The following is a 56,248-nucleotide window of genomic DNA, read 5'->3' as shown; positions in this document are numbered from 1 at the left end:
GGCGCGCCGATGGTGGTCGGTCTTGCTGGCGATCTCCCTGAATGGTCGGGGTGCCTCGCTGCTGACTATGCTGCCCCCGCTCTCTTGGCGCTCGCCGGGCCCTGCACGCGCCAGGCGGTCGGCGCGGAGTGGGACCAGACGGTCGCGGCACTGGGCCTGCCCGAGCCGTGGCGGATCTTCCGAGCGGCAATCTCGCTGCCGCTGACCGCCGGAGAGCGCTCTCTCGGCGCGTTCGCGGTCTGGCGGACGGAGGAACGATCCTTCGATGCCGTTGACCAGCAGATCCTCGGCGAACTGACAGCGCTGGCCGCGCTCGCTCTCATGACCAGCCGCCGGTCGGAAGGGGACGACCGGCTGAACGGAGAAGCTGCAGCGCTGCGCGAACAGATGAGCGATGCGGTGCTGCTGCTCGACACCGACCAGCGGGTAGTCGACGCCAACGCCGCGTATGAGCAGCTGTACGGCGTCCGGCGCAGCGAGATCGTGGGGCGGCTTGTCGAGGAGCTGCCGGTGCGCTACTTCGACGAGACAGGCGCCCCCATCGCCGGCGTCGTGCCTTCCGGGCCGGCCTATCAGTTTGAGTGCGGCGAACGGCGCGGCTGGGTGTCCGTCAGCAGCACGCCCCTTCGCGACGGCGAAGGGCGGGTCGTCGGAATCCTTTCGGTGCAGCGCGAGGTGACGGCGCTGTACGAGGCGGCACGCCTGCGGCTGCGGAATGAAGCGCTCCGCGCCCTAGAGCACCTCGCCGCGGGCGTCGCTCATGATCTCAACAATGCCCTCGCGCTCATCCTCGGCAGCAGCGAGATCGCCTACAACGAGGTGCGCGGTGAAACCCCTCGCCTCGCCGACCTCGAAGAGACGATCCTTGCCATCCGTCAAGCGGCCCTCGATGCCGCGAACATGACGCGCCGTCTCGCCGATTTTGCGCGTGAGCGGCCGACGGCCGAGCTGAGCGCGGTTGATCTTGCCGAACTGCTGCGCGAGGTCGCTTCGGTGACGCGGCCGCGCTGGCTGAATGACGCCCGGCGGCGCGGGATCACGATTGCGCTGGAAGTACATACCGAAACGCTTCCCCCGGTTGCGGCAGACCCCAGCGAACTGCGCGATGCGCTGATCAATCTCATCTTCAACGCGGTCGATGCGCTGCCGACCGGGGGGCGCATCGTTCTCTCTGCAGCGCGCGACGGCAATGTCGCGGTCATTCGCGTCGTCGACACCGGCGTGGGAATGACCGAGGCCGTGCGGCAGCGCATCTTCGAACCGTATTTCACGACCAAAGGCGAGCGTGGCAGCGGGCTCGGGATGACGATGGTGTATGCGGTGGTGAAGCGCCATCGGGGCGAGATTGCGGTCGAGAGCGAACTGGGGCGGGGAACAACTGTCACCATCCGGCTGCCTTTTAGCGCGTCGGCGCCGGACGACCCGCGCTCTCCGGTGGAGGACGACCGGCGGGGACGGATTCTCGTCCTCGACGATGAGCCGGGCATCGCCGCGATGATGGCGCGGATGCTCGGGCGAGACGGCCATACCGTCCGCTTCTTCACCGTGCCTGACGAGGCGATCGCCGCAATCGAGCGCGAGCGGTTCGACGTCGTGGTGACGGACCTAGGCATGCCCGGCTTCGACGGCTGGGATGTTGCGGCGGCGGCGAAGCGGCGCGACCCCTCAACGCGGGTTGTGCTGGTGACCGGCTGGGGAAGCGACCTCGACCGTGATGCTCCCTCCCGCGTGGCGATCGACGCCGTCTTGCCGAAGCCCTTCCCGTTTCAGCGGCTGCGCGAGATTGTCCGTTCCCTGCTCGGAGGCGGGCCGTGATCCTCCGCCCGGTCCCCGACCTCCTGCTGCCGGTCTTGCTGGCGATCGGCGAAGTGACGTGGCTGTCGCTCTGGTTTCGCCTCGTCGCGCATGGGCCGAATGAGGAGCCGCTAGTGCCGCTCGGGCTGCTGGTCCTGACGGCGGTGACCGCTGCGCTCCTGATGCGCTGGGCGTCGCGCGCGGTCTGGTCGCTGCGCCGCCTGCGCTGGACGACAATCAGCGCGGGGGTGGCGATGGCGCTCGCGGTGGTGACGCTCGCTTTCGGCCCCGACTGGCTGGCGACGCTCGGCCCGTTTATCCGCGACCCGCTGTTTGCTTGGCCGCCAGCCGTTCTCGCGCTGGTTATGGCGGGCATCACGTGGTGGCGCGGTCAGGGGATCGGAGACCGCCCGATCGACACGCTCGAGGCCGAGGAGCGGTTTCGAACGGGAGCGATCGCGCTCGTTCTCCTCGCCATTGCTGCCCCGATCGCAACGAATGTGACCGATGTCTCGACGGTGATCGCTGACCTGCCGGGCGCCTCCCTGCTGTTCTTCACCACCGGCCTGACAACGCTTGCCATCGCCCGGCTGCGGGCGCTGCAAGCGCGCGGGCCTCGAACGCGGCGCACCGCACCGCGCTGGGCGTTGACAACCGCGGCCACGATCGGGCTGGTGATCGTCACGGGATTGACGGTGATCGCGGTCATTCCTGAGCCGCTCGGCGGCCTTGGCCGCGTTCTCGCTCCGCTCATTCCCTTCCTGCGCATTCTCGACCCGATTTTCCTCGCGATTTTGCTGCCGATTGCGCTGCTGCTGGAGCGGATCTTCGTCCTGTTTGGGCGGTTCCTGAGCCGGTTCAGTTTTGCCGAGATCTTTCAGAACCTTGAGCAGACGCCGCCTGAAGAGATGGAGGAGCGGCTGCGCAATATCCTGGAAATCGATCTCATCATGCTCGGTGAGTGGCTGATTTTCCTCGCGCTGCTTGCTCTGGTGGCGGCGATCGTTTGGCGGTCTTATCGGAAGCGCGTTCGCCGGAAGGAGGACGAGCGGACAGAGGAGCGCGACAGTGTCTGGTCGTGGCGCGAGTTTTTCGCCGGGCTCTGGGCGTGGCTGGTGCGTCTCAGGCGCCGGCTGCGGCCACCGGCGGGGGCGAGCGTCTCGCGCAGTGAGCCGCCGGTCGCGGAAGAGGCGCGCTCGATCCGGGCGATCTATCGGGCCTACCTGCGCGCTGGCGCGGCTATCGGCCTGCCGCGGCGGCCGGAGCAGACCCCGCTCGAATATCTGAACGCCATTGCTCCCAAGCTCGGGGAGGGGGAGCCGTTCGCGGCAGCTATCACCGCAGGCTATCACCGCGCCCGCTATGCGGAACAGCCGCCGGCCGAGGCCGACGTTCGCGAGGTCCAAGCCGCATGGGAGGCGCTGCGGTCCCGGCTTCTGCCGCCGGCGGGTTCCTGAGATGAGAGCGGATTCGCCCGGCGTCCGCTACCATTGCTGGGCGAACTGAGGTCTTTCCGAAGAGCGGCCAACGCGCCCAAGGAGAGGTGCTCCGGTGCTTGAGCGCAATCGCTGGCTCCAAGCGCTCATCATCATGCTGGTCTTCATCGCCGCGATCTATCTCGGCGGAATGCTGTGGCAGCTATTTCTCCGCTTCAGCGACATCATTCTCACCTTCTTTATGGCGTGGCTCGTTGCCTACACCCTGAACCCCGTGGCGGACTTTCTGGTCCGGCAGCGTCTTCCTCGTCTGCTGGCGATTATGCTGGTCTATCTCTTCTTGCTTGTGGCGGTGATCACGGTCGGCCTCGTGATTGTGCCCCCGCTGGCGACCCAGACAGTCCAGCTCGGCCGGTCGATCCCCGGCTGGGTGAACGAGTGGCCGCGCTACGCCGAACTTGTTCAAGGCTTCCTCAACGAGCGCGGGATCGATCTTCGGCTGGGCGCGCTGTTGACGGAGAGCGCTCTCCTGCAGCGCGCAGAACAGCTGGGCACCGCGCTCGCTCAAAACGCTCTCGGCATTGCGCAAGGGGTGGCCGCGTTCATTTTCAACACCGTGATTGTCATTATCTTGTCGCTCTACTTCATGATCGACGGGGAGCGGTTCTCGCGCCTGTTCATCGACATCTTGCCGGCAAGCTGGGAAGACGAGGCGCGCTATCTCCTCGCAGCGATCGACAAGACCTTCGGCGGTTTCATGCGCGGCCTGCTCATCCAGACGGCGGTCTATGCGGTCGGCACAGGGATTGTGATGACGATCGCCGGATTGCCGTTCGTTCTTGTGGTCTCGCTTTTCGCCGGGGCGATGATGGTCATCCCCTTTATCGGCTCGGTGGTGGCGATGATCCCGCCGGTCATCCTCGCTGCGCTCACCGGTGACTGGCTGCGCGTTCTGCTCGTCTTTGCTGGTTTGCTGGTGCTCCAGCAGGTGGTGCTGAACGTAATCTCACCGAAGGTGATGTCGGATACGGTTGGGATGCATCCCCTGCTCATCTTCTTCGCCGTGCTGCTCGGCACGAAAGAAGCGGGGATCTGGGGCGCGATCTTCGGCGTGCCGATCGTCGGAGTGGTCTATTCGATGGTGGTGCAGCTCTATCGCCAGCGGCGAAAGCAGCTGGCGAATGCAACCAAGGAACAGAAAGAACTTCCGCTCACTGCGGTGGTATCGGGAGAGGTTCGGTCATGAGGCTCCGCAAGGCGGTGGTGCTGGCGGCTGGCTGGGGGACGCGCTTTCTGCCGGCGACGAAGGCGCAGCCAAAAGAGATGCTTCCGTTGGTCGACAAGCCAATCATTCAATACGTCGTCGAGGAGCTGGTCGCTTCGGGCATCGAGCAGATCGTCATTGTCACGGCACTCGGCAAGCGGGCGATCGAAGACCATTTCGACCGCTCCTTTGAACTGGAGGCGGCGCTTGAGAAGAAAGGCGACCTCCGGCTGCTCAATCTGGTGCGCGGGATTAGCGACCTCGCTCGGATCTACTACGTGCGACAGAAGGAGCAGCTTGGCGTCGGGCATGCTGTCCTGACAACGGAGGACATTGTCGGCAATGAGCCGTTTGCGCTGTGCTTTCCGGACGACGTGATTGACGCGGCGACCCCGGCGATGGCGCAGATGATGGAGGTTTACAACCGCTATCGGTGCTCGGTGATCGCGGTTGAAGAGGTGCCGCCTAGTGAGGTGCATAAGTACGGCGTCATCGAAGGGCATCCTGTCGGCGAGCGCGTCTCCCAGGTGCGGAATTTGATCGAGAAGCCCGACCCCGCCGAAGCGCCGTCAAACTTGGCCATTGTCGGCCGGTACATCCTCACGCCGGAAATCTTCGACGCTATTCGCTCGACCCGGCCCGGCAAGCTGGGCGAGATCCAGATTACCGACGCCTTGAGGATCCTGCTCGAGCGCCAGGCGATCTACGCCTTCCAGTTTGAAGGGGCGCGCTACGATACGGGAACACCGCTCGGCTTCTTGAAGGCCTCGGTTGAGATGGCGCTCCGCCGGCCAGACATTGGGCCAGAGTTCCGCGCCTATCTCGAAAGCATCGATCTCGCGAACGGCCGGCGCAAAGCCGCCCCGAAGCAGGCTGACGAGGAAGCGCTTGCCGAAACGGCGCCATAACTCGTCAGGACAGCTATTCTGACCGCCGGTAGGTGCCGAGCACGCGCAGCAGCGTTGCGGTTTCGGCAAGCTGGGCAAGCGCGCGCTGGCCCGGTCCCTCGTCAGCGCTCCCCGCGAAATCCATATAGAAGACGTATTCCCAGGGACGCCCCTTGAGAGGACGCGACTCGATCTTCGAAAGGTCGATGTCGCGCAGCGCAAAAGCGGCCATCGCGCGGAACAGCGCGCCCGGGTTATTCGGCACCGAGAAGACGATCGAGGTTTTGAGCGGCCCTGCCGTCTCGCCTGGCGGCTGGGGATCGCGAGCGAGCAGCAAAAAGCGCGTGTAATTCTCTGGGTTGTCTTCGATCCCTTCCTCGAGCACGTCCAGCCCGTAAAACTCAGCGGCCCGCCGGCTGGCGATCGCTGCAGCGTCGGTGCGCCCTTCCTCTGCCAAGGCTTTGACCGCTCCTGCCGTGTCGTAGAACGGCACGGTCTCGACCCCGAGCTGCGCTAGGTAGCCTTCGCACTGAGCGAGCGCTTGCCAGTGGCTGTAGACGCGCCGGACATCTTCCTTGCGCACTCCCGGCATCGCGATCAGGCAATGGCGCACCCGGAAGTTCAGCTCCCCAACGATATGGAGGGTGTGCCGAAGCAGCAGGTCATAGTTTTGATGGACGCTGCCGCCAAGCGAGTTTTCGATCGGGATGACGCCGCGCTGGCAGTCGCCGCTCTCGACGGCAGCGAAGACGGCCTCGAAGCTCGGGCAGGCGACCGGCTCGATCTGGGGACCGAGCAGTTCGAACGCTGCCGCCTCGCTGTACGCTCCGCGCTCTCCTTGGAATGCGACGCGCATTGCTCCCTCCGGTCCGCGCTGATCGAAGTGTACCGGTTCGGCCGGCGGATGGAGGCGCTATACTGGCACGCTGCCGTCGGCAGAACGGCCCGGAGGAGCTGCGTGTTTCGACGGATTGGGGTCCGGGGGGAAGCCGCCGAGGTCTATCGCGACTCGATCTATCAGTTCATCCAGCAGCGCCGCCCTATGGTGGCATGTTTCTTGACGACAACCCAGCGGAGCGGCCAGCCAGTCACCCGCCAAGTCGGCGCTTTTCTCGACGGATGGCGCGTCGGCACCATCACCGAGCCGGAGAGCGTGAAGGTGGCGCACATCCGGCGCAACCCGCTTGTCAGCTATCTCTGGGTGGAGTTGACCCCTGCTGAGCGCGGGCCGGCGCGTAATGTCCTCCTCCTCGGCGAATGCACGATCGACGACGACCCGGAGCGCGTGTACGACTTTCTCGTCCGGCGCGCTGCTGCGCGGGGCTGGCCGGCGCCAGAGCGGCGCACCGACCGCTGGCTGCTCTGGACGACGCCTCGCCTCGTGCGTGCCGAGGGGTGGGTCGGCGGCGAGACGCCGGCGATCCTGACCACCTTCCCGCTTGACGGAGAGGGAGGGAAAGCGGCGGCGGTCTAGCGCAGGTAGGTCAGGGGGTTGACGCGTACCCCGCGCAGGAGCAATTCAAAGTGGATGTGAGGGCCGGTCGTAATGCCGGTGAGGCCGACGGTGCCGATCGCCTGGCCTTTTGCTACCCAGTCGCCTTTGCTGACATACAGCCGGTTCAGGTGGGCGTAGCGGGAGACCAGCCCATTGCCGTGATCGATATCCACGACTGTGCCGTAGCCGCCGTTCCAACCGCTGGCAGCAACAATCACTGTGCCGCTTTCAATGGCGAAAACCCCCTGGCCGAGCGGTGCGGCAATATCTAAGGCAGGGTGGTAAGCAGAGTAGGATTGCGTGATCCGGCCCTCGGTCGGCCACCCGAGGCGAAAGCCGCGGGGCGCCGCAGCCGCCGCTTCTCCTCCGGTCGTTCCCGTGCTTGCGGCCGCGCTCGCGACGGCGACGACTGGCGCCGGCGGCCGCGGGCGAATGCCGAAGGGGAACATGATCAGTTGGCCGACGATCAGCTCGTCGGGGTTGTCGATCCGGTTGAGCGGATAGTCGAGCACCGCTTGGACACTGACGCCGTAGCGCGCTGCCAGTTGGGGCAGCGTGTCGCCCGGCTCGACGGTATGCAGCACGCCTGTGATCGGCGGAATGCGCAGGACGTCCCCCGGCCGGATCAGGTCTGGGTTGGCGATCTGATTAGCCCAGATCACGGTCTCGGTTGAGACGCCGAGACGGTTGGCGATGTGCGAGACCGTATCGCCCGGCTGGACGACGTAGTCGACGATCGTCGTTCGCTCTGAGAGCCCAGGACCGAGAAAAGGATGAGCCGTGAGATAGCTTGCCCGACTGCTCGGGAAGAATGGCTCGAACACCCAGCTGCGCAGTCCGCCATCGCTGCCGGCGCGCCGCTCAACAAGGCCGGCAGCGGCGACGGCGAGCACGATCAGGCCGACGAGAAGGTGGGTGAGATGGCGCGGAAGGAGAGAAACGACAAGCTGGGTGCCAGCCGCCGGGTGCTCCACCCGGACGACATCCTGCCACTCACTGAGCGCCCGCGCCACCACGAGGGCGCGCCGTCCTGACTGAGAAAGGCGCAGCGCGCGCGATGCTTGCACGGGGGCATTATGCAGGCAGGCAGCCTTAGAGAGCAAGTGACCAAGCGGACGCTAGGAGCGAGTGGCCTCCCAGACGAGGTGACGCAGCTCCGGCAGGATCAGGCGGTCGAGGGCCAGCGTGACCGCGTTCGGAGAGCCGGGAAGCGAGAAGAGGAGCGTCTTGCCGAGCACGCCTGCCGTGGCGCGGGAGAGCATCGCTGCCGGTCCGATCTCCTGATACGACAGCATTCGGAACAGCTCGCCGAAGCCTGGCAACCGCTTTTCGAGCAGGCGATCGACCGCTTCGAACGTCGAGTCGCGCTTGGCAATGCCGGTGCCGCCATTAATGATGATGACCTGACAGCCGGCCTCGGCAAAGCGGCGGATTAGCGCCGCAATCGCCGTCGCCTCATCGCGCTCGACAGCATACTGCGCGACGTGGTGACCAGCAGCGGCCAGCTTCTCGCGGATGATCGTGCCGGAGATATCGGTCTCTGGGGTGCGGGTGTCGCTGGCGGTGATCACGCCGCAGCGTAAGGACGCCGGCACTTCCTCCGCGGCCCGCGCGTGATGCTCCGGGTAGCCCAGCTCAGTCATGGTCGTCCATCCCAAGATGGTGGTGTCCCAACTGAACAAAATCGACGCTGCCGCGGTCGGTCGTCCGCGGTGGGTCGGGCAGCGAGGCGGCGTCGGCGACAGGCGTGACCGCGATCCGCCAGATCTCCTGCACCGGCCGGAAGCCCGCGTTGGCATAGAACGCCTTGGCGCGTTCGTTCGATGTGGTGACATAGAGCTGAATGCGGTCCAAATTGCGTGCCGCCGCCCAGCGGTACGCCTCTTCCAGAAAGCGCTGGGCGAGGCCGCTGCCCCGCTGCTCCGGCACGACATAAATTGCAACCAGTTCTGCCCAGCGGCGGTAGCGGAAGAGCGGCGAGTCGAGATGCTGCTCCATCAGCAGCAGTCCGACTGCCCGCGGACCATCCCACGCGAGCAGCCAGAGCACTGACGGGGTCCCCACCGTGCGCACGAAATGGTCGTAGAGCAATTCCCGCCAGTTCTCGGCGAGGGAGAACAGTTCATCGAGTTCGGCATTGTGGGCGTGGAGGGCGCCGAAGAGGTCGGCGACCTCGTCGAAATCGCCGCGCTGCGCTTCGGCGATCCGAATCCGGCCATGAGGCGGGTAGAGGGGGCTGAGGTGGTTCATTGTGCTCGGATGATGGTGCAGTCGTCAGCACGATACGGCGTTCATCCCCTTGCTGTCCAGTGGGTAAGGTCTGTGCCGGTCGGTTCTTGGCAGGCGGCGGCGGCGCGCTCTGACGAAGGTCACGTTCGATCCCGCAATCGGTCGGACGTCTCGGCCTCCGTCGCCGGCAGTGCGGCGGGGAGCGGGCGCGGCTTGTCCGGCAGCAGGGGAACGAGGGCGATGAGCGCGAGGGCGCCGATGCCGGCGAGGTGAAAGACGAGGATCAGGCCCTCGGCTTGAGTAGCGGCGAGCGAGACCACCAGCAGCGACAGCGTTGTGCCCAGCACGTTGCCGAGCACGTTGAAGGCGCCCCGCATTCCCGCGATCGCCGTCACTTTATCGGGCAGGAGGTCCATCCCGACGCTGTTGGAGGCAGGCAGCACGAAGCCCAGCCCGACCCCGGCGATGGCAAGCAGCATCGCCACCGCCACGGGTTCAGGAATGGGGCTGCCCACCAGCACGGCGCTCCTTGGCGCTTGGGCGACGAGGATTGTGCTCATGGCAACCAACGCGAAGCCGATAGCGATCGGGAGCCGAAAGCCGAGGCGGGGCAGCAGAAACGAGACGACTGCCGAGATGATGATCGTCAGGAGCGCCCGTGGGGTGACGAGGAGGCCAATCTGACTGGGGAAATAGCCATAGGCGCGCGTGAGAAAGAGCGGGACCAGCCCAAAAATGGCGAAGATGAACGCCGCAATGCCGAAGCTGATCAGGTTGGCTGCGAGGAAGGGACGCTTCCCCAGAATGGCAACGTCGAGGATCGGATTGGCGGCGTGCCGTTCCCAGAGGATCAGAAGGGCAAAGAGGGCGATCCCGCTCGCCACTAATCCCGCCGACGGCAGTTCCCGCCATGCGGTTGCCGTGGTGGTGGCGAGGGTGAGGCCGGTCATGATGCAGAGGGTGCCTAGTCCCAGCAGGAGCGCGCCCGGAACATCGACCGCGCCGGTGCGGCGCGGCGGCCGCGCACCGCGCAGCAGCCACGCGCCGAGCGCGATCGCCGCCAGACAGATCGGGATGTTCATCAGGAAGATCGCGCGCCACCCAGCGAGCGAGACGAGCAGCCCGCCAACATTGGGGCCGACGATCCCCCCGAGAGGGTAGAAGCTGGTCAGCAGCCCGATCATGCGGGCACGGTTTTCAACGAAGCGATCGCTCACTATGCCGGCGGCCAGCGGCATAAAGGCGCCGCCACCCACTCCCTCGAGCGCGCGGAAGAGGATCAGCTGCTCGACGGAGGTCGAGAGCGCGCAGCCGAGCGAGCCGACCAGAAAGATCGAGACGGCGCCGACAAACGCGGCCTGCTGGCCGACCCGCTCAACGACCCGCCCGACGAGGGGCAGCGTGATGCCGAGGGTGAGCGAAAAGGCGGTAAGCACCCACCCCACCCAGGCGACGCTCGTTTGGAATTCATCGGCGATAGCGGGAAAGGCAACGATGACCGCCGTCCCATCGACGGCTGCCATAATCGAGGTCGAGGCGGCGATGACAAAGAGCAGGACATCGGCGCGGCGCGTCAGTATTGCCAGGTCTGCAGGCCCTTCGTGTGAAAGCTGAACTCGACAATCCGGCCGCCCGCTGCTTCGAGGGCTTCTGCCACCCGGTGCCGCTGCTCGTAGGGACAGTAGAACAGGAGATAGCCGCCGCCGCCGGCGCCGAGCACCTTGCCCCCGTAGGCGCCCGCCCCGCGACCGACCTCGTACAACTCCTCGATCACCGGCGTCGAGATGCCGCTCGCCAGCCGGCGCTTGTTCAGCCATGTCTCATGGAGCAGAACGCCCATTTCATCCAGCTTGCCCCGCAGGAGCGCGTTCTTCATCTCGGTCGTCAATTCCTTCAGCCGATGAAGAGAAGCGAGCACCTCGGCATCTTCGCGCTCATAGTTGTCGATCTGGCGAGCGAGGATGTTGCCGGAGAGATGGGTCTGGCCGGTGTAGCACAGCAGGAGCCGGCATTCCAACTCGTTCATAATCTCGTCGGAGATGCGCAGCGGGTTGACCACCGTCTTGTCGCCGTAGAACTCGATCAGATTGAAGCCGCCAAACGCCGAGGCGTACTGATCCTGCAAGCCGCCCTTGATCCGGAGGTCGCGCCGTTCGATCTCGACAGCGTGCTCGGCGACTTCATAGATCGAGAGGGGCATCCGAAGGAACTCCTTCAGGACCCCAATGAGGGCGACAATCATCGCCGAGCTGCTGCCAAGGCCGGTCCCCGGCGGGGCGTCTGAGCGCAGGAAGAGATCAAGTCCCCGCTTTCCGCCCATGTAGCGGATCACCGCCTTGACGAGATCGAGTTCGCCGTCGAAGAACAGGTCGTCATCGACGTGGTAGCGCGCAACGATGTCGTAGTCGAGCGACTGGATCGTCAAAACATTATCGTCGCGCGGGGTAAGCGAGGCGTGGGCGTAGCTGTTGATCGTCGCGACGAGGACAAGCCCGCCGTAGCGCTCAGGATAGGGAGGAACGTCGGTGCCTCCACCGCAAAAACTGATCCGGAGCGGGGCTTTAGCCCGATAGTGCATCAGCGACGTCCGCGCAGATCTCGCAGCCGATTGCTCCCTTGGCTGAGCGGTGGGAGTATACCGAGGCAGCCCGGCGTCATTCAACTCTTCTCGCGATGGATGCGCTCTCTGCGGCGCGAGCGTCGGCTTGAAGGGAGCGCGCGCTCGGCGTACGATCGCGCCATGATCAGCCGCGGGGTGATTGAGCCGCCGCCCTGTCCGGACTGCGGGCAGCCGATGGTCGAGGTCCAGCCGAAGCCCGTGAAGTGGCACTGCCCGCGGGATGCTTGGTACTGCCGGCTCGAGCAAGGGTTTATCGCGAAGCAGGTGCTCAGCCGGCGCGAGCGCTACACGTTTGAGGGTGGCGAAGTCGGAACCCAGTTTCGCCACAAACCGATCCGGACGAACCCGAGCTTGCGCTATCTCTTCTACAAACATCCCGCGCCGGAGCCAGCGTCATTCCGACCCCTGCCCGCTTCGTCCCCCGACGGCGCAGGAGGAGAGAAGGGCGGCGAATGCCCGAACTCTACCAAGAAGTGATCGTGACGGCGCCGGTGGACGAGGTCTACCCGGTTGTCGCGGAGGTCGAGAAGTATCCCGAGTTCCTGCCGGATGTAAAGACCGTCCGGCGCGAGGGCGATCTCGTTGAGATGACAGTCCAGGCGGGGCCGCTCGAACTGACCTGGGTGCACCACGCGACGTTTGTCGACAACCGGGAGATTCGGCTCACCCTCGTCCGCGGCCCCTTTCGCCGCCTCGATGGCTGCTGGACGTTCACGCCGGTTGAGGGAGGCACGCGCGTCAGCTACCGAACGGTCTGGGATCTCGACCTGCCGCTCCCGGGCGCCTCGCTTCTGGTCGCGCGCGCGCTCAAGGCGAACATCGACGGGACGATCCGTGCCTTCGCAAGACGGATCCGCGACCTGCGCCGGGCGCGGCGTCAACCCGCCGCACCCGACGGGCGGACTGACGGTTAGCCGGTTGCGACCGCTTCGCGGGCCGGCTCAGCCGCGTTCTCAATCTGCTTCAGCCGCACTTCGACCATCTCGCCGTGACACTCGGTCACGTCGATCTCGATGCCGAGATAGGCGGCATAGCCTTTCCACGTTGGGACGCACCACAGGTGGTGGACATCCTCGATCGTCATGTCGTACTGCCCGATGCGCCGCCCTTGCTCAAGGACCAGCTTGAAGGGGCAGGGAAAGCGCCGCACACCCGGCTCCACCTCGGTGTACTTGACGAGCTGGTAGTGGCAAGCGGTGCGGTCGAACATTCCCACAAGGCCAAGCTCAGGGTCGCCTGCCTTCTCCATCACCATCTTGACGCGCTTGAGCACCGGCTCTAGGGTCTTGACCTGATGCTCCTGCATCTCCTTGATCAGACCGTGGTTCTTGCAGAACTGGATATGCGTGAGCGTGGACTTGACGAGCGCATCGTTAAATTCATGAGGATACGGCGAGCGGTCCGAGAGCGTTCGGACGAGCGCTCGGACCGCCATGCCCAGCTCCTCCTCCCGGCCCTCGAGCCCAGTCGGAGGCGGGACGAATGGGTGACGCTTCTGCTCAGCTTCCACGATGATCCCCCACTGCATCGACAGTTGCTTTCTCGACGCTCCCCGAGCATTGGGAACGCTTATCGGTCACTATAGTGCATACCGCACACTGCGTCGAGTCATCAGCCTTCCCCGCGGCGATTTCCCCGGCGGCGTCCGTTTGGCAGCGAGCAGCCAGACGCGGTAGGATGGACGCCGTCGGAGGAAGAGCTGGATCGCTTCGATGAGCGGTGGCTTGAACGCCGGCGCCGGGCGCGCCGGGCGCGGCGTGCCGCGGAGCGGCGGATTGCGGCGCTTGTCTCCGCGCTGGCGCTGCTCTCCTGTCTCTGCAGCGTCGGGCTGGGCGCCGTTGCGGTCGCTCCTCTCCGCAGCGCCGCTGCCCTTGCTGGCAGGCCGCCGCTCGCATCGCCGGCGGCCAATGCCGCGGCGCCCAGCCCGACACCGAACCTTATCCTCGGACCCTCGGCCGCTCCAACGGCGCCTCTCGCGTCGCCGACGGTCCCAGCGACGCGGACGATCACGCCGCTCCCGCCCAGCCCGACACCGCCGCCGGCGACGCGGACGAGCGCGCCGCCCTCCCCGAGCCCGACGCGATCGCCGTCAGCGAGCCCGACAGCGCCCTCGCTCAGCCCGACGCCGGCGCTGCCTCTGGCTCCGCCCTCGCCTACAGCCCCGCCGGTTCTGCCCTCGCCCACTGCGGCGCCGCCTGCGCCCGCTCCGCTGCCCACCCAAGCGCCCGTCGGCACCGTGGTTTCGGTCGACCCGGCGTGGCGCGCGGCGGTGCCCCGCGTTGTCCTCGCTCGCGGCCGCGACGGCCGCCCCCTCGACCCCTCGACGTGGGGGTCGGGCGTGGTGGTCGGGCAGCGGCTCGCGGTGACGGCGTTTCATGTCGTGGCGCTCGGCACCGAGTTCCGCCTTGAGTTTCCGGGCGGGCCGGCGATCGAGGCGCGGCTGGCTGCTGCCTATCCGCAGTCGGATATCGCCTTTCTCGCCGCTGCGGTCGACCTGCCGGCTGCGCCGCGGTCGCTCGTTCTCACGCCCCCTCCGCCGGGCGCGCTCTGCTACGTTGTCGGCTACCGACTGGGATATCCGGACCCGCCCGCTGCGCGCACGGCGACGCTCGCGCGGATCGGGGGGCCGCTCTTCCTGTATCAGCCGTATGGAGTGCGTGCGTATCCAACGTTGATGGTCGACTCGTCAGCGGGGGGCGGCGATTCTGGCGGGGCGCTCTTCGATAGCCAGGGCGGGCTCCTCGGCGTCGTCGTCGGCGGCAGCGACGACCTCGCCACGGGCAAGCGCCTGACCCATGTCGTCCCCGCTGCGCTCATCCACGCGGCAATGGCCCCCTAGGGCGGCTTCCACGAGCGGCTGCAGCGTCTCGATGCAGCGAGCAAGCCAGCGCGCGCATTGTTCCAGACGGCGGTCGTCGAGGGGAGTGAGCGGCAGAACGGTGTGCACCCGGCCCCAAGTCGAGGTCCACGCTTCGAGATCGCACGCCGGCCCGAGCATCTCGCGCACCTCGAGGGCATGCTCGGCGATCCTCTCCAGAATGCGGGCATTCGTCGCCGCGTCGGCCTCCAGATGGAGACCGAGTTCGATCAAATCGGCAGTTGTCCGCAGCCAAATCTCGTAGTGGAGCCGGGGAGTGCCGTAGCTCAGTTGGACCAGCCCCCACCGTTTGCGCGTGCGGAAGTCGCGCAGCGCGGGGGGAAGAGCGCGGCGGACGGCGTCCGGCACGCGCTCTAAGAAGCGGTCGCGCGTGTAGGTCGAAGGCGCAGCGGCGAGCGACGGCCGGCGCGGCATTGCGGAGCCGATCGCGGACTGGAAGGAGGAGCCCGCGGGAAGCGCTGAGAAAATGCTCACGGCAGGAGAGTGTACGTGATAGCAGAGGGGCGCTACCGGCTATACTCGAACGGCGGGCCCGTAGCTCAACGGCAGAGCATCCGGCTCATAACCGGCGGGTTTCAGGTTCGAATCCTGACGGGCCCACCTCACTCGCCTGTTAGCAGCGCGACGGCACGCTCGAGAACCGTCGGGGCGCATCCTTCCGCCGCGATCAGCCGCCGGACGCGGTCAAGCCGCTCAGAGCTGAGGACGAGGCGCGATCGGTCCGCTCGCAGCACCGCTTCCCCAAGGGGGGTCAAAGTGAGCTGTGCGGCAGGGCCCCACGGAAACGCGCTCTCTGCTGGACCAGGCGCGGCGGGAGGAGCGGCTGGCTCGACGCGATAGAGTGGGGCGATGGGGCGCGGTGCGCACGATTGGCCGTCCGCGGGAGCGGCCACCGCGCGATAGCCGGCAATCGTCACCGGAACGCCCATCCTGGTCTCCCCGATCGTCCTAGGACGATCGTCCTCCTCATCCTACCGTACTTGCCTGCCTGGTGTCTAGGGGTTGCTCAGCAGTCGTGGCCGACCGCGGCGCTTGTCGGCCGGCAGGAGTCAGTCGCACCCCTTGACCGACTGCTTACCTCGTTTTTACAGCCGAAGAACAAATTTCACGGGCCGCTTATAGAGTGTTGGTATGCTTCATAACGCAGGCCGATCAGCGCTGTTCGGCAGTCCGACCGCAGCGCGCGCAGTGGGGCGAAGAAGGTTCAACGTCGAGCCAACGCCGTGAGCCGAGGCGCCGTTTTTGGGCGCGTCGTTCGCGGCGTGTTTGGTTCTTGGCGGTCCGGCAGTGCGGCTCCCTGGCGCGTCAGCCGTCGAAGCGGACGCGGCGGCGGAGCCACGCCTCGAGCGTATCGGCAGCCTCCTCGAGGGCGGCAGGGAGATTGACGATCTGGTCGGCGAATTCGAGGAGGTCAGCGGTGAGGCGGAAGCCGTTGATTGCGATGAAGAGATCGCCGGCGACAAGGGCAAGGCGCCGATTGCCGTTCGGAAACGGCTGGAGGCAGACGATCCCTGCGACAAGGAGGGCGGCTTGGCGAATGAGGTCGGCGTTATCGTACTGGGCGGCGAGCGCCGGCCGCGCGACAAGGGCGTCGAGCCGGTCGGCATCGACGTCGCTGCTGCCGCCGAGCCGCCGCTGCAGCGCCACGAGTTCGTCTGCCGACAGATAGCGGTATCCCATGGTCAGCGGTCGCCCAGCCGCTTGAGCGCAGGGCGATAGCGCTCCCACCGCTCTTCGATGACGGCGCGCAAGTCTGCGCCGAGGGTCGCCTCGCCGCGGCGGGCAGCAGCAGAGAGCGGGAGGCCCGCGAGGGACGGTGCTGGTCTTGGCTGCTCCGCGATCGCCAGCAGAAGCGCGCTCAGCTCCAGCGGATGGGTCACCATCGCATCGTGACCGCTCTCCAGTTCGAAGTAGGGCCACCCGCGCCGCGCCGCGATCGCTTGGAGTCGGCTAGTCTGGACGGCGCGCGCGCCGCCGCGCGTGCAGGCGATCATCGAGCAGGGCACCGCCGCTGCGGCGGGATTGCCGAGCCGCACCGGGTCGGTCCACGCTTTCAGCGGCATCGGCGTCAGCCGCGGCGCGACCCAAGCCGCATCCGCTGCGTCGGTGATGCCGAGCGCTTCGAGCGGAGGCGGCGGCACCAGCCAGTCGCATCCTCGCGCGGCCATTCGCTGGCGAATGCTCATTCGCGTCGCCTCGTCGAAGAGGTCCCACGCCGATTGCCCCTCCTCGGGAATGCCGGCGTCGAGGTAGACGATATGCGCGAGCCGCTCGGGGACCCGATGGAGCAGCGCGGTGGCGAGAACGCAGCCGTAGCTGTGGCCGACGAGAATCACTTCGGAGAGATCTTCAAAGACGAGCAGCTGCGTCAGATCGAGCAGATGCGTTTCCAGCCCGGTGTCGCGCGTTGCGGCGTGGGCGCGGTCGCCTAGGCCGGTGAGGGTCGGCGTAAACACCTCGTGGCCAAGCGCGCGCAGCAGCGGCCGGACGCGCGCCCAGCACCAGCCGCCATGAAACGAGCCGTGCACGAGGACGAAGGTCGCCACTGTCTGGTTATAGCACAGCCGGCGCCGGCCGCTTGCGCTGCCGCACGCAAAAGGCGGGCAGGCCAACCAGTAGGCGAACGCGAACGATTTTCGCTACAGTTCCGCCGGGCCGCCGCACTGACGCGCCAGGAGGTTTCGTGCATTTCGAACTTGCTCACCTGATGAAGGACGCCGTGACGGCGTTCGGGCTGTTCGCGCATTTCATCATCTTTGCCATCGTCTTCGCCGAGAGCGGGCTGCTGTTCGGCTTCTTCTTGCCTGGCGACAGCTTGCTCTTCACCGCGGGGTTTCTCGCGAGCCAGGGCTACCTCAATCTGCCGCTCCTGCTTGTCGGCTGCTTTATCGCCGCTGTCGCCGGCGACCAAGTCGGCTACTGGTTCGGCCATCGCGTCGGCCGGCGCTTGTTCGACCGGGAAGAATCGTTCTTCTTCCACCGGAAGAACATCGAGCGGACCGAAGCGTTCTATCGGAAACACGGCGGGAAGACGATCGTCTTAGCGCGCTTTTTGCCGGCGATCCGCACGTTCGCCCCGATCGTCGCGGGCATCGGCTCAATGCGCTATCGCGATTTTGTCTTCTACAACATCTTCGGCGCGGTGCTGTGGGCGATCGGGGTGACGCTTGCCGGCTACTTCCTCGGCAGCGTTATTCCTGATGTCGATAAGTATCTCATCCCGATCATCTTGCTCATCATCTTCGTCTCGGCGCTGCCCACGCTCGTTCATCTCTGGCAGGACTACCGGCAGACGGCCGTTAACCTCCTCCGCCGCCGGATTTTCCGCCGAGCGGGTGCTGAAAACTGAGCAGCGTTCCCGACCGTCCTGCGGGAAGGTCGCAGTTGTCCTGCGCTGCAGGGAGGGCAACGCTGCGCCGCTGCCGGCCGAACTGAGGCAGCATTCCCGCGCCACTCGCGGTCGAGTTCGGTCAGCAGTTTCGACTAGGATCTGCGCGTGCGCCGTTCCATTCGTCGCCGCTCCTACCGCCCGCAGGCGCGGTTTCTGCGGGTGCGGCCCTGGTGGTGGACCCGCACTGTTCTCCTTGCGCTGATCGAGCTGCCGCTCCGGCTTGTCGCCGCGCTCTGGGCCGGCCGCGCGGTGGGGGAGTGGCTGGCAGAGGAGGGCGTCGTCTACGTTGACCTGCTCGAATCGCGCTTTCTCCTGCTGGCGGTGGTGGGCACCGCGGCCTTGGCGGCGATCGCCGCGCCGCTGCTGACAACCCGCCCGGTGCTGTGGGCGATCGAACTGCTGGGCCGCCTCGGCCCGTACCGCCTCGCCGGTGCGGCACTCGGCGCGATCCTCGGTCTCCTCACAGGCCTGCTCCTCGTGCACCCGCTGCCGCGCCTCGATGAGGGCGTGGGGGCCTGGGTCCCCTTCGCGATCACCGCTGGCTGCGGCCTCGCGGGGGCGCTCGCCTTCGCCGGGCGGCCGGGCGTAGTCCGGCGGCTGCTTGTTCGTCGCCTGTCGGCCGAGCGGATCGCGGCTCCTCGGGTCGAGCGCCTGCCGGCCGTCTCGCCCCTCGGGAATGGCCATGCGCCGGCGGAACTGAGCGCGCCGGCCCGCGAGCTGACGCGATGAGCGTTGTCGCGGTCATCGTCGGCGCTGGGAGCGGCCGCCGCTTTGGGGGCGATAAGGTGTTTGCCGAGCTTGCCGGCCGGCCGGTACTCGCCCACGCCGTCGCGGCGTTTGAGGAGTCGCCCGAGGTAGACGGGATTGTCCTCGTCCTGCGGGAGGAGAAGGTGGGGCGAGCGTGGGCGCTTGCCGCGGAGTACGGCTGGACGAAGCTGCGCGCCGTGACGGTCGGCGGAGCGCGCCGGCAAGACTCGGTGCTTGCCGGCGTGCGCGCTGCCCAAGCGGAGTGGGTGCTGATCCACGATGCCGCGCGGCCGCTGGTGACGCCCGAAGTCGTTGCCCGAGGTCTCGAGGCCGCTCGCGCCACCGGCGCCGCGATCGCTGCCCTGCCGGTGCGCGACACGCTCAAGCGCGTCGAGAACGACCAGATCATCGCCACTGTCGACCGCGCCCGCCTCTGGGCGGCTCAGACGCCCCAAATCTTCCGCTCTGCCCTCCTCGAGCGGGCGCTCGAGACAGAAAGCGACGTGACCGACGATGCGGCAGCGGTCGAGGCGCTTGGCGTGCCGGTGCGTGTCTTTCTCGGATCGGAGCGCAACTTCAAGGTGACGACAGCGGCTGACTTGGCGCTCGCGGAGGCGATCCTGCGGTGCGGGTAGGTCTCGGCGTCGACGCGCACCGCCTCGTTCCGGGGCGCCGGCTCGTCCTCGGCGGGGTCGAGATCGATTACGACCACGGCCTCGAAGGGCATTCCGACGGCGATGCCGCCCTGCACGCGGCGATCGATGCCCTGCTCGGGGCGGCAGGGCTTGGGGATATCGGGGAGCATTTTCCCTCCTCCGACCCCCGCTACCGCGGCATCTCGAGCCGGCTGCTGCTGCGCGAGGCAGCAGCGATGCTCGCAGCTGCCGGCTGGCGTGTCGTCAACCTCGACTTGGTCATCATCGCTGAGCAGCCGCGGCTCGCCCCCTACCGCCAAGCGATGCGCGCAGCGATCGCGGCTGACCTCGGCCTGCCGGTTGCGGCAGTGAGCGTCAAAGCGACGACGACCGACGGCCTCGGCTTCACCGGCCGGCGCGACGGGATTGCGGCGCAGGCGGTCGCCCTCGTCGAACGAAGGGTGTAAACGCGCGGGACGGTATGACGGAGCCGCTGCGCCAGCGCGCGGCGGCGGGACGCTCTTGTCGCTTCCGGCGCAGCCGGTCCGGCCGTCGCTCATCAAGGATGTGCCGCGTCGGGAATGGTCGCCGGGCGAGCTGAACCAGCCCGATCGGGTTCGCCAGCCGGCCGACCGGAGCGCCGCGCTCGCCGATGGAGGGGCTGCGAGCACGACGCTGCTGTTCTTCTTCGGTTCCTTGCCGCTGCTCTCCTGCCCGAGCCAGAACGATGCTCCGGAACGGTCTCGCTCCTTCCGGACGCAGTCGCAGCAATTGTCGGCCGAGCTCGGAGACGCAGGACCACCCGATCGGTTCGCTGTTCTTCCGGCGCCGCGGCGTCGAGGAGGTCGTCCTCTTCGACCGGTACGGCAGCAGCGCGGTCCGCTGCTGGCGTGATGGCGGCCGCGCTCGAATGCGGCTGCCGCGGCGTGGTCTAGCGCGAGAGAAAGTCGGTCACGATGCGGCAGAGCACATCCGGACGCTCCTGCATGATGAGCGGGCCGCTCTCAATCGCAACGCGCTCAGCAGCGCGGAAGAGCGGGGCGATCTCGGCTTGCCGCTCTGCGAACGGTCCTCGCGTCCCATACACTAGCAGCGTCGGCGCGGCGACCAGCGGGATGCGCGCCTTGACATCCAGTTCGGCGACCGCTAGATGGGCGAAGTGGGCGTGGACGGGCCCGGCGGCGGCGCTGTCGATGGTTGCGCGCTGCATCTGCTCAAGCGTTCCCCAGCCGCGGTAGGCGCCGGCAGCGTAGTTAGTCCAGATTGCTGTCAGATGGCTGCCGTCCGGCTGCAGGGGGGTGATCCGGGCGCTGCGGAGCCATGCCTCGCGGTCGTCGATCACCGGGCAGGCGCCGAGGATCAGCTTGGTCACCCGGCTCGGCGCGCGCGCCGCGAGTTCGAGGGCGAGCGCCGCACCCGTCAGAAAGCCGAACAGGGCGAAGCGGTCGACCCCAAGGGAGTCAAGCGCCTCAAGAAACGCCTGCGTGTAGCCGGCGAGCCCGGGCGGCGCGGCGGGCGGCGGCGAGCTGCCGAAACCCGGCGTGTCGAGCGCGAGAACGCGAAACCGCGCCGCGAGACACGGCGCAATCTCGCGCCAGACATCCGACGATCGGGTCGAGTGGTGAAGAAGGACAAGCGGCTCGCCTGTGCCTGCCTCGCGGAAGTGAAGTTGGCCGTGGGAGGTGGTGGTGTAGCCGCGGCGCATCGGTCCTCCTGCTGGCGGATCGTACTCGAGGCGGCGAACCGCCCGATCCTCGAGGCGAGGTCGAGGGACGCGGTGGTCCGCCGCTCAAAACGGGAGCGGGTCAAACACCGCGATCGCCGAGGCAAGGTCAGGCACCGGGATCAGGCGCATCCCGTCGACCTTAATCCGGTCGCGCTTGACGGCGGCGGGAATGAGGGCTTGGTTGAAGCCGAGCTTCGCCGCTTCGAGCAGCCGCCGCTCGAGCTGGCCGGTGGAACGCAGTTCGCCGCCGAGGCCGACTTCGCCGAGGTAGACCGTTTCATGGTCGAGCGGGAGGTCGCGATACGACGAGGCGATGGCAAGCGCGACGGCGAGGTCGGCCGCCGGTTCGCCGATCTTCAGTCCGCCGACGACGTTGACGAAGACATCCTGCGCGCTCAGGTTCAGCCCGACGCGCTTAGTGAGCACGGCGGTCAGCAGGTGCAGCCGGTTCGGGTCGATGCCGTTGGCGGTGCGGCGGGTGAGGCTGGAGGGGCTTGGGCTGGTAAGGGCTTGGATCTCGACAAGGATGGGGCGGGTGCCTTCCATCGTCACGGTCACCGCCGAACCGGTCGCGGCGGCGGAGCGCTCGGCGAGGAAGGCAGCAGAAGGGTTGTGCACCTCGACCAGGCCGTCGCCCCGCATCTCGAAGACCCCCACCTCGTAGGTGGAGCCGAACCGGTTTTTGGTGCTGCGGAGCAGCCGATAGCTTTGGAACCGCTCGCCCTCGAGGTAGAGCACGCAGTCGACGATGTGCTCAAGCACGCGCGGCCCCGCGATCGCGCCCTCTTTGGTGACGTGGCCGACAAGGAAGATGGGGACATGCCGCGCCTTCGCCCAGCGCTGCAGGCGGACAGCGCACTCGCGCACTTGGCTGACCGACCCTGCCGCCGATTCGAGGTCGTCGAGGTACATTGTCTGGATCGAATCGACAACGACCGCGCGGGGCTGCAGGCGCTCCATCGCCGCCATCGCGTTGTCGAGCGACGTTTCCGCGAGGAGATAGAGACCGGCGTCGTTGATGCCGAGGCGGTCGGCCCGCAGCTTGATCTGCTGCACCGACTCCTCGCCGGAGATATAGAGCACAGTCCCGATCGTTCGGACGAGCGCGCCGGAGATCTGAGCGAGCAGGGTGCTCTTGCCGACGCCCGGCTCCCCGCCGATCAGAATGAGCGACCCCGGCACGATGCCGCCGCCGAGCACCCGGTTGAATTCCTCGTAGGCGACGGTGATCCGCTCGACGCGGTCGGCGGTGATCGTCGGCAGCGATTGCGGCTCCGCTTTCGGCAGCGAGGCGGTGACAGCTCCCGGGGCGCTCCGCTCGACCTGCATCTCAACAAGGCTGTTCCACGTGCCGCATTCGGGGCAGCGCCCGAGCCATTTTGACTGCTCGCCGCCGCATTGCTGGCAGCAGAAGACAGTACGCGTGCGTGTCTTCGCCATCGATCGCCTCGCCGATAAGATAGAACAAATGTACCAGATCGCGCTGCCGATCGCCTACTGGGCGAGAGCCAGTTGGACGCCGTCGCTCTCGAAGGTGTAGCGTGCTGCGGAGGCTGCTCAGCCCTCAGCCGCGAGCTGTTCGCGGACGAGCGCAGCGATGCGCCGCAGCGTCTCGGGCGGCTGCGCGCCCGTGACGAGGTACTTGCCCGCGAAGACAAACGCGGGAACGCCGGAGATGCCGGCCGCGTGCGCTTCGGCGCTGTCGGCCTGCACGTCCTCGACAAAGCGGCCGGCAGCGAGGTCCGCCTGCAGCGCTGCAGCATCCAGCCCGCAGTCGGCCGCGAGCGCCGTCAGGACGGAAAGGTCGCCGATGTCGCGGCCCTCCTGCCAATAGGCAGCAAAGAGCGCGCGGCGGTAGCAGTCGCCCGCGCCGCGCGCTTCTGCCCATTTGGCGGCTTGGTGAGCGAGACGGCTGGATGCGGGGCGTTCCGGCTGGCGCATCTCGAGGCCAAAGACCGCGCGGGCGTACTGGCGCATCCGCTCGCTCTGGGCGGCGATGCGCTGGCGGTACTGCGCGACGACCTCCGGCGGCAGCGGCGGCGCTTCGGGCGGGCGCAGCTCGAACGCTTTCCACGTGACGACGATCGGCTCGGCGCGGGCCAAGGTGTCCAGACCGGACACCGCCATGAAGCACCACGGTCAGACGAAGTCGCTCCAGACGGTGACCGGCAGCGGCGCTCGGTGCATGCTGCCTCCTCGGGCGGCGGGATCACGCGGAGCGTAGCGCATTCCGCGGTAGTCCGCCTCTCTCCGCCGATGCGCTCAGGCAGGGATGAAGAGCGTCACGCCGCAGTAGGGACAGCGGACAATCCCCTTGCCGGCGACCTCGCGGACACCGCCGCAGTTCGGGCATTTCGTGCTGCCGACCTGGGCAGCATCTTTCGAGTAGAAGGTCTGCGTTGTCCAGTCGATATAACCGGCGAACAGGCCTTGGTTGACGAGGTCGTAGATCGCGTTCTGCACTTCGTCGCGCGTCATCTTCAGTTCGATCATCGCCGACCCGAGGGACACCTGCCCCTGCGCCGAGATCAGGCCAAGCAGCCGCTCCTTCTTCCGGATTTCGGCCAGTTCTTTCTCTTCGGCGCGGCCGCGGAAAAAGAGGAACGCGCCGATGCCGCTCAGCAGCAGAAGCGGCATGCCGCCGAACAGCCCGATCCCGAGCACCGCGCCCGCGAGCGTCAGCTGGTTGGTCAAAAGGCCGGAGCCGATGAACAGTGAGACGACCGCGCAGATCCCAACACCGACTGCGATCACAATGAGGCCGAGCACGCGTCCCATTCGCCCTCTTCCGATATGCCCCAGCCGGGGCAAAGATGCATGGCGCCACAGAGCGTAGCACTCTGCTGCGCGGGCGGGGCGGCGACGCTAGCGGAAGCCGCTCGACCCGCCGCCCCCGCCGCCTCCGCCGCCGCCCCCGCCGCCAGACCAGCCGCCGCCGCTTCCCGACGATCGCGGCACGCTCGTGAAGACCGACGAAGTAGAGTTCAGCATCGAGAAAAAGCCGGCGCTCATCGCGTTCAGTCCGCCCAGCGACCGCGCCGCGGCTTCATCGAGCGATGGCAGGCCTCCACGGTCGCCGCTGCTGCTCCCCGTGCCTCTCCAGTCGCCGCTCGTACGGCTAGAGCGGCCCCATCCGCCCGTCTCGTACACCCGCTCTGGGAGGTACCAGACCGGCGCCGGCGTGTCGACCCGGGCGAATCGATCCACCCAGCTCCGCTCCACCCCGAAAGCAATCGCGTAGGGGAGATAGCGCTCGAACTGGTCCTTCGCTTCAGCAACATTCGTGTAGCGGTCGATGTGCTCCAGATAGCGCCGGAACGCGCGCCACTTGGCGGCAGCCTGGGCGCCCTTCTCGGTGCGTCGCGGCATCGCCGGGCTGAACAGGATCAGCAGCAGGCCCGTCAGCATGACGGGGACGCTCGGGAACCCGATAACGCGCGCCACGAGCGCCGACGAGGAGGACGTCGCCAGCACGAACGCGGCGAGTCCTGCTAGCAGCACCGCGCCGCCGAGCGCCGCGTAGATCGCTCGGGTAGTGGAAGGGCTGCGCGGAAAGAGGCCCGCCTCCACGACGGCACGCATTAATGCCCGCTGGAGCGAGGGGATCTGCAGGTAGAACTTATTCCGCAGTTCGCTGAGATCCGTCTGCGTCTTTGAGCCGAAGACGGCTTCCAGCAACAGCCGCTCATGCGGCTGCAGTTCAGCTGGATCGCCCTCACGCCGGACGAAGCGGAATCGATCCGCGCCGCGCTCATCGCGCTCGATGATCTGAAGATAGCCGCGCCGGGCGAGGTCGACGAGCGTCGCGATGATGTCCTGCAGATCGGCGCGCTCATCGAGGAGCACCCCGGCGACGCCGGGACGAAGATCATCCGGGGGGCTGGCGAGAAATTCAGCGACAAGCCCCGGACGCGCATCGCGGCCGCGCAGGTACCACAGCGTTACGACGCCGGCGGGGCCGGCGATCCCGATCACAACGGCAAAGAACAGCCCAAACAGGGTGTAGAACGGCTCGCGATCGCGCTCGACCTGCCACGGCGCCCGGCTTGCGTTGACCAGTCCAGACGGAAACTGCGCGCGCAGCTCCCACTCCACGCCCGGCCCGAACGGCCCGCCAGTGAATTCGACAGTCCGCCCATCTCTCACCTGGGCTCCGCCCGTCTCGCGGGCGTTCGTATAGGTCGTCGCGCGGATTTGGTCGGGGCGGACCTCGCTCGGAAGCGTCAGCCGGACGCGCGACGCTTGGATCGTGTACTGCCGGTCGCTCTCAATGAACTTCCAGTAGAACTGGTCGCCTTCTGGGTAGAGATAGAGCGAGCCGCGCACGGTGTAGCGCACAGTCCAAGTGCGCGTCGCATTCGTCGTCGGCGAGAAGTACCACTCGATGCGCGTCTCCCCGCCCTCTGCGGTGACGCGGTAGGTGTTCGGTGTCCCGGACCCGAGGGTCTGTCGGTAGGCGGTCTCGCCTTCACTGATTGCGACGTCGGTGATGCCGGTGGTTTGCCGCATGGAGATGTTGCGGAAAGCCTGCTGAAACGGCCCGCCGCTGAACTGGACGACCCAGGTCTCGACGAACTGCACATCGCCGTTCGGAAGGATCGTCACCTCGGCGTCGCGGCGGGGCATGGTCACGGAGCGCGCCTGCGCTTCCGCGACACCGTGGAGAAAGGCAACTCCGGCGAGGAGCGCGAGTAGGAGAGCGGGCAGGGTCTTCATGCTGTGGCCCCTCCGAGCCGCGCGAGTGGCACGGGAGAAGATCGTGGCTCACCATCTTTCGACGGTCGCGGCCGCAGCGCCGTTCCATGCGCCCGCTGCCGAAGCAGAAGGCGCCTGCTCGCGCTCTCCGCGCTCGGGCGCGAGCCCTGAACTGCTCGGCACGGGCGGGATGGCCGTCGTCGGCTGGAACAGAATTCCACTGACCGGATGCCTCTCTACCGGAACAGGATGCCCAGGCCCGGGCGTCAATTCCCATTGTACGGGGAGAGCGCAGAGAGCGGCGCCGCGCTCGTGGAAAATACGTCGAAAAGCGGAGAGAATCGGGCACCGATCGCTAGCGCAGCTGCCCCAAGCGGGCTATACTCACTCTGCGCCGGTGCACGAAAAGAGGGGCCTGCCTGGGCAGTGAAGCGGCGACGCCAACCGGAAAGGAGGTGAGCGGGATGACGGTGAAGATTTGGCGCGACCACGCCTCCCACCCGTACGCGGTCGTTGCAAACGGCCGGCTGATCAAGGTTGGGAAGGAAGCGCGTCGTCAGTCCGTTGAGCGCTTGATGCGGCGGCTGCACTTCGCGTCGGGCGTCAGCGCTGGGCGGAAAGCCAGCGTCAGCGCGTCAACGAGCGACGACCCTGCGAGTAGACGGATGGCAGTTCTTCCTCCGGCAACCCGCTCACCTCTGCTGAGCGGGTTGTTTGTTTAGGAGCGGAGCAATGGCGCCGCGCGATGTCCTCGCCTACGTCGGGGTTGCCGGTCAGCTGATAGCGGGGCACGGCTTTGCCGCTGGCGATCGTCACTACGAGGTCGTCGTCGAGGTCGCGGGCCCCTCGCCAGAAGGCGAGGGCACGGCGCTCCTCGGGACGATCACGCTTATCTTCACGCATTGCGTCGAGGTCAGCTACGCTGCTCGGCCGGAAGCGCTCCGCGAGGACGAGGCAGGCGTGATTGGGGCTATCGCGGAAGGCAGCGTTGCTCTTGTCGAGCCGTCAGAAGCGGCGCGGCGGTGGACAGCAGCTCTCGGCCGGCCGATGCACGAGGCGATCCTCGCGACCGCTGCCTATACGCTCCGGCTCGTCTTTGCTGATATCGAAGTGGCTTCCGCCCCTGCGCAGAGCGACTGGGTCGGCGGCGCCCAGCCGTAGCGCGGGCCTACCCCGGCGGGCGAGCGCCCGCTCGGCGCGCGCTGAGCGCAGCGAGCAGCCCCACGCTCAGAACGACGCTTGTCATCACCGACGCTTCCGCACCGAAGGCGCCGCCGGCGAGCCACTCGGGGCCCGCCACCTTAACCGGGAACGGAGCGACCGCAGGGGGAGCGCCGCTGACAGCGATCCCGAAGATGTTGCCTTGGGTCCAGTTCCATGCCGCGTGCCAGCCCATGACGGGCCAGATATCTCCTGATCGCAGTGCCCACACCCCGAGAAAGAGGGAGACAAGGATCAGGTTCAGGACGGCGATGGGCGTGAGGCCGGGGTTGATCCCATGGAGCACGGTGAAAACGAGGGTCTGGATCAGCATTCCTCCGCTCAGCCCGAAGCGAACGCTCGCGACGGGCAGCAACCAGCCGCGCACGAGCGCTTCTTCTGCCGACCCCTGCACGCTGTAGGCAGCTGCGGCGGCGAGGAGAGAAGCGACCATTGCGCTCTCCAGCTGGATGGTGTCGATGGCGGCAGCGCCGACGGCTGCCATCAGCCCGACAACAGCCGCGAACATTCCGGCCCCGACAGCGGCGCCGCCAAGATAGCGCCGTATCGGCTGGTCGGTTTCCAGCCCGATGGAGCGGAACGGGCGCCGCTCAGCGAGCGGCACCCAGATCGCGAGCCCGACCCAGATCCCGGCAAAGACGCCGATGGTGACGAGCGCCGCCTGCACGTCCGGCGGGGCGGGAATGCGGCCGAGAGCAAAGCCGAGGGGGGCGGTGAGGAAGCTTCCTCCCAAGGCGACGGCAAGCCCCGTGATGAGCAAAAGCGCTGCCAGCAGTCGGTGACGAGGGAGCGCGCCGCCGCGCGCGCCCGCAAGGAGACGGCTCTCGGCCAACGCGGTCATGCTGCCGGCGCCGTCAATACCACATCGCCCGGACAACCCGACGATGAGTATAGTCTTGGCGAATCGGGTCCCAGGTGCCCTCGCAGGTGATCAGCGTTAGAAGCGGAATATCCTTCGCGCCCATGATTTCGGCGACCGGGGCGTCATCAGCGCGGTACAGGTGGGTGGTATCGACGGTGTAGAGAAACTGCTGCCCATCAGCGGCGAAAATCTGGATAATGTCGCCGGGAAGCAGCTCTTTCAGCCGGTAGAAGGCGCCGGGCCGGCCTTGCCAATCGACGTGGCCGGTGAGGACGGCGTTTCCGCGCATCCCGGGCTTTGCGCCGTCCTTGTACCAGACGACGCCGAGCGCATCACTCGGCGCGGCGAGTTCACGGTTCGGGGTCAGCGAACTCGGCTGGATCGGCAGGTCCAACCCGATCGCCTGAATCCGAAGATGAACAGGGTTGGCGGCAGCGGTCGCCACCTTCACCGGCGGCAGCCCGACAGGATTGCGCGTCGCCGGCACCGGTGCCATCGTCGGAATAACGAAGTGAGGGCGCAGCGGATTGGGCGACGGGGCCGGGCGGAGTATCTGGTCGAGCCCGGGGATCGGAGTGGGCTCATCCCACTCCGGTGCCGGGCGCGCGCAGGCCGCGCTCACCGCGAAGAGCGCCGCTACGGCAAGCAAGATCGGGAACGGCTGGCCGCCGGACGGGATCACCTCGCTCCAGCGTCGCAATGATGAGCCGATGGTACCATTGGCGCCGCGCTCAGTCAACCTGCTTGCTTCCGCGTCCTCGCCAGCGGCTGTGTTAGACTTCGGGGAAGGACGTCGCATCCACCCCCTCGCCCGACGGGAAAATGATCGCAGTCGTCAATTATGGAGCCGGCAACCTGCGCAGCGTTGCCAAGGCGCTCGAGAAAGTCGGGGCGCCGATCGTTGTCACCAGCGACCCCAGCGAGGTTGAGCGGGCCGACGCAGTCATTCTGCCGGGCGTCGGCGCTGCGGCCGACACGATGAGCGGCCTGCGCGAGGCGGGGCTGGTGGCCCCCCTGCGGGCGGCGGTAAAGGCGGGCAAACCGTTCTTCGGCGTGTGTATTGGGCTGCAGGTGCTGCTGACGGTCAGCGATGAAAATGGCGGCGCAGCCTGTCTCGACATTGTTCCCGGCCGCGTCCGGCGTCTCCCTGCCGGCCTCAAGGTGCCGCACATGGGCTGGAACGAGGTGGTCCTGAAGGCGCGCCATCCTCTCTTCGACGGCATCCCGAACGGCAGCTATTTTTACTTCGTCCACAGCTACTATGCCGATCCCGACGACCCGGCCGTCGTTCTCGGCGAGACCGAGTACGGCATCCGCTTCCCCGCTGTTCTCGCAGCGGAAAATCTCGTGGCGACCCAGTTCCATCCCGAAAAGAGCGGGCCGCTCGGCCTTCGCCTCTACGAGAACTTCTGCCGGCTGGCAGGGCAGCGATGACGTTCGAGGTTATCCCGGCAGTCGATCTCCGCGGCGGGCGGGTTGTCCGCCTCGTGCAAGGCGACTACGCGCGCGAACTTGTCTTCGCTGACGACCCTGTCGCGGTGGCGGAGCAGTGGGTCGCTGCTGGCGCTCGCCGGCTCCATCTTGTCGACCTCGACGGCGCTGCTGCCGGGTATCCCGCGAACGTGACGGCGGTCCGCGCGATCCGGCAGGCGGTCGATATCCCGCTCCAGCTTGGCGGCGGCCTCCGGACGCTCTCTCTCCTTGATCAGGTCTTTGCGGCGGGGATCGACCGGGCGATCGTCGGCACCGCTGCCATCGAGGACCCGGCGTTTCTGCAGGAGGCTGCAGCGCGTTTCGGCCCGCGGCTCGCCCTCAGTATCGATGCGCGTGACGGCGTGGTGGCAGTGCGCGGCTGGCGCGAGACGAGCGGCCGGACGGTCGAGGATCTTGCGCGGGCAGCGCGCGATGCCGGCATCGGCTGGCTGATCGTTACTGATATCGTCCACGACGGCACAGGCGGCGGGACGAACCTCGCAACCCTCACGGCGGCGGCGCGGGCATCCGGCCTTCCGGTCATCGCTGCGGGCGGCATCGCCACCCTCGAGCACCTGCGGGCGGTCCGCGATGCCGGAGCGGCCGGCGCGATTGTCGGCCGCGCCCTCTACGATGGAACGCTCGACCTGCGAGCGGCGTTGGCGCTCCAATGCTGACAGTCCGCGTCATCCCCTGCCTCGATGTCGACGCCGGCCGCGTCACCAAAGGCGTCAAGTTCGCCGGCAACCGCGACGCCGGCGATCCGGTGGAACTGGCGCGCTTCTACAACGACGAGGGGGCGGATGAGCTCGTCTTCTACGATATCACTGCCTCCGCCGAGGATCGCGGCATCATGGTGAGCGTCGTTGAGCGCACTGCCGACCAAGTGTTTATTCCGCTCACTGTCGGCGGCGGCCTGCGGACGACCGACGACATGCGCCGGATGCTGCTCGCGGGAGCAGATAAGGTCTCGCTCAATTCGAGCGCGGTCGCTGACCCGACCCTGCTCTCGCGCGGGGCCGATCGCTTCGGCTCACAATGCATTGTCCTCTCGATCGATGCTTGGTGGAACGGCGACTTCTACGAGGTGACGACGCACGGGAACCGCCGGCGCACCGGCATGGATGCGGTCGAATGGGCGCGGCGCGGGGTTGCGCTTGGCGCCGGCGAGATTGTGCTGAACAGCGTCGATGCGGATGGCGCAAAGAACGGCTACGAACTGCGCATCACCCGCTGGATCTCAGAGGTGGTCAGCGTGCCGGTGGTGGCGAGCGGCGGCGCCGGGACCCTCGAGCACTTCCGGCAAGCGGTGGTCGAGGGGAAAGCGGATGCGGTGCTGGCGGCGAGTGTCTTCCACTTCGGCCAGCTGCGGATCGGTGAGGTGAAGCGGTATCTCGCCGCCCATGGCATTCCGGTTCGGCTGCCATGATTGCGCTCGAGCTGGCGCTCGACCTTGCGGCCGACCTTGCGGTGACCCTCACGGTGCCCGCGCGCGACGGCGTGGCGATGGTTGCCGCGAGAACAGTTGAGATCGCGCTCGACCTCGCTGACCAGCTGCGCGCCGGGCATGTTGGGCGCGCGCGCGAGTCGCTGATCGGCCTCGAAAACCGGGTCGCCCTCCTGCGCCGGCTCGCGGTGATCAGCGAGGGAGACGCCGCGCGGCTGTTCGCGCGCTGCGCCGAGATCGGGCGGCTGGTCGGCGGCCGCCAAGCGTTCTCGCCGCTCCCCGTCGACCACCAGACCGACTGCAGCCCTGCCCTGATTGACGAGGATGACGAATGACTGCGCTTCGGTTCGACGGTGATGGCCTTATTCCGGCGGTGGTGCAGCACGCCGGCACGGGCGCCGTGCTGATGGTCGGCTGGATGAACGCCGAAGCGCTGCGCCGTACTCGGGAGAGCGGCGTCGTGTGGTTCTGGAGCCGGAGCCGGGGAGCGCTCTGGCAGAAGGGAGAGACAAGCGGCAACGTCCTGCGCGTTGTCGAGATCCGCCGCGACTGCGACGATGACGTCCTGCTCGTCCTTGCCGACCCGGCCGGCCCGACGTGCCATACCAACGAGCCGAGCTGTTTCTATCGTGCGCTCGACAGCGAGACGACGCTTCCGCCGGCCGCGCCCGGCGCACTCTTTGCCGACCTGTTTGCGGTGATCGAGGAACGTCGCCGCGAGCGGCCAGCCGGCAGTTACACCGCCGCGCTCTTCGATCGCGGCATCGACACGATCGCCAAAAAAGTCGGCGAAGAAGCCTCTGAGGTGATCATCGCTGCCAAGAATGGCGACCCCGGCCCGCTCGCGGGTGAAGTTGCCGACTTGTGGTATCACACGCTTGTCCTGCTCGCTGCCTGCGGCCTCACCCCCGACGCTGTGCTCGCCGTTCTCCGCGAGCGCCGCAGCGCGCCCCGCCGTTCGGCTGAGTGAACTGCACCCGGCTCACGCGGTTGTGGCCGAGCGGGAGGCAAGCCCGAGCGCGAGCAGCGCCGCGCCGATCGGCCAATGGCCGGCGACGGCAGCGCCGAAGGGCAGTCCGGCGAGGGCGGCGATCGCCGCAAGCAGCCCCGCGGCCGGCGCCGCAGCGATCAGCAGCGTCGCCGCGCGCCTTTCCGCGCCGCTCCCGCTCCGGCGAGCGAGCCCGACCAACAGGCCGCCCAAGTAGAGGGCGAGCATGCCAGCAGCGTCGGCGGTTCCGACAACGGTTTGCAGCCCGGGGCTGGCAGCTTCGGTCGGCAGCATCCAGAACGGAACCGTCGCCGCTGCCAGCACGATCGTCAGCCCCGCCACTGCAATCAGTGCCCCGCCGACCGCGAGCAGGCGCTGCTCACGGCGGGCGTAGAGAACGAGCGCGGCGAGCAGCAGGAGAACGATCATCGCGAGCGCGATGCGGCTGGCTGGGGCCGGCAGGCCGAGCATGCCGAGGAACGGCCAGATCATCCAGAGGAGGGCGCCGACGATAAGTCCGAGGCTGGCCGCGTTGCTGCTCACGCTCTCCTCCTCTGCAGCGCCGTTTCCGCGCTCTCGCGGGGAGAAAGTGTACTCGCCCCCGCTCGGCTGCAGGCGGCATCCGGCCGTCTGCGCCGCTCTCTGCACCAGTTAAGGGCGTGCTTCCGTCTCCGCGCTCGGTCGGTCGGGCGGCCAGCAGGGGACGAACTCGATGGCGGCGTCAGGGCGGCCGGCTGCCGCGAAGCCGGCGCGCAGCGCCTCGCGCCACCGGGTGAGCGTTGCTGCCGCGACCGGGGCGAGGAGGGCAACGAGCGCGGTGGTGCCGTCCCACGCGGTCAGCCGCGCTTCGACGAGCCCGTCCTCGCCAAGCGGCAGCACAACTGTCTCGTTCCAGCGGACGCCGGCGGCGGCGCGGACGCGTCGGAACGGCTCGCTGGCGCGGAACGCTTCAAGCGCGCTTAGCAGCGCACTGGTGCTCTCCTGAAGATTGGCCTCAGCTGCCGCCCGCGCCGCGATCGCCAGCAGGTCGCTCTCCTTCTGGCGCAGCGAGGCGACGAGCGCAGCATGGAAGGCGTCGGCGAACGCGCTCTCCTCGCCGATGCGCACGACCGGATGAGATGCGGCGGCGCGCGCGATCACCATCGCCCGCCGCTCGCGCCAAGCAGCGCGCTCGGCGCGGACCCCCGCGATCGCAGCGGCATCGAGGGGAGGCGGCGGAGGGGAGGCGGCTGGACCGATCGGCGAAACCGTCAGCACCTCTTGGTCCGGAAACCGCTGCCCATCGGCGGGCCAGATGAACGGCGTCAGCCCGCCCGCCAGCGGCAGCGGCGCGCCATCAAGGAGCGGGACCGGCACAATCAACCGGTCGCGCGCTCGCGTGGCCGCGACGTAGAGCAGGCGCTGCCGCTCCGCCTCTTCCTGCCGCTGCTCCTGCTTGCGGGCGGCCTCGTAGCCCGGGGTCTGGTAGTGGCCGTCGGTGTCGTTGCCGACACGCAGGTGGAGACGGCGCGCTCCGCTGACGGGGTCGACCTCGGCGAAGGCTGGCGGCTTAGTCGTGCCGGGCGGCTCAGCCAGGCCGGAGAGGATAACGATGGGGAACTCCAGCCCTTTCGCGGCGTGGATTGTCAGCAAGCGGACCACCTCGTCGCCGAGGTCGGCAACCGGGGCATCCGCCTCGTCGGCGCGGACCGAGCGCTGCTGCTCGATCCAGTGAAGAAAGGGGCGCAAGCTGGCGCTGCCGCTCTCGGCGAAGGCGCGCGCTTGGTCGAGCACCTTCAGGAGATTAGCCGCCGCCTGCTCCCCGCGCGGCAGCGTCTGCGCAAACTCAACGAGGCGCGTCTCGCGGAGGACGGCACGGAGCAGCGGGACGAGCGAGAGCGAGGCGCGGGCATCGTGGAGCGAGCGGAGGACCCGGCAGGCATCCGCCACCTCGGGCACGTCGGCTGGAAGCGGAGCGCGGTAGTCCAGCCGCCAGCCGGCGGCGACGGCGCGCGCGATCGCGTCGTCGGAGCAGCCGAAGGCGGCCGAGCGTAGCGCTGCCAGCAGCCAGACGCCGTCGGTCGGGTCGTCGATTGCCCGCAAGACTGCCACGAGGTCATGCACTTCTTGGCGGTCGAAGAAGGCGCGCCCGCCCTCGTGGCGGAACGGAATGCCCGCCGCGCCGAGTGCCCGCTCGAACGCCGGCAGGGCCCGCCGCGTCGGCAGGAGGACGACAATGTCGCCTGCGCGCGCCGGCCGCCATGCGCCGAGCTCAGCGTCATGGACGGGCCAGCCGTCGGCAAGAACGGCGCGGATGGCAGCAGCAACCGCGCCCGCTTCGTTAGCCCGCTGCTCGTCTCTCCTGCTGCTTCCCTCGAAGGGAAGGACCGCCACCGCGGGCAGCGCGCCGCCTGCCCGAGAGGCCGCGAGCGCCGTGTAGCCGACTTGGCCGTCGCCGCTGAGGGGGACCGCGAAGACCCGGTTCACCCATGCGATCACGCCGGAGACGGAGCGGAAGTTGTGGACGATCCAACGCCGTCCCTCCGCCAGCACCTCATCGCGGACGCGCAGGTAGGTCGCGACGTCGGCGCGCCGGAAGCGGTAGATCGACTGCTTCGGGTCGCCGACGACGAAAAGGGCGCCGGGCGCGGGACGGCGCTCGCCGGTCGGCAGGTCGTCGCGGCTCGTCAGCAGGAGCAGGATCTCCACTTGGAGCGCGTCGGTGTCCTGAAACTCGTCGACGAGCACTGCTGCGAACCGCTCCTGAAAGTAGCGCCGCACTTCGGGATGATCCCGCAGCAGGTCGCGCGCCCAGACGAGGAGGTCATCGAACTCGGCGACACCCCGCGCTCGCCGCTCCTCGGCATACTGCCGGACGAACGTTTCAGCGAGCGGGATGAGCGAGGCGAGCGCCGCGCTGCGCAGTGCCTCGCGGACCTCGTCCAGCCGCTTGCCGAGGCGCTCGCAGATCTCCTTCTGCTGGCGGCAGGCATCAGCTGGCTGCCAGTTCCTTTGGCTGCCCGCCGCTTTGATCGTCGGCGTCCGCAGCAGGATGCGCTCGACCCGCTCCTCATCTTCAGCGGCGCGTCGGCAATCCTCGAGGAGACGGCGCGCCGCTGCGATCTGCGCCAGTCCCCGGTCATCGGGCGAGCGGCACGCCGGGGCGAGCGTCTCCAGCTGCATTACGGCGTCAGCAAGTTCTTTGAGGAACGGTGCGACTGGCACGTCGATCGTCGGCTGTTCGAAGGGGAGGAGGGCGCGGAAGCGGTGCACTTCCTCGACGACTGTGCGCAGGTGGCTGCTGTCCAAGCCCCGGTTAAAGGCGCGCCGGAGGACCGGGTCGCCGGCGTCGAACCGCTCGCGCGCCCACGCTGCATAGGCAGTGTCGAAGGAGAGACGCTGCTCCAAGTCATTCAAGGTCCGGAAGTTCGGGTCAAGCCGTGCCTCCACCGGACGCTCAGCGAGCAGGTGGCGGCAGAAGGCATGGATGGTCTCGATGCGTGCCCGGGCGAGCCCCGCGATGGCGGCGGTCAAGCGGGTTGCCTCCTCGGGGGAGGCGTTCCGTGCTGCCGCTTCCAGCCCTTCCCGCACGCGGCTGGCGAGCTCGGCGGCCGCTTTCTCGGTGAAGGTGATGACGGCAAGGTTGTCGACCGTCGCGCGGCCGCGCCGGATCAGCTCCACGATCCGGCTGACGAGCGCGGTCGTCTTTCCGGTGCCCGCGCCCGCCTCAACGCAGAGCGTCAGGTCGAGGCGCGAGCGGATCTCCTCGCGGACCGAGGCGTCAACCAGCTCGTTCATGACGTTCGCCAGGAGAGGAGACGCTGAACGCGCGGGTCGCCCGCTTTGCGCTCCATCCGCTCCTCGATCTCCGGTCCGCAGATCGGGCGCGCCGCGCACTGGCGGCAGGGGTCACCGGGCACCGGATGGAAGTCCCCCTCGCGGATGGCGGCGACGAGGGCCGCAAGCAGCGTATCGAACTCCGCCCAGTCGAACTGGCTGTCCACGCGGACGCGCTTGAAGCCGCCGACCCGTGTCACCGATTCGTACACCGCCTCGCCGCGCGTCGGCGGCGCCCCGAGCAGGGCTGCTGCTGCATCGAGGTAGAAGGGGAGCTGAAGCGCCCGGCCGCCCCGCAGATCGTTGTCCTTCCCCGTCAGCTTTCCGGTCTTGTAGTCGACCACCCGGAAGCGGCCGTCCGGCGCTCGGTCGACCCGGTCGATGACGCCGCTGAACGCGACCTCGACGCCGCTGACCACGCGGATGAACGGCTGGCCGTCGAAGCGCGCTTCAACCTTCACGGGCTGAAACCCGTCCTGCGCCTCACCGAATGTCTGCCACCAGTCCTGCAGGTCTTCGCGGATCTGGCGGCGCTCCAGTTCCCAGAGCAGGCGGCGGCCGGCGCGGCCCGTCGCCTCGAACTCGGCACACACCTGCTCGACTGTCTCGAGCAAGGCGTCGAGCGAGAGGTCGCCTTGGCGGTAGAACTGTTCGAGCACTGCGTGGATCAGCGCGCCGCGGTCGCGGGCGGTGATCCGGTCGATCAGCTCGGGCTCCTCCTCGCGCGAGGCGCGGAGGACAGAGCGGACGAAGAATTGATAGGGGCAGGTGGCGTAGGTCTCGAGCTTGGTCGGCGAGAGGGCGAGCGGCGGCACAGCCGAGATGATGCCGTCGTAGGGCGTGAGCGCCTGCTCGCTCGTGCGCGCCCGCCACGCCGCGCAGACGCGCTCGAATGTCGGCCAGTCGAGCGCTGCCGCGAGCCGCGGGTCGCGCTCGAGCAGCGAGCGGTCATACTCCTGTTCGTCGAGCGCGAGCTCCAGCGGGACGACGCCGAAGCGGCTGGCCGGGACGCGCCGGAAGAACGCCGGCAGCCGGTCGATCGTGGCGGCCGCGACCGGCCGCGCGAGGAGCGCCTCGGCCGCGGCGCGGATGAAGACCGACGGGAGCGCCGGCCGCGCCGTGCCTGTTTCCGTGCGCGGGAACGACAGCTGGAGACGGCGGTCGGCGCCACGGATGAGGGCGGCAAACTGTGCCGGCTCGCGGCTGGCGCTGGCTGCCCGGAGCGGGATCGCCCAGCCATGGGCGGCATTGAGGGCGGCCCGCTCGTGGTCAAGCAGGAGCGGGTCGTGCGCCGGCGCGCCGGGAAACTGCCGCTCCGCCAGTCCGACGATCGCGACCGCCTCGAAGCGGAGGCCGCGCGTCGAGAAGAGGTCCAGCACCGCGACACCCTCGCGGCCGAAGCCGTCGCGCCGGCGGCCGAAGAGCGTCTCGTCGGCATCGAGCGTCGCGATCACCCCGCGCACGGTCGCTTGAAAGCGCGCGAGGGGAACGTCGCCCGTGATCGCGTCGAGGTCGCGAAGCGCCTCGAGCTGCCGTGCCACCGGCTCGCTCCCGGCGACGGAGCGCGCCAGCAGGTCAGCGAGGTGGTCGAGATACTCGGCCCAACTTGCCCGCGCCGGGAGGCGCTCCAGCCGCTCGCCGAGGTCGTCAATCCAGGCGCGCAGGGCGTCGATCCGGAGGAGGTCGGGGTGGTCCGGCGCAACCGCGGCGATCTCGCCCCGCAGCCGCGCCAGCCGCGCTCGCCATTCGGCGCGGCCGCTGACAATTCCAGCCCGCTTCGAGAGCGAGTCCCAGGCGGCGGGCTCGACGCCGGCTGCAGCGTCCTCGGGCAGCGCCGCCTCGGCGAGAAAGGCCATCACTGCTGCCCGCTCGAGGCTGCCGCCCAGTAAGTCGAGGAGGGCGAGCACGCGCCGGCCGGTCGGGTGCTGCGCCAGCGGCCGGCCGTCGTGGAGATAGACCGGGATGCCGGCGTCGCCGAACACCTCTTCGACGAGAGCGCGGTACGGCTGCGCTGAGCGGTACACCACCGCCATGTGATGGAAGGGGATGCCCTCCTCGGCCCAGCGAAGACACGCCCGCGCCGCCTCGCGCACTTCCCGAACGGCGTCCGGCGCGGAGACGATCTGCACTGTCCCGTCATCGCGCGCCGCTTCGGCCGGGAGGGCGAAGAGGTGCGCCTTGAGGTGGTCGAGAGCGCTCTGCGCGGCCTCTCGCGCCGGCTCAGCTGCCGGGTCGCGGACTGCCTCGGGAACGCTGCCGGCAGGAGCACGCTCCCTAACCCAGCGGACGACCTCCCCGAAAGCAGCCTCGTCGGCGTCGGGAAGGAAGATGACAATCTCGACGCCGCCCTCGGCGAGCCGGTCGAGAAGCGCGCGCTCGGCGGCATCAAATGTCCACACGCCATAAACGAGCAGCCGGTCCGCGCCGAGGAGGGTCGGATCGGCGCGGAAGAACGGCTCGTCAGGCAAGCGCCACCCGGTCGCTTTGTCCCGGACGGCAGCGAGCATGCCGGCAAGATGAGCGAGCTTCTCTGGGTCGATGCCGGCCACAGGACGGGCAAGCGCCTCGGGGGTGACGCCCGCGCGGCGGAGTTCGGTCGCGAGGCGGTCCAGCGCCTCGATAAAGCCGGGAGTGCCGGCGACGGGAGCGAAGTAGCCGGTGCGCGCGGGGTCGTGCAGCGGGCCGGCGAGTGCGGCATCCTCGATGATGGCGCGCCATGCAAGGCGGGGGAGCGGTTCGCGGTCATCGGGGGGATGCAGCCGCCACGCTAGTTCTTCCGGCGTGGCGAAGACGCCGCCGAAAAAGCCGCCGCAGCGGCCGAGAAGCCGGCGGAGATAGGGCCGCAGCAGGCGGTGGCCGATCAGGACGGCCGCTTGTCCGCGGCGCGCTTCTGCGACGAACGCGGCTTCGAGCGCGGCGGGCGAGCCGACAAGCAGGCGCGGGCTCGGCATTGCGCGGAGAGCTCCCTCTCTTTCACTTTCCGAATTCCGAACGCTGGTCGACGGTGAGACGAGGATAGACCACGGGCCGCTCTGCTCCCAGCAATTCTGCGCTGCCGGAAGAGAAGAAGAGTTTGCTACCCTTGCCGGCAGCGAAGACCATGGAGGATGCTCGTGCAGTACCGCAAGCTCGGCCGAACCGGCTTGAAAGTTGCCCCGATCTGTCTTGGCGGCAATGTCTTTGGGTGGACCGCTGATGAGCCGACGTCGTTCCAGATCTTGGACGCCTACGTTGAAGCGGGCGGCAATTTTATCGATACGGCGGACACGTACTCGCGCTGGGCGCCGGGCAATAAGGGCGGCGAGTCCGAAACCATCCTCGGACGGTGGATGCAGGCGCGTGGCAATCGCCATCAGGTGATCATCGCGACCAAAGCGGGCGGCCAGATGGGGCCGGGGCCGAACGAGGGCGGCACCTCGCGCGCGCACCTGATGGCGGCAGTCGAGGCGAGCCTGCGCCGCCTCCAAACCGACTACATCGACCTGTACCAGATCCATTTCGACTCCCCGGAGACGCCGCTCGAAGAGACGCTTCGCGCCCTCGACGACCTCGTCACGCAAGGCAAGGTGCGCTATATCGGGGCATCGAACTACGTCGCGTGGCGGCTGACAAAGGCGCTGTGGGTGAGCGACAAATACGGCTACGCACGCTTCGAGTCGCTCCAGCCGCTCTACAACCTCGTCGACCGCGAGGGGTTCGAGCGCGAACTGCTTCCGCTCTGCCTCGACCAAGGGATCGGCGTCATCCCCTACTCGTCGCTGGCGAGCGGCTTTCTCTCAGGCAAGTACCGCCCCGGGCAGGAGCTCCCTCCCACCCCGCGCGCGGCCGGCATCCAGCGCCGCTATCTCAACGACCGGGGCTTCGCGGTGCTGGAGGCGGTCGATGCGGTCGCGGCGATGACCGGCGCGACGCCGGCCCAGGTGGCGATCGCCTGGCTTCTCCACCGGCCTGCCATCACCGCCCCCATCGTCTCGGCGACCTCGACGGCGCAGCTTGCCGAACTGCTCGGCGCGCTCACCGTTTCGCTCGACGAGGCAGCGATGCGGCGGCTCGAAGAGGCAGGGCAGGCGTCGCCGTCCTAACCCCAGAAAAATGTCAGTATTGACATTTTTGGCGCGCTGTGGCACGATTGCTCGCGTCACCATCAGCGTGGAGGGGAGTATGTTCTTCGTCGGCACAAACCATCTCTTTCCCACCGAGCAGCATTTCGACGCGATGGTCCTAGCCTTTGCCGAAGATGATGACGCGCGTCCAATCACGGAACGGTGGAACGCGCTCCTCTTCGAAATTGCGCGGCCGCTCGAAGGCAACACCTTCCACAGCACTTCCCAGTGGCCCAACCAGGCGGCCTTCGATGCTTGGCGGGCGAGCGCCGATTTCGAGGCGAGCCATCGGGCGGCGCTGCAGGACCTGCGGCGCGGGGATGTCTTCGCCCGCCATCCGATTTTCATCGCCTCTGAAGTGGTGATGAATGCGGAGCCAGGGCGAGCCCCGGTAGTCGGCCAGCCGCAGCCGCGACGCGAGCTCGGTGCGGGGCGCGGCTACGTCTTCCAGAAGCTGACGCCGAAGGCGGAACGCATGGACGACGTCATCAGCGCCTATGCTGCCCAAGGGGGGCCGGGCATCGAGGGATGGATCTGGTGGGACCTCCGCCGCGTGATCGGCAAGAACGAGCTCGCGGTCGTCACCTATTTTCCGAGCGTCGACGCGGCGCGCGGGGCGCAGGACCGGCTCGTTCCGCCGGGCGACCCAAGCTGGTATGAGGCGCCTGCCGAGACCAGCCTCTACATCACCGAGGTTGAGCACGTGCCGGGCATGGCGCGCAACAACCGCCTGAAGCCAGCCGCCGCGCGCTAATGTCGTGCTGACGAAGCGGGGCGGCCGCTAGGACCAAAGAGCCATCCATCCGGTAGCTGCATCGAGCGTCTGGCGAGCCGAAAAGTTCAGTGGAGAGCGCGGCGAGAGGCCGCGCTGTGCGTACGATGGTCCAGGCGCTCGACAACCCGCCGGCTCGTGCCGACGATGAGCTGCGTGCGCTCCTGCATCTCTTTCGGGATGCATCGGCGAATGTCCGACAGGAAATCGCCTTCGCGCGCGAGCGGCGCAAGCAGGCAATCCAGCAGGCAGAAGCGGCGCGGCGCGCCAGCCGCGCCAGTGCCGACCGCGCTTTCAGCCGCGTCGAGGGCATCTACGAGCGCGCTCGCGCGCTGCTGACAGAAACGAGCCGGCTGAGCCGGGCTGACCGGGCCACCCGGCTCGAGCTGCTGCTCGGCGGCTTCTCGGGGGTCGGCGACCCGGGCGCGCCGCCAAGCGACAGCGACCCAGCGAAGCAGATCGCTTCCTATGCAGACGGCGCCGAGCGAGCCCTGCGCTACATTCAACGCGCGCTCGGCGTCGGCGAGAGTGCCGGCCCGAGCGCGGTGCTTCGGCTCGTCGGCGCTGTAGTTGCTGTGCTTGGCCTCTCGCTCGCGGCGACCTCCCTCCTCCTCGGCGGGTCCACCGCCGCGATGCTGGTCGGCCTTCTGCTCAGCTTGCTCGGGGGCGCCGGCGTCTTTGCTTTGCCGCTGCTCGTTGAGCCGGGCGGTCCGGCGATCGCTTCTCCTGCCGGCGCCTTCGAGCAGTTGTCGCGCTCCTTGGCAGGCGCTCGCCGCGCCTATCGCCGGTGGCTCGAAGAGATCGACGCCGCCTATGGGCGCGCCGTGCGCGAGGCCGATGCTGCCTATCAGCAGGCGATAGAGATCTTGAAGCCGGTCTTCGACCAGGCACGAGCGCAGGTCGAGCCGGGCTTGGCAGCGCTGCGGCGCCAGCTGCAGCCGTGGCTGCTCGACTGGGAGGCGGACGAATGGACGGGCTGGACGCCGCCCGACGAGCTCGCCCCGGTGCTTCGCCTCGGTCTCCTCCGCGCTGGGGTCGCGATGTATCGCCTCGAAACCCCGGCTTTCGTCTCTCTGCCGCTCGCCCGACCGCTCCTCATCAAGGCGAGCCCGGCCCAGCACAATGAGGCGCTGGGCCTCGTCGTCTCGCTTCTCTTCCGGCTGCTCTGCGGGGTCCCGCCCGGCCGGCTTCACTTTTCCTTTTTCGACCCCCTCGGACGCGGCGCGGCGGTTGCGCCGTTCCTGCAATTGGCAGACTACGATGAGCGGTTTGTTCGCGGCCGAGTGCGGGTCACTCCGGTCGAGATTGAAGATGAATTAGCGGCTCTGCTGGACGACGTAGTTGCGCCTCGCCGCGGCGGAGACGGCGGGAACCACGTCCACGTGGCGGTCGTGCTCGATTTTCCAGAAGGGTTCAGCGAGACCGCCGCAGTGCGGTTGTGGCGGCTGATGCAGGAGGGACCGGCGGCGGGGGTCTGGCCGATTGTGCTGGTCGATCTCGCGCGGCCGGGCCCCATCGGCGTGCGGCTGACCGACCTTGACGCCTGCGCGACTGTGGTCAGCAGCGGCAAGCAGGGGTTCGCGCTTGAAGAGGAGGGAATCGCGGAATGCGAGCTTCGCCCGGATGCGCCGCCGGCGCCGGCGCTTGCGACGCGGCTGGTGCAGCGGGTCGGCCGCGCGGTCAGCCGCTACACCCTGCTCTTCGACCAGATCGCCCCCTCGGACGATCAATGGTGGACGGGTGACGCCGGGGGCCCGATCGCCGCCCCGATCGGAGCGCGTCAAAATGGGGAAGTTGTGCATGCCTCCTTCGGCGGCGAGGCGGCGCAGCATCTGGCCGTTATTGGAGGACCAGACAGCGGGAAGACATCGCTCCTGCGCACCCTCGCGCTCAGCTTGGCGCTCCGCTACAGCCCGAGGGAACTGGAGATCCTGCTGTTCGACGCCGACAATGGCGAACTTGCCGCACTCGGCGGCGCCTCGTCTCACCTGCGCGCGGAGCGGCTGACCGCGGCTCAGGAGCTTCCTCTGAAGCTGTTTCAGCCAGTCCGCGCCGCGCTTGACCGGCGCGCCGCGCTCCGCCGCTCGAGCGACCTCGGCTCCCTCGCCGCGTTCCGTCGCCGCTCGGGAACGCCGCTGCCTCGGCTTGTCGTCGTCTTCGACGGGCTCGACGACCTCTTTGCGCGCGGCGGCGCGTCAGCAAATGACGAGCTTACCAAGCTGCTGTCGGCGCTCCTCTCCGTTTCGGGCGACGGCGGGGTCCAAGTTGTGATGGCATTCCGCTCGCTTGCGCGCATTCCCCAGCCGATCCGGGGCGTGATCCCGCGCGTTGCTGGCGCCGTTGTTTTGCCGCTCCCTGCCGCTGATGCTGGGCCGATCCTCGGGGCCGGGATCTCCCCTCCGGAAGCGCCCGGCCATGCGGTCGCGGTGCCGCAATTTCTTCGGCCCGATCGCGAGCCGTTCTTCGTCGCTCATCTTGGCGCTGCCCGGCTGGAATACTACCGCGACGTTCTTGCTACTCTTGCCGGCAAGCGGTAGCCGAACGCGCCGGGGGCTCCGGCCGTGCTCTGGCGCTAGTGAGCGAGGTGACGGCGCAGTTCTGCGACGGTATAGGGCTTCGCGACGACTGCATCGACGCCGCGGGCTTGGGCTTTCGCCGGGTCGAGCTCTGCGCCCCAGCCGGTTGCGAGCACGAAGCGTGTGCCCGGCCACCGCCGTCGCACCGCGGCGGCGAGGTCCCAGCCGTTCATGCCTGCGCCAAGACCGAGATCGGCGATGACGGTGTCGAATGCTTCCCGTTCGAGGCAGCGAAGCGCTTCCTCCCCTGAGCTTGCGATCGTCACAGCGTGGTCATCCAATTCGAGCATCCGGCGCGCCATCTCCGCGATCCGGAGATCATCGTCGACGACGAGGATGCGCTTCGTCGGACCCCGCTCGGCGCGCTCCCGGCGAGGGAGTGTCGTCGCGGGGGGCTTGCTTGGAAGACGGATGGTGAACGCGGTTCCGGCGCCGACTTTTGAGCGCACGGCGATCGTCCCGCGGTGACGCTCAATAATCCGGAAGACGGTGGGCAGGCCGATGCCGGTGCCGCGCTCGCCCTTTGTCGTGAAGAACGGCTCGAAGATGCGGCCGAGGGCCGACTCTGGAATGCCGATACCCGTATCGCGGACTTCGATGACGGCCTCGTTCTCATCGCGGTAGGCAGTGAGGACGATTTCGCCGCCCTGGGGCAGCGCGTCGACGGCGTTGAAGATGAGATTGAGGAGTGCCTCGTGGAGGGCCTCCGGCCAGCCCTCGACGAACACGCCGGGCTCGGCGTTGACGGCAAGCCGGATGGGACGGCCTTCCTGCTGGGGAAGATCGCGCCACTGAGGCGCGGTCAGCCGGGCAACGTCCTCGAGGAGGGTGCCGACCTCGATCAATCGCGGCGGCCCTTCTGCTCCGGGGCGAGCGAAGGACTGCAGTCGCCTGACCACCGCCGCGCCCTCCTCGACCGCTTGGCGGATCACCATCACCGACTCGCGCGCCCGCGCGAGGCTCGGCTCCGGCTGGTCGAGTGCAGCGAGCGCCAGTTGGCTGTGGCCGGCAATCAGGCCGAGAGTTTGGTTGACATTGTGCGCAACGCCGCTTGCCATCTGGCCAAGCGCGCGCAGCTTCTCGGCCTGGGCGACGAGCTGTGCTCGGTGTTCTGCTTCCTTCTGCTCAGAGATATCCTCGATGAGGACAATACCAAACAACGGAGTGCCATTATCCTCGAAAATAACTACGGCATTTATGCTCGCCCAGAAGGTCGATCCATCGTTGCGTTGGCACTTTGCTTCTCTTCGGAGATATGGAATACGCCTTTTCTGCGCTCGTATAACAGCTGATCGAATTCTTTTCTGATCCTCATGAGTGAAGAGGGAGATTAGGTGGCGATTACGTTTTCTATGCTCGGATATGCCAAATAGTTTCTTGAAAGCGGCATTCGTTCGGACAATATTGCCGTAGATATCAATCTCTGCGACACCGATCGGCGCTTGCTCGAAGATCGTTCGATAGCGCGTCTCACTCTCCTCAAGCGCGCGCATGATGCGGCGGTGCTCGCTGATGTCCATCATGCTGCCGACCATCCGCACTGCCTGGCCGGCAGCATTGCGAATAATGGCGCCGCGATCGCGGACATCAACGTAGTGGCCGTCGGCGTGGCGAAAGCGGTACTCCGCTTCCCACCGCTCGCTGCTCCCCGCAATCGCCTCTTCAAGAGACTGTTCGACCCGCGCACGGTCGTCGGGATGAACGCGCTGGGCCCACCAGGCGAACGTTTCTTCAATCGCTCCCCGCGGATAGCCGAAAAGTCGTTCCACCGCGTCATCCCACCAGAGGTCGCCGGTCAGGATATTCCAGTCCCAGCTGGTGTCCCCGGCGATCGCGGCAATAAGCTGCTGCCGCTCAACCGCGCGGTTACGGCTGATCGCGCGAGCGAGCTGGTCGGTCACATCGTCAAAGACGACGAGCAGGAGCGGCTCCGCAGCGCTGTCGAGACGAGCGACTCGGACCGCCACCGTGCGCTCCTCGCCATTCCGGTCGCGCAGACGCCCGACGCGAAGCGGGGTCTCCCGCGGGAGGCGAAGTTGGGAGGCAAATGCCGCCTGGTCATCCGGCGGAGCAAAGTGAAGCGCAGATTGGCCAACGAGCGCGGAGAGCGGGAGGCCGATGAACCGCTCTGCCGCAGCGTTTGCGTCGACAATGCGCAGGTCGTTCTCGGAGACAAGCAAGGTTGCCAGCGGAAGCGCCGCGAACAGACAGCGATAGACAGCAAGGTCTTGGGAGCGCATCGCGCCTTCCGATAGCACCGCTCGATTGCTCCGGCCGATGTTTAGTTTAGTGGAAACGCCGCCTGTCGGTCGCGCTAGGCTATGATGGCGTCGCTGTTGCTGGAGGTGCTTGTCGTGTCGCTCACTTCCCTCCCGCTGCCCGCTCGGACGACTGGCGACCGCATCCGCTTCGGCCTGAACGCCACGCCGATGCACACCACATGGCAGGAGTATCGGACCCTCTGCGTTGAGGCCGAAGCGATGGGCTTCGACTCGTTCTGGGTGTTCGATCACTTCGTTCCCGGCCCGATCGACCGGGAAGGCCCCTGTCTCGAATGCTTCACCACCATCTCGGCGCTCGCCAGCATCACGACGCGCATCACGCTCGGCACCCTCGTGCTGGCTGTCGCCTACCGCAATCCCGGGCTTGTCGGCAAGATGGGAGCAATGGTTGACCAGATCTCCGGCGGGCGGTTCGTTCTTGGCATGGGCGCCGGGTACAACCAGTACGAACACGAGATGTACGGCGGCACGCTGCCCTCCAAAGCCGACCGCGTTCGGATGGAGGACGAAGCGCTCACTGTCATCCGGACGATGTGGACGACGCAGCCAGCGAACTTCCAAGGACGGTTCTACGCGCTGAAGGATGCTCTAACTGACCCGCCGCCGCTCCAGAAGCCCTACCCCCCGATCCTCGTTGGCGCGCGCGGCGAACAGCTGGCCTTCCGCGTCGTCGCGAAACATGCTGACCAGTGGAACACTGCTGGGAGCGTCGAAGAGATCCGCCGCCTGAACGCGGTGCTCGACGAGCGCTGCCGCGAGATCGGCCGCGATCCGGCGACATTAGAGCGCACCGCGATCGTCCTCCAGACGATCGCGGCCGACTCGGCTGGCGAGCAGGCGGCCAAGGAGAAGCTGACGCGGGTTTTCCACCAGCCGTTTGAGGCGCTTGCCCCGCGCGTCCTGACCGGCCCGCCGGAGGCGGCAGTCGAACGGCTCCAGCAGTACATTGCGGCCGGCATCACCCACTTTATGTTCTCGGTCTTCGCGCCGTATGACCTCGATGGACTGCGCGTTCTCGCCGAGCGGGTTATCCCCAAGTTCCGGTGAGGGCGCTGCTGGCATGATCGCCGGCGCTGCTCGGCGGGAAGGCGACCGCTGCAGGGACCGAGCCCTCTGCTGCCGACGCCGGGCAAGGCGCAGGCGCGAGGCCGCATCCGCGCAGCGAGAGCAGAGAGCTCCGCGCGCGATTGCGCGCGGTCAGCGATGTCGGGAAGGGGAAGAGCGCAAGGCTGCCGCCGTCCGAGGAGCGGGCGGCCGCTCCCCTCTAGCGGTATTTGGGGCGTGCTGGCCGCGCGAAGGAGAGAAGTCGGCATGATTGCGTCGGCAGAGGCTGGCAGGAGGCAACAGTTCCTGAGGCTTCGCTCGTCCGAAAGCGCCGCCGCTGAAGCGCGGCGGCGGCGAGCGCCGCCGCGTGCGGGGTGCCGGACGGGACCGGCGCGTCGCGTGCTAGCAGGCGTGTCGGCGTCCCCCCGCTTAGACGGTCGGTGAGACGCGGTGGCGCCGCAACGTCGAACCTCCGCCGAGGAATCACGGTTGCTGAGGAGGAGATGCCGCTGCTGCATGTCGGCGTAGATGCTGCCGGTTGGCAGGATCGACAGCGGCCCGGGCGCTTTGCCCGCGGGATCGTGGCGGCGCTCGCCGCGCGCGATGACCTCCGGCTGACGCTTGTCGCTGACCGGGCGGCTGCCGGGCAGATCACGCTGCCGCCCGGGGCGCGCTTGCTGCTCCTCGAGGCGTTGTCGGGCGTTCGCGCTCCGATGCCGGCACGGGGAGTGCGGGTGCTGATCGAGGCGCTGCGCCGCGGACTGGTCGCATCTCGTGCTCGCTTCGATCTGTTCTTCTATCCTTCGGTCTCGACATATGCTCCCGTGCTCTTGCGAACGCCGCACGTGGTTGCGGTGCACAACGCCGTTCCTGAGCGTCTGCTGTCCCCTCCTGCCGCGTCTCGTCACGCTCCCCTGCGCTGGAGCCTGACGGTCCGCTGGGCGCTGTGGGCTGCCCGCCGCATCCTCGTGCCGTCGGCAGTCGCGCTGCGTCGTCTCGGCGCACAGTTCCGGCTGCCGCGGCGGAAAGTGCGGGTGGTCGGCGAAGCGCCGGACTCCTGTTTTGCGCCGCTCCCGGCGGAGCGGATAGCCGCTGTTCTGCGCGACTACCATCTTCCGCAGCCGTATCTGCTCGTTGTCGGCGGATTCGCGCCTCAGGCAGATCGGCTGACCCTGCTGCGGGCGACCTTCCGCTTGCTCCACGATGTGCCTGCGCTGCAGCTTGCCCTCGTGGGGGCGCCGGCAGGCGACCGCTTCTACGCTGAGCCGCTGAAGCTGCGCGTTCTCGCCACCGCGCTCGGCCTTGCGGAACGGCTGCGCTGGCTCGGCCACGTTTCAGAACCCGACATGGCGGCGCTGTATGGGGGCGCAGTGGCAGCGGTCTTCTCCTCCCTTCCGGATGGGGAAGAGCTGTCGGTCGTGGAAGCGGCGGCATGTGGGGTGCCGATTGTCGCAAGCGACCAGTGCCACGCGGCCGACCTGATCGCTGGGGCGCGTGTTGTTCCTGCCGGCAATGACGAGGCGCTCGCCGCCGCGCTGCGCCCCCTTTTTGATCCTGAGCGGCGCCGCGACCTTGGCGACCAGCTCCGCCGGCAGGCCGCTGCCTACCGCTGGGAGGAGACCGCGGCCCGCGCGGCCGCCGTCTTTCGCGAGGCGGCGCAGTGAACGGCGACCGTTGGGCAGCGGCGCCCCGCCGCTTCGCGATGGTGACGACCTTCTACCCGCCGTATTCCTTCGGGGGCGACGCAATCTATCTCTCCCGGCTTGTCAACGCGCTCGCGGCGGATGGGCATATGGTCGAGGTGATCCATTGTGCCGACTCATATCAGTTGCTCGCGCGGCGCACCCCTCCTCCCGGACCGCCGCCGCCGCCGAACGTCCGGGTGCGGACGCTCCGCAGTCCGTTCGGCCCGCTCTCTCCCTTGCTTACTCAGCAAACGGGCCATCCTTGGCTGAAACGCGGTCCCCTGCGCGAAGCGCTCGTCGACGCGCGACCGGACGTTATCCACTTCCATAACGCCTCCCTGATCGGCTTGGGGGCGCTCTTCATCGGCAGCGCGCCGACGCTCTACACCACACACGAGCATTGGCTGATCTGCCCGATGCATGTGCTTTGGAAAGATGGCCGTGAGCTGTGCGAACGGCCGCGCTGCTTCCTCTGTCAACTCCGCGGCAAGCGTCCTCCTCAGTGGTGGCGCTACGGCACGTTGCGCGAGCGGGCGCTGGATCGCGTCGACCGCTTCCTTGCGCCGAGCCGGTTCACGATGCGGATGCACCTCGAGCGGGGGCTTGCCGGCCGGCCGTTCATTCATCTCCCCTACTTTGTGCCCGCGCCTGCGACGCTTCCTCCGCCACTTCGCCATGAGCGGCCGTATTTTCTGTTCGTCGGCCGGTTGGAACGGATCAAAGGGCTCCAGACGCTCATTCCGCTCTTTCGCCGCTGGGGCCGCGCTGACTTGCTGGTCGCTGGCGAGGGCGACTACGGCGAGGCGCTGCGCCGCCAAGCGGCGGGAAGCGACCGCATCCGCTTTCTGGGGCGGCTGGATCAGGAAACGCTTGCCCGGTTGTATCGGGGAGCGACCGCTCTCATTGTCCCCTCGATCTGCTACGAGGTGTTCGGCATCGTCATCCTCGAAGCTTTCGCGATGGGCACGCCGGCAGTCGTCCGCGATCTTGGGGCTCTGCCGGAGGTGATCGCCGAGAGCGGAGGCGGCTTCACCTACCGAACCGAGGCGGAACTGCAGGATCTCCTCGAGCGGCTGCTGGATGACCGGTCGCTCCGCGATCAGCTGGGCGAGAATGGCCGCGCGGCGCTCATGAAGCGCTGGACGACCCGGCCTCATCTCGCGCAGTATTACGCCATTGTTGCCGAGCTCCTCGCTGAGCGCTGACGCCGAGAGAGGACATCGCGTGTCTTCTGCTGCTTCCCCCGTGCTGCCCCGCTGCGCCCCGCGCTCGCCGCTGGGCCCATCGCTGATGCGTCAGCCAGCGAGGGAACGGCGTGTCGCCCAAGGCAGCAGCCGCGCCAGCCGATGCCGGGGCGAAAGAAGGCGAAGCGGGGCCCCAAGAGAGGAACTGGGCGTCGCCGAACGTGCGGCTGGGGCCCGGCGCGGACGAGGCGAGCTAGGACCGCCGACCGCCATCCTCCTCGCCAGAAGACCGCGCGACTGGCAGGCAGGGTCCGTGCGGCAGTCGGCAGCCTCCGACGGCACAGGAGGGCAGCTGGCGCGCGCGGACGGCAAGGAGGGCCGCGCGTCGTTCTCGCTGCTGCCCCCGCCATTCCCGCTGCCTGCGCGCGGTAGTGTGACGCGCTTCCGGCAGGCGGCTGGCCGGACGAGCGCGAGAGCGCATCCGCTTCTCCTCCGCCCTGCCGGGGTGCGGAATGCCGCGACCTGCTCTCGCGCGCTGCGCTGCCGGCGCTTCTCCTCCCCGCTTCTCCCGATGACCGCCGCCCACTCGCCAGGCGCGGCGCGCCGACCCGCAGTTCCCCGCTGCTCGCGGAGGCCGGCATCTCGGCGAGAAGCAGCGCTTCGGTGGCGCACCGCTCTGCCGGCCGCGAGGTCTGGCTGCCGGGGACGGACACCTGCTCCGCGTCGGCCGTGCCGCGCCCCGGTGTTTCCTCGGACGATGCTGCGCCGCACGCCGCGGCTAGCCGGTGCGTCCACACTGCTCGCGCGGCGTCGGAAAGAAACGCGCTGCGCTCGCTCCGGCTGGCGCCACGGACGAGGAAGCGCAGGGAGAGCGGGGTGAGAGGGGCGCGGCGCGGGTCGCCAGCCGTAATGCTGTTTCCTCCGGTCGGCGTTCTCCCGGGCGCTGCGCTCTGCCGGCCTCGGCGGTGAGCGCGAGCGGTGGAGCCGGAGCGCGCGTCCTCTGCGCCGGTGAACATGGTCGGCTCCTCCTCGCAGGCCGCTAATCCGTTCGCGCGGGTGCTGGGCGGCTTTGCCGCGCTGGCGACCGGCGAGCTGATCACCAAGCTGATCGCGGCGCTTGTTGCGGTCTACCTTGCGCGGACGCTCGAGGCGGCCGGTTTCGGCTTGATCGGCTTTGCCACTGCGCTTGCCACCTACTTCGTTCTTGCGGTCGATCTCGGGCTGGACTTCCTCGCGACGCGGGAGATCGCGCGCCAGCCGGCGCTTGCGGGAGCCTATGCCCGCCGGCTGATCGCGCTTCGGCTGGCAGCGGCGGTTCTTGCGACGCTGGCCTACCTCGCTCTTGCGCTCACCCTGCCTGCCGAGGGGGACGCAACGTTGACGGTCGCGCTCTATGGCCTGCTGTTCCTCCCCTATGCGCTGACGCCGAAGGGCGTCCTGCTCGGTCTCGAGCGGCGGCGACCGTGGGCAGCAGCCCAAGTGGCCGGGCAGATTCTCTTCGGTCTCGGCTGCCTTGCGTTCGTGCGCGGTCCGACTGATGCCTGGCGCGTTCCGGCAGCGCAGGCGGTCGCCGACATGGCGCAGGCGGCGGTTGTTCTCCTCGTTCTGCTGCCGGTTGTGCGCGCCGGCGGCGAGATCGGCCAAGCGATGATCGCCACGGTGCGCCAAGCGCTGCCGTTCGCCTGGGCGCAGGGCATGCGCATTCTCAGCTACAACTTCGACGTGCTGTTGATCTACTTCGTGCTCGGCGATGCGGCCAACGGGGCCTATCTGGCGGCCTACAAGATCGTCCTGCTCTTCCTCGGGTTCGGCGCGCTCTACAGCATGACGCTGCTGCCGGCGATTGCGCGCCATTACCCGAACGACGTGGCGGCGCTGCCGCGCTTCGTCGCTACTTCGCTGGCGCTGACTGGCGGGGTCGTTCTCCCTGTGGCGGTGGGGGTCGCCTTTCTCGCTGAGCCCGCGCTCCTCCTGACGGCAGGGCCAGGCTATGAGGCGGGGGTGCTGCCGCTCCGCATCTTGATGGCGACGGTTGCGATTACGGTGCTGGGCGGCGCCTTCCGCAATGTGCTGATCGGCTGCAACCGCCAGCGCGACGACCTTGCGCTCGTGACGGCGGCGGCGCTCCTGAACGTGGGACTGAACCTCGTCGCCATTCCGCGCTTTGGCCTGGCCGGCGCGGCGGTCGTCACCGTCTGCTCCGAGCTCGTGGTGCTTGTCGGCGGCTGGCTGCGTGTCCGACGGCTTGTTGGTCCGCCGCCGGTCGCGCGCGCCCTTGCGCCGGCGGTTGTGGCGACGGCGGTGATGGCGCTGGCGCTCGCCGCGCTCCTCGCCGCGGTGCCGTGGCCGGCGGCGGCTGCTGCCGCCGGTCTGATCTATCTCGGCGTCTTCGCGCTGCTCGGCGGCGTTCCCGAGGCGCTGCGTGGCCTGCGCGAGCGCTAGGCAGCGGCGAACTGCTGAACGAGGGAGACGGCAGCGTCGAGGTCGTCGTCGCTGTTCCAGAAGCCGACCGAGAGGCGGAGATACTGCGGGTCGAGGGGGGAGCCGCCCTCAGGAACGATGCGGACGCGGACGCCGGCGGCAAAGCAGCGCTCGAGATAGTCCTGCTGAGCGCCGTCGCCGATGCGAAAGCAGACCATCGTGCCCATCTCGGGCGGCGTGATCACCTCAACGCCGGGAATGGCGCGCAGGCGCTCGGCCGTGCGGCGTGCCAGCCGGCCAGCGCGCTCGAACAGCCACTCCTTCCCCACGTCGTCAAGCAGCCAGCGCACGGCCGCGAGCGACCCCGCCATCGCCATCGCGCTCACCTTGCCCCCGATTTCGAAGCGGCGCGTTCCTGCCATGATGACCGAGTCGTCGTAGCGGGCGAGCGTTCGGTCGCCGGCAGGATGACGCGGCGCGAGCCGGCGCGGATGGACGAACAGCCCGCCGACGCCGTTCGGCCCGAGCAGCCATTTCTGGCCCGAGAAGGCGTAGTAATCGGCGTCCAGAGCGGCAAAGTCGACGGGGATGGCGCCGACCGACTGAGCGCCGTCGACCAGCAGCGGCAGGTCGCGCTCCCGGCACCATGCGGCCAGCGCGGCGATGTCGTAGCAGGCACCCGTCGACCACGAGACGTGGGAGACGACAACCAGCCGCGTTCGCGGTGTCGCCGCGCTCGCGATGGCGTCGGTGATATCGCCGCCCCGCTGGCCGACCGGCGCAAGCCGGACGCGGACGCCGCTCCGCCGCTCGAGGAAATAGAGCGGGATGAGCACGCCCCCGTGCTCGCCGTCGGTCGTGACGATCTCGTCGCCCGGCGCGAAGCGGAAATCGCCGAGCGCTGCCGCGACGCCGCTCGTTGTGCTCTCGGTGATGGCGAGGTGCTCCGGCGCGCAGTTGGTGAAAGCGGCGAGCGCTTCTTTCAGCTGCTGCTTGATCGTCAGGTTGCGCGTCAGGTTCTCCGGGCCGACGCGCCCTTCGCGCAGCTCCCACTCGCTCCAGTCGGCCATCGCTTGGACAGCGCGGCGAGGGAGGGGGCCGTTCGTGCCGGCGTTCAAATAGACCGTCGCGGTGGTCGCGGGCAGTTCCTCGCGGATGGCGGCGAGCTTCGCGGCGTCGCTCGTGAGCGTCATAGGTCCTTCTTGGCGGACGGGTTGTGGGGGAAGGCGCTGTACTGGAGAGCGGGCGAGACCGTCCGCACCCGCGGATTGTGGTCGGCGGGGCTGCTTTCGAGTTCGAGCTTGCGGTCGATCGCGACGAGCCGGTTTTCAACCGACTTCTCGGCGAGGAGAAGGTCCTGCGCAATCCCGGCGTTGCTCAGTCCCTGGGCGGCGAGCGAGGGGGGCTTCCGCTCGTGCTCGGTGAGCGCGGCGAGCAGCCCCTCGCGCTTCGGCTGCGGGCGGGCAACGATCGCGGGGTCGATGACGACCAGCCCCGAGGCGACGCTCTGAACGGCGCGCTCCATCGTCACGCCGTCGCCGGCGAGCCGCTTGGGTAGGGACGCCCATCCTGCGGTTGCCTCGGGCGGCAGCGCGGCGAGGAAGCGCGGGGCGCCCCGCTCGGTGCGGAGCACAATCCTGGCGTCCGGCGCGCGGCGGCGAAGCTGAAGTCCAATCGCAATGCCCTCGTGGTCTGTGCCCTGCTCGAGGGCAACGATCTCGACCCGCGGAGGCGCGATGCTGCCGCGCGCCGCGTGCCGGGCGTCGGCGTAGACGCCGCTGACGGCGCTCTCGGAGCAGCGCGGGAGGGGGCGGACAATCAGCTCGGTCGCGGACGTGTCGGCCGAGGCGATCGCCGCCGGGATCCGCTGCGGAGGCCACGCGGAGCGCATCATGCCGAGAGCATGATAGCCCGTTTTGCTCGCCGGCTCTGCCGCGCTGCCATGAGGGCTGGCGTTCGGCATCGCGATGCCGACCGGGGAGCTCTTGAAACCGTCTGCTCGGTTGGTTAAGGTGAGCAGGCAAGCTGAAGGAGGGTCCGCGATGATGCGCCTCGTTGCCGGAGCGGTGCTGGTCGCCCTTGCGCTGGCTGCCATCCCGCCGGCGGGAAGCGCCGCGCCGCCGCCGGCGCTGCGGATGGGCGTCCGTGAGGATTCGTTCGGCGTCGCGCATATCACCATTCCCGGCCACCTGCCCGACCCCCGGCGGATCCGTCAGGCGGTGGAGATGGGCGCGGCGTGGGACCGCTTTCCGGTCTACTTCTCTGAGGTGCAGGAGACGCGGGGCGGTCCCTTCAGGTGGGAGCGCTACGACGCTGTCGTGAACGCGAACCATGCCGCCGGCATCAAGAGCCAAGGCATTCTTCTCGGCTACCCGAAATGGGGGGCGACCGGCGATTGGCTGAAAGACTGGGAGGTGTTTGTCCGCGAGGCGGCAACGCGCTATAGGGGCAAAATCACGGTCTGGGAAGTCTGGAACGAACCGGACCTGAAGGCGGACAACGGCGAAGGCGTCTTCTGGAAGGGCAGCCCGGCCGACTATTACGAGCTGCTGAAGGTTTCCTACCGAACGCTCAAGCGCGTCGACCCGACGATCACCGTCCTGCTGGGCGGGCTGTCCTTCACTTGGAACAACCAAGACTGGTTTCCGCGCTTTCTCGAGGCGCTGGCGAAGGACCCGACGGCGAAGGAGAACAACTACTACTTCGATGCACTGGCGCTCCATCAATACGGCCGCCCATCGACCTTATTCGATCTCCCGATCGGCTACGTCGGCAAGCCGAGCTTTGTCGGCTTCCATGGGCTGATGGCGCAGCGCGGATTTGCCAAGCCGATCTGGGCGAACGAAGTCGGCGTCCCGATTTGGAATGTCGGCACCGGCCAGAACGGTCCCGGGCGGGCGACGGCGGAGGAGGCGGCCAACTTTATCTGGCAGGCCTTTGCTTATGGCTTCGCTGCCGGCATCGAGAAGATCTTCATCTTTCAGCTCTATGACGATGGGGCGAGCACCATCGACCCGGTGACGAAGCAGCCGGCGGACTACTTCGGCCTGATCTCGAACGGCGGCGAGGTGCGCCCAGCCTACCGCGCCTATCAGACGGCGGTCGACTACCTCGCTGGGGCGAAGCTGGTGACCCGGGTCAACCTCGGCCGCAAGGAGAAGCTGGGCGCGAAAGGGTGGGATGCGGTCACATTCTGGGGCGGGCCGGAAGGCAAGGTGACGGTCGCTTGGAGCAACATCGGTCAGCCGGTGGACGCCTTCATCCCCGCCTCTACCCAACGGGCGACGCTGATGGACAAATTCGGCAACCGGCGCGAGATCACCGCGCGCGACGGCGGCTACCGTCTCACGCTGCCGGCCGCGACGAACAACAACAACTTCGGCTGCATCAGCGGCGAATGCGCCCCGGAGGATTTCATTATCGGCGGCGAGGTGCAGATCCTGATCGAGGACGACAGGCGCGTGCCGGCGGTGACGATCATGCCGCTCGGCCCGGGCAGCCTGGCGCCGTTCACGGTCTCGTGGTCGCCGGTCGGCGCCTCGGGCAGCGGCTGGACCTACGATGTCCAGGTGAAAGAGGGCGACGGCGACTGGCGCGACTGGATCGTCGGCTCGCCGCAGACCTCGGCGGTCTATGGGGAGCGGCCGGACTTTCCGGCGCGCTTCGAGACGACCTACCAGTTCCGCGTCCGCGCGAGGGACCGCGACGGCCGCGTGATCGGGATGGGCTACCCGCCGAACGCGCTCGCCTCGACGACGGTGCTCGGGGGGAAGGTTGCGGCCGGGTCGATGCCGCCGCCCGCGGCCGTGCCGATAGTCTTCCATCCGACGGCGAGCGAGTTCGCCGCCTACTACAGCAGGCACGACGGGCTGCGTCTCTTGGGCCGCGCGATCTCGCCCGCGTTCGCGCCCGGCGGGCGGGGGGGCAAGGTGCAGTACTTCGAGAAAGGCCGGCTTGAGGACCACTCGGCGGCACAGTCGGACCCTGTTTGGAAGTTCCAGTACGGGCTGCTGGTGGACGAGCTGCAGCAGGCGGGCGCGACGCTGCCGGTCGGCGGCGACACCTCGACGCTGACCTACAAGGACCTTGCCTTGCTGGCGGCGCCGGACCGGCGCGTCCCGCCGCCGGCGGGTCATGCGGGCAACGTTGTCCAGCGGCCGGACGGCTCGGTCTTCATTCCCTTCACGACCGACCTCCGCAGCGCGCCCGGTCACACCGTTCCGGCCTATTTCTGGCGCTACATCACCCGGAGCGACCTCTTTCCCGGCGGGTGGCTGCACGACATCGGGCTGCCGATCACGGAGCCGGTCGAGGCGACGGTGTCGAAAGGGAGCGTCACGGGACGGAAGATCATCGTCCAAGCGTTCCAGCGGACGATCCTGACCTACGACCCGGCCAATCCGGCAGAATGGCAGGTGGAGCGCGCCAATGTCGGAACCGACTACCGCCGCTGGTTCCCGAGCCGCGTGCCGAGCGGCTAAGGGGGCGGGCAGCGGCCTGCCGCCGGCTTGCGTGCTGCGGGGCGGATGCGGGCGGGCTGAGGAGGGGCTCAGCCGAGGGACTGGCGCAGGTGGAGA

50 protein-coding genes and 1 tRNA gene (1 of these 51 cut by a window edge) are annotated in these 56,248 nt (G+C 68.1%); 28 read left to right on the top strand and 23 right to left on the bottom strand.

Annotated features, from left to right (window positions below; all coding sequences use genetic code 11):
- The 4 genes from NZ773_13775 to galU form a co-directional block, all read left to right on the top strand.
- Window positions 1–1,815 carry the 3' portion of an ATP-binding protein gene (locus NZ773_13775; protein MCS6802993.1) on the top strand. 486 nt of this gene lie to the left of the window's left edge, so the window shows 1,815 of its 2,301 coding nt (coding positions 487–2,301); its start codon lies beyond the left edge, outside the window; it ends in the stop codon at window positions 1,813–1,815.
- Window positions 1,812–3,251 carry a DUF4129 domain-containing protein gene (locus NZ773_13770; protein MCS6802992.1) on the top strand — a complete coding sequence of 480 codons (1,440 nt, stop codon included), beginning with the start codon at window positions 1,812–1,814 and terminating at the stop codon, window positions 3,249–3,251. Before NZ773_13775 ends, NZ773_13770 begins: the two co-directional genes overlap by 4 nt.
- A 94-nt stretch (window positions 3,252–3,345) precedes the next feature.
- Window positions 3,346–4,476 (top strand): AI-2E family transporter, encoded by a 1,131-nt coding sequence (locus NZ773_13765; GenBank protein ID MCS6802991.1) that lies wholly within the window; start codon window positions 3,346–3,348, stop codon window positions 4,474–4,476.
- Complete coding sequence (gene galU, locus NZ773_13760; protein ID MCS6802990.1) at window positions 4,473–5,402, top strand: UTP--glucose-1-phosphate uridylyltransferase GalU; 930 nt, start codon at window positions 4,473–4,475, stop codon at window positions 5,400–5,402. Before NZ773_13765 ends, galU begins: the two co-directional genes overlap by 4 nt.
- Before the next feature lie 13 nt (window positions 5,403–5,415).
- Here galU and pheA read toward each other — a convergent pair whose 3' ends face one another.
- The gene (pheA, locus tag NZ773_13755; GenBank protein MCS6802989.1) at window positions 5,416–6,237 is read right to left on the bottom strand and encodes a prephenate dehydratase; all 822 of its coding nucleotides are present in this window, start codon (window positions 6,235–6,237) and stop codon (window positions 5,416–5,418) included.
- A 102-nt stretch (window positions 6,238–6,339) separates the two neighbouring features.
- Here pheA and NZ773_13750 point away from each other — a divergent pair, with 102 nt between their 5' ends.
- Window positions 6,340–6,855, top strand: a complete 516-nt coding sequence (locus tag NZ773_13750; protein MCS6802988.1) for a pyridoxamine 5'-phosphate oxidase family protein — start codon at window positions 6,340–6,342, stop codon at window positions 6,853–6,855.
- Here NZ773_13750 and NZ773_13745 read toward each other — a convergent pair.
- The 5 genes from NZ773_13745 to NZ773_13725 form a co-directional block, all read right to left on the bottom strand.
- Window positions 6,852–7,943 (bottom strand): M23 family metallopeptidase, encoded by a 1,092-nt coding sequence (locus NZ773_13745; protein ID MCS6802987.1) that lies wholly within the window; start codon window positions 7,941–7,943, stop codon window positions 6,852–6,854. The genes NZ773_13750 and NZ773_13745 overlap by 4 nt on opposite strands.
- A gap of 51 nt (window positions 7,944–7,994) precedes the next feature.
- The gene (locus tag NZ773_13740; GenBank protein MCS6802986.1) at window positions 7,995–8,519 is read right to left on the bottom strand and encodes a molybdenum cofactor biosynthesis protein MoaB; all 525 of its coding nucleotides are present in this window, start codon (window positions 8,517–8,519) and stop codon (window positions 7,995–7,997) included.
- The gene (locus NZ773_13735) at window positions 8,512–9,126 is read right to left on the bottom strand and encodes a GNAT family N-acetyltransferase (GenBank protein ID MCS6802985.1); all 615 of its coding nucleotides are present in this window, start codon (window positions 9,124–9,126) and stop codon (window positions 8,512–8,514) included. The genes NZ773_13740 and NZ773_13735 overlap by 8 nt, the downstream gene beginning before the upstream one ends.
- A gap of 119 nt (window positions 9,127–9,245) precedes the next feature.
- Window positions 9,246–10,628: an MFS transporter gene (locus NZ773_13730; protein ID MCS6802984.1), complete on the bottom strand. Its 1,383-nt coding sequence runs from the start codon at window positions 10,626–10,628 to the stop codon at window positions 9,246–9,248.
- 50 nt (window positions 10,629–10,678) lie between these two features.
- The gene (locus NZ773_13725; protein ID MCS6802983.1) at window positions 10,679–11,683 is read right to left on the bottom strand and encodes a GHMP kinase; all 1,005 of its coding nucleotides are present in this window, start codon (window positions 11,681–11,683) and stop codon (window positions 10,679–10,681) included.
- A 162-nt stretch (window positions 11,684–11,845) separates the two neighbouring features.
- Here NZ773_13725 and NZ773_13720 point away from each other — a divergent pair, with 162 nt between their 5' ends.
- Together NZ773_13720 and NZ773_13715 are read left to right on the top strand one after the other, a co-directional pair.
- A complete protein-coding gene (locus tag NZ773_13720; GenBank protein MCS6802982.1) occupies window positions 11,846–12,202 on the top strand; it encodes a hypothetical protein in 357 nt (118 codons plus the stop codon).
- Entirely contained in the window at window positions 12,178–12,639 is a 462-nt protein-coding gene (locus tag NZ773_13715) for an SRPBCC family protein (protein MCS6802981.1), read from the top strand. The genes NZ773_13720 and NZ773_13715 overlap by 25 nt, the downstream gene beginning before the upstream one ends.
- On the opposite strand, the gene NZ773_13710 is transcribed toward NZ773_13715, so the two are convergent.
- The gene (locus NZ773_13710; protein ID MCS6802980.1) at window positions 12,636–13,253 is read right to left on the bottom strand and encodes a hypothetical protein; all 618 of its coding nucleotides are present in this window, start codon (window positions 13,251–13,253) and stop codon (window positions 12,636–12,638) included. The genes NZ773_13715 and NZ773_13710 overlap by 4 nt on opposite strands.
- A gap of 708 nt (window positions 13,254–13,961) precedes the next feature.
- Between NZ773_13710 and NZ773_13705 the strand changes: the two genes are divergently transcribed.
- Window positions 13,962–14,564 carry a serine protease gene (locus NZ773_13705; protein ID MCS6802979.1) on the top strand — a complete coding sequence of 201 codons (603 nt, stop codon included), beginning with the start codon at window positions 13,962–13,964 and terminating at the stop codon, window positions 14,562–14,564.
- A 567-nt stretch (window positions 14,565–15,131) separates the two neighbouring features.
- Window positions 15,132–15,203, top strand: a tRNA-Ile gene (locus tag NZ773_13700).
- Window positions 15,204–15,205: 2 nt separating this feature from the next.
- Here the strand turns inward: NZ773_13700 and NZ773_13695 are convergent.
- The 3 genes from NZ773_13695 to NZ773_13685 form a co-directional block, all read right to left on the bottom strand.
- The gene (locus tag NZ773_13695) at window positions 15,206–15,532 is read right to left on the bottom strand and encodes a hypothetical protein (GenBank protein MCS6802978.1); all 327 of its coding nucleotides are present in this window, start codon (window positions 15,530–15,532) and stop codon (window positions 15,206–15,208) included.
- A gap of 376 nt (window positions 15,533–15,908) precedes the next feature.
- Window positions 15,909–16,283 (bottom strand): Fic family protein, encoded by a 375-nt coding sequence (locus NZ773_13690; GenBank protein ID MCS6802977.1) that lies wholly within the window; start codon window positions 16,281–16,283, stop codon window positions 15,909–15,911.
- Between the two features lie 2 nt (window positions 16,284–16,285).
- Window positions 16,286–17,149 carry an alpha/beta fold hydrolase gene (locus NZ773_13685; protein ID MCS6802976.1) on the bottom strand — a complete coding sequence of 288 codons (864 nt, stop codon included), beginning with the start codon at window positions 17,147–17,149 and terminating at the stop codon, window positions 16,286–16,288.
- A gap of 137 nt (window positions 17,150–17,286) precedes the next feature.
- On the opposite strand from NZ773_13685, the gene NZ773_13680 reads away from it, so the two are divergent.
- The 4 genes from NZ773_13680 (at window position 17,287) to ispF (ending at window position 19,843) form a co-directional block, all read left to right on the top strand.
- Window positions 17,287–17,952, top strand: coding sequence for a VTT domain-containing protein (locus tag NZ773_13680; protein ID MCS6802975.1), 666 nt, complete (start codon window positions 17,287–17,289; stop codon window positions 17,950–17,952).
- Window positions 17,953–18,099: 147 nt separating this feature from the next.
- Window positions 18,100–18,723 carry a hypothetical protein gene (locus NZ773_13675; protein ID MCS6802974.1) on the top strand — a complete coding sequence of 208 codons (624 nt, stop codon included), beginning with the start codon at window positions 18,100–18,102 and terminating at the stop codon, window positions 18,721–18,723.
- On the top strand, window positions 18,720–19,376 hold the full coding sequence (gene ispD / locus NZ773_13670) for a 2-C-methyl-D-erythritol 4-phosphate cytidylyltransferase (GenBank protein ID MCS6802973.1): 657 nt from the start codon (window positions 18,720–18,722) through the stop codon (window positions 19,374–19,376). The genes NZ773_13675 and ispD overlap by 4 nt, the downstream gene beginning before the upstream one ends.
- Window positions 19,367–19,843, top strand: a complete 477-nt coding sequence (ispF, locus tag NZ773_13665; GenBank protein MCS6802972.1) for a 2-C-methyl-D-erythritol 2,4-cyclodiphosphate synthase — start codon at window positions 19,367–19,369, stop codon at window positions 19,841–19,843. Before ispD ends, ispF begins: the two co-directional genes overlap by 10 nt.
- 464 nt (window positions 19,844–20,307) lie before the next feature.
- On the opposite strand, the gene NZ773_13660 is transcribed toward ispF, so the two are convergent.
- The 5 genes from NZ773_13660 to NZ773_13640 form a co-directional block, all read right to left on the bottom strand.
- On the bottom strand, window positions 20,308–21,081 hold the full coding sequence (locus tag NZ773_13660) for an alpha/beta hydrolase (protein MCS6802971.1): 774 nt from the start codon (window positions 21,079–21,081) through the stop codon (window positions 20,308–20,310).
- A gap of 84 nt (window positions 21,082–21,165) precedes the next feature.
- The gene (gene radA / locus NZ773_13655) at window positions 21,166–22,542 is read right to left on the bottom strand and encodes a DNA repair protein RadA (protein MCS6802970.1); all 1,377 of its coding nucleotides are present in this window, start codon (window positions 22,540–22,542) and stop codon (window positions 21,166–21,168) included.
- A gap of 117 nt (window positions 22,543–22,659) precedes the next feature.
- Window positions 22,660–23,229, bottom strand: coding sequence for a DsbA family protein (locus tag NZ773_13650; protein MCS6802969.1), 570 nt, complete (start codon window positions 23,227–23,229; stop codon window positions 22,660–22,662).
- Window positions 23,230–23,364: 135 nt separating this feature from the next.
- The gene (locus NZ773_13645; protein ID MCS6802968.1) at window positions 23,365–23,880 is read right to left on the bottom strand and encodes a hypothetical protein; all 516 of its coding nucleotides are present in this window, start codon (window positions 23,878–23,880) and stop codon (window positions 23,365–23,367) included.
- Window positions 23,881–23,967: 87 nt separating this feature from the next.
- Window positions 23,968–25,818, bottom strand: coding sequence for a DUF2207 domain-containing protein (locus NZ773_13640; GenBank protein MCS6802967.1), 1,851 nt, complete (start codon window positions 25,816–25,818; stop codon window positions 23,968–23,970).
- Between the two features lie 443 nt (window positions 25,819–26,261).
- Between NZ773_13640 and NZ773_13635 the strand changes: the two genes are divergently transcribed.
- Window positions 26,262–26,519, top strand: a complete 258-nt coding sequence (locus NZ773_13635; protein MCS6802966.1) for a hypothetical protein — start codon at window positions 26,262–26,264, stop codon at window positions 26,517–26,519.
- Window positions 26,520–26,529: 10 nt separating this feature from the next.
- Window positions 26,530–26,958 (top strand): hypothetical protein, encoded by a 429-nt coding sequence (locus tag NZ773_13630; protein ID MCS6802965.1) that lies wholly within the window; start codon window positions 26,530–26,532, stop codon window positions 26,956–26,958.
- Between the two features lie 7 nt (window positions 26,959–26,965).
- Here NZ773_13630 and NZ773_13625 read toward each other — a convergent pair whose 3' ends face one another.
- The gene (locus tag NZ773_13625; GenBank protein ID MCS6802964.1) at window positions 26,966–27,859 is read right to left on the bottom strand and encodes a CPBP family intramembrane metalloprotease; all 894 of its coding nucleotides are present in this window, start codon (window positions 27,857–27,859) and stop codon (window positions 26,966–26,968) included.
- Window positions 27,860–27,872: 13 nt separating this feature from the next.
- On the bottom strand, window positions 27,873–28,580 hold the full coding sequence (locus tag NZ773_13620) for a class F sortase (protein ID MCS6802963.1): 708 nt from the start codon (window positions 28,578–28,580) through the stop codon (window positions 27,873–27,875).
- A 122-nt stretch (window positions 28,581–28,702) separates the two neighbouring features.
- On the opposite strand from NZ773_13620, the gene hisH reads away from it, so the two are divergent.
- Genes hisH through hisIE form a run of 5 tightly spaced genes read left to right on the top strand, consistent with a single transcriptional unit; the run spans window position 28,703 to window position 31,770 of the window.
- Entirely contained in the window at window positions 28,703–29,314 is a 612-nt protein-coding gene (gene hisH / locus NZ773_13615) for an imidazole glycerol phosphate synthase subunit HisH (GenBank protein MCS6802962.1), read from the top strand.
- Window positions 29,311–30,030 (top strand): 1-(5-phosphoribosyl)-5-[(5-phosphoribosylamino)methylideneamino]imidazole-4-carboxamide isomerase, encoded by a 720-nt coding sequence (gene hisA, locus NZ773_13610; protein MCS6802961.1) that lies wholly within the window; start codon window positions 29,311–29,313, stop codon window positions 30,028–30,030. The genes hisH and hisA overlap by 4 nt, the downstream gene beginning before the upstream one ends.
- Window positions 30,024–30,782 carry an imidazole glycerol phosphate synthase subunit HisF gene (gene hisF, locus NZ773_13605; GenBank protein ID MCS6802960.1) on the top strand — a complete coding sequence of 253 codons (759 nt, stop codon included), beginning with the start codon at window positions 30,024–30,026 and terminating at the stop codon, window positions 30,780–30,782. The genes hisA and hisF overlap by 7 nt, the downstream gene beginning before the upstream one ends.
- Complete coding sequence (locus tag NZ773_13600; GenBank protein MCS6802959.1) at window positions 30,779–31,135, top strand: hypothetical protein; 357 nt, start codon at window positions 30,779–30,781, stop codon at window positions 31,133–31,135. Before hisF ends, NZ773_13600 begins: the two co-directional genes overlap by 4 nt.
- Complete coding sequence (gene hisIE, locus NZ773_13595; GenBank protein ID MCS6802958.1) at window positions 31,132–31,770, top strand: bifunctional phosphoribosyl-AMP cyclohydrolase/phosphoribosyl-ATP diphosphatase HisIE; 639 nt, start codon at window positions 31,132–31,134, stop codon at window positions 31,768–31,770. Before NZ773_13600 ends, hisIE begins: the two co-directional genes overlap by 4 nt.
- Before the next feature lie 12 nt (window positions 31,771–31,782).
- Here the strand turns inward: hisIE and NZ773_13590 are convergent, their stop codons facing one another.
- The 3 genes from NZ773_13590 to NZ773_13580 all read right to left on the bottom strand — a co-directional run bounded on the left by NZ773_13590 (window position 31,783) and on the right by NZ773_13580 (window position 38,555).
- Window positions 31,783–32,331 (bottom strand): hypothetical protein, encoded by a 549-nt coding sequence (locus NZ773_13590; protein MCS6802957.1) that lies wholly within the window; start codon window positions 32,329–32,331, stop codon window positions 31,783–31,785.
- A gap of 108 nt (window positions 32,332–32,439) precedes the next feature.
- On the bottom strand, window positions 32,440–35,565 hold the full coding sequence (locus NZ773_13585) for a UvrD-helicase domain-containing protein (protein ID MCS6802956.1): 3,126 nt from the start codon (window positions 35,563–35,565) through the stop codon (window positions 32,440–32,442).
- Window positions 35,562–38,555 carry a PD-(D/E)XK nuclease family protein gene (locus NZ773_13580; GenBank protein ID MCS6802955.1) on the bottom strand — a complete coding sequence of 998 codons (2,994 nt, stop codon included), beginning with the start codon at window positions 38,553–38,555 and terminating at the stop codon, window positions 35,562–35,564. Before NZ773_13580 ends, NZ773_13585 begins: the two co-directional genes overlap by 4 nt.
- 162 nt (window positions 38,556–38,717) lie before the next feature.
- Here NZ773_13580 and NZ773_13575 point away from each other — a divergent pair, with 162 nt between their 5' ends.
- From NZ773_13575 to NZ773_13565, 3 genes are all read left to right on the top strand, one after another.
- Entirely contained in the window at window positions 38,718–39,686 is a 969-nt protein-coding gene (locus NZ773_13575; GenBank protein ID MCS6802954.1) for an aldo/keto reductase, read from the top strand.
- A 79-nt stretch (window positions 39,687–39,765) separates the two neighbouring features.
- A complete protein-coding gene (locus NZ773_13570; protein ID MCS6802953.1) occupies window positions 39,766–40,461 on the top strand; it encodes an antibiotic biosynthesis monooxygenase in 696 nt (231 codons plus the stop codon).
- A 125-nt stretch (window positions 40,462–40,586) separates the two neighbouring features.
- Window positions 40,587–43,016: an FtsK/SpoIIIE domain-containing protein gene (locus NZ773_13565; protein MCS6802952.1), complete on the top strand. Its 2,430-nt coding sequence runs from the start codon at window positions 40,587–40,589 to the stop codon at window positions 43,014–43,016.
- Between the two features lie 35 nt (window positions 43,017–43,051).
- On the opposite strand, the gene NZ773_13560 is transcribed toward NZ773_13565, so the two are convergent.
- A complete protein-coding gene (locus tag NZ773_13560; GenBank protein ID MCS6802951.1) occupies window positions 43,052–45,295 on the bottom strand; it encodes a PAS domain S-box protein in 2,244 nt (747 codons plus the stop codon).
- An 84-nt stretch (window positions 45,296–45,379) separates the two neighbouring features.
- Between NZ773_13560 and NZ773_13555 the strand changes: the two genes are divergently transcribed.
- The 4 genes from NZ773_13555 (at window position 45,380) to NZ773_13540 (ending at window position 51,692) form a co-directional block, all read left to right on the top strand.
- Entirely contained in the window at window positions 45,380–46,384 is a 1,005-nt protein-coding gene (locus NZ773_13555; GenBank protein MCS6802950.1) for an LLM class flavin-dependent oxidoreductase, read from the top strand.
- A gap of 500 nt (window positions 46,385–46,884) precedes the next feature.
- On the top strand, window positions 46,885–48,045 hold the full coding sequence (locus NZ773_13550) for a glycosyltransferase (protein ID MCS6802949.1): 1,161 nt from the start codon (window positions 46,885–46,887) through the stop codon (window positions 48,043–48,045).
- Window positions 48,042–49,271: a glycosyltransferase family 4 protein gene (locus NZ773_13545; protein MCS6802948.1), complete on the top strand. Its 1,230-nt coding sequence runs from the start codon at window positions 48,042–48,044 to the stop codon at window positions 49,269–49,271. The genes NZ773_13550 and NZ773_13545 overlap by 4 nt, the downstream gene beginning before the upstream one ends.
- 957 nt (window positions 49,272–50,228) lie before the next feature.
- Window positions 50,229–51,692, top strand: coding sequence for a flippase (locus NZ773_13540; protein ID MCS6802947.1), 1,464 nt, complete (start codon window positions 50,229–50,231; stop codon window positions 51,690–51,692).
- On the opposite strand, the gene NZ773_13535 is transcribed toward NZ773_13540, so the two are convergent.
- Window positions 51,689–52,864 carry an aminotransferase class V-fold PLP-dependent enzyme gene (locus tag NZ773_13535; protein ID MCS6802946.1) on the bottom strand — a complete coding sequence of 392 codons (1,176 nt, stop codon included), beginning with the start codon at window positions 52,862–52,864 and terminating at the stop codon, window positions 51,689–51,691. The two genes, NZ773_13540 and NZ773_13535, sit on opposite strands and share 4 nt — an antisense overlap.
- Window positions 52,861–53,565, bottom strand: coding sequence for a LuxR C-terminal-related transcriptional regulator (locus NZ773_13530; protein ID MCS6802945.1), 705 nt, complete (start codon window positions 53,563–53,565; stop codon window positions 52,861–52,863). The genes NZ773_13535 and NZ773_13530 overlap by 4 nt, the downstream gene beginning before the upstream one ends.
- 148 nt (window positions 53,566–53,713) lie before the next feature.
- On the opposite strand from NZ773_13530, the gene NZ773_13525 reads away from it, so the two are divergent.
- Entirely contained in the window at window positions 53,714–56,152 is a 2,439-nt protein-coding gene (locus NZ773_13525) for a hypothetical protein (GenBank protein ID MCS6802944.1), read from the top strand.
- Window positions 56,153–56,248: the final 96 nt, after the last annotated feature.

The organism is Dehalococcoidia bacterium, assembly GCA_025054935.1.
Classification (GTDB): Bacteria; Chloroflexota; Dehalococcoidia; order SpSt-223; family SpSt-223; genus JANWZD01.
This window is presented reverse-complemented; position numbering and strand designations above follow the sequence as displayed.

What these genes read in the sequence shown, in the direction of transcription:
- galU (MCS6802990.1), top strand. Translation starts at nt 4,473, where the DNA reads ATGAGGCTCCGCAAGGCGGTGGTGCTGGCGGCTGGCTGGGGGACGCGC.
- pheA (MCS6802989.1), bottom strand. Translation starts at nt 6,237, where the DNA reads ATGCGCGTCGCATTCCAAGGAGAGCGCGGAGCGTACAGCGAGGCGGCA.
- NZ773_13740 (MCS6802986.1), bottom strand. Translation starts at nt 8,519, where the DNA reads ATGACTGAGCTGGGCTACCCGGAGCATCACGCGCGGGCCGCGGAGGAA.
- NZ773_13735 (MCS6802985.1), bottom strand. Translation starts at nt 9,126, where the DNA reads ATGAACCACCTCAGCCCCCTCTACCCGCCTCATGGCCGGATTCGGATC.
- NZ773_13730 (MCS6802984.1), bottom strand. Translation starts at nt 10,628, where the DNA reads ATGGCAGCCGTCGATGGGACGGCGGTCATCGTTGCCTTTCCCGCTATC.
- NZ773_13725 (MCS6802983.1), bottom strand. Translation starts at nt 11,683, where the DNA reads ATGCACTATCGGGCTAAAGCCCCGCTCCGGATCAGTTTTTGCGGTGGA.
- NZ773_13720 (MCS6802982.1), top strand. Translation starts at nt 11,846, where the DNA reads ATGATCAGCCGCGGGGTGATTGAGCCGCCGCCCTGTCCGGACTGCGGG.
- NZ773_13715 (MCS6802981.1), top strand. Translation starts at nt 12,178, where the DNA reads ATGCCCGAACTCTACCAAGAAGTGATCGTGACGGCGCCGGTGGACGAG.
- NZ773_13710 (MCS6802980.1), bottom strand. Translation starts at nt 13,253, where the DNA reads ATGCAGTGGGGGATCATCGTGGAAGCTGAGCAGAAGCGTCACCCATTC.
- NZ773_13695 (MCS6802978.1), bottom strand. Translation starts at nt 15,532, where the DNA reads ATGGGCGTTCCGGTGACGATTGCCGGCTATCGCGCGGTGGCCGCTCCC.
- NZ773_13690 (MCS6802977.1), bottom strand. Translation starts at nt 16,283, where the DNA reads ATGGGATACCGCTATCTGTCGGCAGACGAACTCGTGGCGCTGCAGCGG.
- ispD (MCS6802973.1), top strand. Translation starts at nt 18,720, where the DNA reads ATGAGCGTTGTCGCGGTCATCGTCGGCGCTGGGAGCGGCCGCCGCTTT.
- NZ773_13660 (MCS6802971.1), bottom strand. Translation starts at nt 21,081, where the DNA reads ATGCGCCGCGGCTACACCACCACCTCCCACGGCCAACTTCACTTCCGC.
- radA (MCS6802970.1), bottom strand. Translation starts at nt 22,542, where the DNA reads ATGGCGAAGACACGCACGCGTACTGTCTTCTGCTGCCAGCAATGCGGC.
- NZ773_13650 (MCS6802969.1), bottom strand. Translation starts at nt 23,229, where the DNA reads ATGGCGGTGTCCGGTCTGGACACCTTGGCCCGCGCCGAGCCGATCGTC.
- NZ773_13645 (MCS6802968.1), bottom strand. Translation starts at nt 23,880, where the DNA reads ATGGGACGCGTGCTCGGCCTCATTGTGATCGCAGTCGGTGTTGGGATC.
- NZ773_13640 (MCS6802967.1), bottom strand. Translation starts at nt 25,818, where the DNA reads ATGAAGACCCTGCCCGCTCTCCTACTCGCGCTCCTCGCCGGAGTTGCC.
- NZ773_13635 (MCS6802966.1), top strand. Translation starts at nt 26,262, where the DNA reads ATGACGGTGAAGATTTGGCGCGACCACGCCTCCCACCCGTACGCGGTC.
- NZ773_13630 (MCS6802965.1), top strand. Translation starts at nt 26,530, where the DNA reads ATGGCGCCGCGCGATGTCCTCGCCTACGTCGGGGTTGCCGGTCAGCTG.
- NZ773_13625 (MCS6802964.1), bottom strand. Translation starts at nt 27,859, where the DNA reads ATGACCGCGTTGGCCGAGAGCCGTCTCCTTGCGGGCGCGCGCGGCGGC.
- hisH (MCS6802962.1), top strand. Translation starts at nt 28,703, where the DNA reads ATGATCGCAGTCGTCAATTATGGAGCCGGCAACCTGCGCAGCGTTGCC.
- hisA (MCS6802961.1), top strand. Translation starts at nt 29,311, where the DNA reads ATGACGTTCGAGGTTATCCCGGCAGTCGATCTCCGCGGCGGGCGGGTT.
- hisF (MCS6802960.1), top strand. Translation starts at nt 30,024, where the DNA reads ATGCTGACAGTCCGCGTCATCCCCTGCCTCGATGTCGACGCCGGCCGC.
- NZ773_13600 (MCS6802959.1), top strand. Translation starts at nt 30,779, where the DNA reads ATGATTGCGCTCGAGCTGGCGCTCGACCTTGCGGCCGACCTTGCGGTG.
- hisIE (MCS6802958.1), top strand. Translation starts at nt 31,132, where the DNA reads ATGACTGCGCTTCGGTTCGACGGTGATGGCCTTATTCCGGCGGTGGTG.
- NZ773_13585 (MCS6802956.1), bottom strand. Translation starts at nt 35,565, where the DNA reads ATGAACGAGCTGGTTGACGCCTCGGTCCGCGAGGAGATCCGCTCGCGC.
- NZ773_13580 (MCS6802955.1), bottom strand. Translation starts at nt 38,555, where the DNA reads ATGCCGAGCCCGCGCCTGCTTGTCGGCTCGCCCGCCGCGCTCGAAGCC.
- NZ773_13570 (MCS6802953.1), top strand. Translation starts at nt 39,766, where the DNA reads ATGTTCTTCGTCGGCACAAACCATCTCTTTCCCACCGAGCAGCATTTC.
- NZ773_13565 (MCS6802952.1), top strand. Translation starts at nt 40,587, where the DNA reads ATGGTCCAGGCGCTCGACAACCCGCCGGCTCGTGCCGACGATGAGCTG.
- NZ773_13560 (MCS6802951.1), bottom strand. Translation starts at nt 45,295, where the DNA reads ATGCGCTCCCAAGACCTTGCTGTCTATCGCTGTCTGTTCGCGGCGCTT.
- NZ773_13555 (MCS6802950.1), top strand. Translation starts at nt 45,380, where the DNA reads ATGGCGTCGCTGTTGCTGGAGGTGCTTGTCGTGTCGCTCACTTCCCTC.
- NZ773_13550 (MCS6802949.1), top strand. Translation starts at nt 46,885, where the DNA reads ATGCCGCTGCTGCATGTCGGCGTAGATGCTGCCGGTTGGCAGGATCGA.
- NZ773_13535 (MCS6802946.1), bottom strand. Translation starts at nt 52,864, where the DNA reads ATGACGCTCACGAGCGACGCCGCGAAGCTCGCCGCCATCCGCGAGGAA.
- NZ773_13530 (MCS6802945.1), bottom strand. Translation starts at nt 53,565, where the DNA reads ATGATGCGCTCCGCGTGGCCTCCGCAGCGGATCCCGGCGGCGATCGCC.
- NZ773_13525 (MCS6802944.1), top strand. Translation starts at nt 53,714, where the DNA reads ATGATGCGCCTCGTTGCCGGAGCGGTGCTGGTCGCCCTTGCGCTGGCT.